Source organism: Falsiroseomonas selenitidurans, assembly GCF_012103215.1.
Taxonomy (GTDB): domain Bacteria; phylum Pseudomonadota; class Alphaproteobacteria; order Acetobacterales; family Acetobacteraceae; genus Falsiroseomonas; species Falsiroseomonas selenitidurans.
In genome coordinates this window covers 1-54,155 of sequence record NZ_JAAVNE010000024.1, presented here as the reverse complement: position 1 = coordinate 54,155, position 54,155 = coordinate 1, and the positions used below count along the sequence as shown (strand labels likewise).

At 72.6% G+C, this 54,155-nt stretch carries 59 protein-coding genes (1 of these 59 running past the window's edge); 30 read left to right on the top strand and 29 right to left on the bottom strand.

The genetic code is table 11. The features are described 5' to 3' along the window. Positions 1-221, top strand: partial view of a zinc-dependent alcohol dehydrogenase gene (locus HEQ75_RS15475; RefSeq protein WP_168032171.1) — the end only. 955 nt of this gene lie to the left of the window's left edge; only the last 221 of its 1,176 coding nucleotides appear in the window; its start codon lies beyond the left edge, outside the window; its stop codon occupies positions 219-221. Positions 222-229: 8 nt separating this feature from the next. Continuing rightward, entirely contained in the window at positions 230-766 is a 537-nt protein-coding gene (locus HEQ75_RS15470; RefSeq protein ID WP_168032169.1) for a hypothetical protein, read from the top strand. Positions 767-861: 95 nt separating this feature from the next. Here the strand turns inward: HEQ75_RS15470 and HEQ75_RS15465 are convergent, their stop codons facing one another. Further along, on the bottom strand, positions 862-2,844 hold the full coding sequence (locus HEQ75_RS15465; RefSeq protein WP_168032167.1) for an ATP-binding protein: 1,983 nt from the start codon (positions 2,842-2,844) through the stop codon (positions 862-864). Positions 2,845-3,033: 189 nt separating this feature from the next. Between HEQ75_RS15465 and HEQ75_RS15460 the strand changes: the two genes are divergently transcribed. Further along, positions 3,034-4,044 (top strand): chemotaxis protein CheB, encoded by a 1,011-nt coding sequence (locus HEQ75_RS15460; protein ID WP_168032165.1) that lies wholly within the window; start codon positions 3,034-3,036, stop codon positions 4,042-4,044. 40 nt (positions 4,045-4,084) lie between these two features. On the opposite strand, the gene HEQ75_RS15455 is transcribed toward HEQ75_RS15460, so the two are convergent. After that, on the bottom strand, positions 4,085-5,191 hold the full coding sequence (locus HEQ75_RS15455) for a M20/M25/M40 family metallo-hydrolase (protein WP_168032163.1): 1,107 nt from the start codon (positions 5,189-5,191) through the stop codon (positions 4,085-4,087). Between the two features lie 51 nt (positions 5,192-5,242). Between HEQ75_RS15455 and HEQ75_RS15450 the strand changes: the two genes are divergently transcribed. Genes HEQ75_RS15450 through HEQ75_RS15440 form a run of 3 tightly spaced genes read left to right on the top strand, consistent with a single transcriptional unit; the run spans position 5,243 to position 7,946 of the window. Beyond that, on the top strand, positions 5,243-6,367 hold the full coding sequence (locus HEQ75_RS15450) for a pyridoxal-phosphate dependent enzyme (RefSeq protein ID WP_168032161.1): 1,125 nt from the start codon (positions 5,243-5,245) through the stop codon (positions 6,365-6,367). Continuing rightward, a complete protein-coding gene (locus tag HEQ75_RS15445) occupies positions 6,367-7,479 on the top strand; it encodes an alanine racemase (RefSeq protein WP_168032159.1) in 1,113 nt (370 codons plus the stop codon). Before HEQ75_RS15450 ends, HEQ75_RS15445 begins: the two co-directional genes overlap by 1 nt. A gap of 59 nt (positions 7,480-7,538) precedes the next feature. After that, entirely contained in the window at positions 7,539-7,946 is a 408-nt protein-coding gene (locus HEQ75_RS15440; RefSeq protein ID WP_168032157.1) for a hypothetical protein, read from the top strand. On the opposite strand, the gene HEQ75_RS15435 is transcribed toward HEQ75_RS15440, so the two are convergent. The 9 genes from HEQ75_RS15435 to HEQ75_RS15395 form a co-directional block, all read right to left on the bottom strand. Continuing rightward, complete coding sequence (locus HEQ75_RS15435; RefSeq protein WP_328734066.1) at positions 7,947-8,594, bottom strand: trimeric intracellular cation channel family protein; 648 nt, start codon at positions 8,592-8,594, stop codon at positions 7,947-7,949. Then, positions 8,595-9,836, bottom strand: coding sequence for an MFS transporter (locus tag HEQ75_RS15430; protein ID WP_168032155.1), 1,242 nt, complete (start codon positions 9,834-9,836; stop codon positions 8,595-8,597). A 62-nt stretch (positions 9,837-9,898) separates the two neighbouring features. Then, on the bottom strand, positions 9,899-10,897 hold the full coding sequence (locus tag HEQ75_RS15425; RefSeq protein WP_168032153.1) for a calcium/sodium antiporter: 999 nt from the start codon (positions 10,895-10,897) through the stop codon (positions 9,899-9,901). Positions 10,898-11,100: 203 nt separating this feature from the next. Next, positions 11,101-12,366, bottom strand: a complete 1,266-nt coding sequence (locus HEQ75_RS15420; RefSeq protein WP_168032141.1) for a nucleotide sugar dehydrogenase — start codon at positions 12,364-12,366, stop codon at positions 11,101-11,103. A 10-nt stretch (positions 12,367-12,376) separates the two neighbouring features. Next, entirely contained in the window at positions 12,377-13,528 is a 1,152-nt protein-coding gene (gene wecB, locus HEQ75_RS15415) for a non-hydrolyzing UDP-N-acetylglucosamine 2-epimerase (protein ID WP_168032131.1), read from the bottom strand. Continuing rightward, on the bottom strand, positions 13,525-14,388 hold the full coding sequence (locus HEQ75_RS15410) for a LysR family transcriptional regulator (RefSeq protein WP_168032129.1): 864 nt from the start codon (positions 14,386-14,388) through the stop codon (positions 13,525-13,527). Before HEQ75_RS15410 ends, wecB begins: the two co-directional genes overlap by 4 nt. Positions 14,389-14,487: 99 nt before the next feature. Then, positions 14,488-15,195, bottom strand: coding sequence for a DUF2076 domain-containing protein (locus tag HEQ75_RS15405; RefSeq protein ID WP_168032127.1), 708 nt, complete (start codon positions 15,193-15,195; stop codon positions 14,488-14,490). 180 nt (positions 15,196-15,375) lie between these two features. Continuing rightward, positions 15,376-15,834, bottom strand: a complete 459-nt coding sequence (locus tag HEQ75_RS15400) for a CoA-binding protein (protein WP_168032125.1) — start codon at positions 15,832-15,834, stop codon at positions 15,376-15,378. Then, positions 15,835-16,599 (bottom strand): maleate cis-trans isomerase family protein, encoded by a 765-nt coding sequence (locus HEQ75_RS15395; RefSeq protein ID WP_235961689.1) that lies wholly within the window; start codon positions 16,597-16,599, stop codon positions 15,835-15,837. A 128-nt stretch (positions 16,600-16,727) separates the two neighbouring features. Here HEQ75_RS15395 and HEQ75_RS15390 point away from each other — a divergent pair, with 128 nt between their 5' ends. Further along, positions 16,728-17,711, top strand: coding sequence for a Bug family tripartite tricarboxylate transporter substrate binding protein (locus HEQ75_RS15390; RefSeq protein ID WP_168032123.1), 984 nt, complete (start codon positions 16,728-16,730; stop codon positions 17,709-17,711). Between the two features lie 31 nt (positions 17,712-17,742). Here the strand turns inward: HEQ75_RS15390 and HEQ75_RS15385 are convergent, their stop codons facing one another. Genes HEQ75_RS15385 through HEQ75_RS15365 form a run of 5 tightly spaced genes read right to left on the bottom strand, consistent with a single transcriptional unit; the run spans position 17,743 to position 22,648 of the window. Next, entirely contained in the window at positions 17,743-18,726 is a 984-nt protein-coding gene (locus tag HEQ75_RS15385; protein WP_168032121.1) for a Bug family tripartite tricarboxylate transporter substrate binding protein, read from the bottom strand. Positions 18,727-18,756: 30 nt separating this feature from the next. Next, on the bottom strand, positions 18,757-20,163 hold the full coding sequence (locus tag HEQ75_RS15380; protein ID WP_168032119.1) for an amidohydrolase family protein: 1,407 nt from the start codon (positions 20,161-20,163) through the stop codon (positions 18,757-18,759). Continuing rightward, a complete protein-coding gene (locus HEQ75_RS15375; RefSeq protein ID WP_168032109.1) occupies positions 20,160-21,101 on the bottom strand; it encodes an AEC family transporter in 942 nt (313 codons plus the stop codon). The genes HEQ75_RS15380 and HEQ75_RS15375 overlap by 4 nt, the downstream gene beginning before the upstream one ends. A 6-nt stretch (positions 21,102-21,107) precedes the next feature. Further along, positions 21,108-21,746: a guanylate kinase gene (gene gmk, locus HEQ75_RS15370; RefSeq protein WP_168032107.1), complete on the bottom strand. Its 639-nt coding sequence runs from the start codon at positions 21,744-21,746 to the stop codon at positions 21,108-21,110. Further along, the gene (locus HEQ75_RS15365; RefSeq protein WP_235961686.1) at positions 21,743-22,648 is read right to left on the bottom strand and encodes a YicC/YloC family endoribonuclease; all 906 of its coding nucleotides are present in this window, start codon (positions 22,646-22,648) and stop codon (positions 21,743-21,745) included. Before HEQ75_RS15365 ends, gmk begins: the two co-directional genes overlap by 4 nt. 38 nt (positions 22,649-22,686) lie before the next feature. Here HEQ75_RS15365 and HEQ75_RS15360 point away from each other — a divergent pair, with 38 nt between their 5' ends. Continuing rightward, complete coding sequence (locus tag HEQ75_RS15360) at positions 22,687-23,472, top strand: SDR family NAD(P)-dependent oxidoreductase (protein WP_168032105.1); 786 nt, start codon at positions 22,687-22,689, stop codon at positions 23,470-23,472. A gap of 10 nt (positions 23,473-23,482) precedes the next feature. On the opposite strand, the gene HEQ75_RS15355 is transcribed toward HEQ75_RS15360, so the two are convergent. The 5 genes from HEQ75_RS15355 to HEQ75_RS15335 form a co-directional block, all read right to left on the bottom strand. Beyond that, entirely contained in the window at positions 23,483-24,367 is an 885-nt protein-coding gene (locus tag HEQ75_RS15355) for a DMT family transporter (RefSeq protein ID WP_168032103.1), read from the bottom strand. Continuing rightward, entirely contained in the window at positions 24,364-25,344 is a 981-nt protein-coding gene (mltG, locus tag HEQ75_RS15350; protein WP_168032101.1) for an endolytic transglycosylase MltG, read from the bottom strand. The genes HEQ75_RS15355 and mltG overlap by 4 nt, the downstream gene beginning before the upstream one ends. Positions 25,345-25,420: 76 nt before the next feature. Then, a complete protein-coding gene (gene fabF, locus HEQ75_RS15345; protein ID WP_168032099.1) occupies positions 25,421-26,710 on the bottom strand; it encodes a beta-ketoacyl-ACP synthase II in 1,290 nt (429 codons plus the stop codon). Between the two features lie 40 nt (positions 26,711-26,750). Beyond that, the gene (locus HEQ75_RS15340) at positions 26,751-26,990 is read right to left on the bottom strand and encodes an acyl carrier protein (protein ID WP_092963667.1); all 240 of its coding nucleotides are present in this window, start codon (positions 26,988-26,990) and stop codon (positions 26,751-26,753) included. A 113-nt stretch (positions 26,991-27,103) separates the two neighbouring features. Further along, positions 27,104-27,340: a hypothetical protein gene (locus HEQ75_RS15335; protein ID WP_168032097.1), complete on the bottom strand. Its 237-nt coding sequence runs from the start codon at positions 27,338-27,340 to the stop codon at positions 27,104-27,106. Between HEQ75_RS15335 and HEQ75_RS15330 the strand changes: the two genes are divergently transcribed. Then, entirely contained in the window at positions 27,339-27,551 is a 213-nt protein-coding gene (locus HEQ75_RS15330) for a hypothetical protein (RefSeq protein WP_168032095.1), read from the top strand. The two genes, HEQ75_RS15335 and HEQ75_RS15330, sit on opposite strands and share 2 nt — an antisense overlap. A 69-nt stretch (positions 27,552-27,620) precedes the next feature. Here the strand turns inward: HEQ75_RS15330 and fabG are convergent, their stop codons facing one another. From fabG to fabD, 3 genes are read right to left on the bottom strand one after another with little or no spacing between them, the layout of a single operon-like run. Further along, positions 27,621-28,358 (bottom strand): 3-oxoacyl-[acyl-carrier-protein] reductase, encoded by a 738-nt coding sequence (gene fabG / locus HEQ75_RS15325; protein ID WP_168032093.1) that lies wholly within the window; start codon positions 28,356-28,358, stop codon positions 27,621-27,623. After that, positions 28,358-29,248 carry a GNAT family N-acetyltransferase gene (locus HEQ75_RS27905; protein ID WP_209318581.1) on the bottom strand — a complete coding sequence of 297 codons (891 nt, stop codon included), beginning with the start codon at positions 29,246-29,248 and terminating at the stop codon, positions 28,358-28,360. The genes fabG and HEQ75_RS27905 overlap by 1 nt, the downstream gene beginning before the upstream one ends. Continuing rightward, on the bottom strand, positions 29,245-30,204 hold the full coding sequence (gene fabD / locus HEQ75_RS15315; protein WP_168032091.1) for an ACP S-malonyltransferase: 960 nt from the start codon (positions 30,202-30,204) through the stop codon (positions 29,245-29,247). Before fabD ends, HEQ75_RS27905 begins: the two co-directional genes overlap by 4 nt. Positions 30,205-30,452: 248 nt before the next feature. Between fabD and rpsF the strand changes: the two genes are divergently transcribed. The 20 genes from rpsF to HEQ75_RS15215 all read left to right on the top strand — a co-directional run bounded on the left by rpsF (position 30,453) and on the right by HEQ75_RS15215 (position 47,707). After that, positions 30,453-30,932: a 30S ribosomal protein S6 gene (gene rpsF, locus HEQ75_RS15310; RefSeq protein ID WP_168032089.1), complete on the top strand. Its 480-nt coding sequence runs from the start codon at positions 30,453-30,455 to the stop codon at positions 30,930-30,932. Between the two features lie 6 nt (positions 30,933-30,938). Continuing rightward, a complete protein-coding gene (rpsR, locus tag HEQ75_RS15305; RefSeq protein ID WP_168032087.1) occupies positions 30,939-31,226 on the top strand; it encodes a 30S ribosomal protein S18 in 288 nt (95 codons plus the stop codon). Positions 31,227-31,254: 28 nt separating this feature from the next. After that, a complete protein-coding gene (locus tag HEQ75_RS15300; RefSeq protein WP_168032086.1) occupies positions 31,255-32,187 on the top strand; it encodes a hypothetical protein in 933 nt (310 codons plus the stop codon). An 11-nt stretch (positions 32,188-32,198) separates the two neighbouring features. Then, a complete protein-coding gene (gene rplI / locus HEQ75_RS15295; protein WP_168032084.1) occupies positions 32,199-32,771 on the top strand; it encodes a 50S ribosomal protein L9 in 573 nt (190 codons plus the stop codon). A gap of 116 nt (positions 32,772-32,887) precedes the next feature. Continuing rightward, positions 32,888-34,105, top strand: coding sequence for an SAM-dependent methyltransferase (locus HEQ75_RS15290; RefSeq protein ID WP_168032082.1), 1,218 nt, complete (start codon positions 32,888-32,890; stop codon positions 34,103-34,105). Between the two features lie 77 nt (positions 34,106-34,182). Next, positions 34,183-35,721, top strand: coding sequence for a replicative DNA helicase (locus HEQ75_RS15285; protein WP_407925895.1), 1,539 nt, complete (start codon positions 34,183-34,185; stop codon positions 35,719-35,721). Beyond that, complete coding sequence (alr, locus tag HEQ75_RS15280; protein WP_168032080.1) at positions 35,711-36,832, top strand: alanine racemase; 1,122 nt, start codon at positions 35,711-35,713, stop codon at positions 36,830-36,832. The genes HEQ75_RS15285 and alr overlap by 11 nt, the downstream gene beginning before the upstream one ends. A gap of 4 nt (positions 36,833-36,836) precedes the next feature. Then, positions 36,837-37,622 carry an MlaE family ABC transporter permease gene (locus tag HEQ75_RS15275; RefSeq protein WP_168032078.1) on the top strand — a complete coding sequence of 262 codons (786 nt, stop codon included), beginning with the start codon at positions 36,837-36,839 and terminating at the stop codon, positions 37,620-37,622. After that, positions 37,619-38,395 carry an ABC transporter ATP-binding protein gene (locus HEQ75_RS15270; protein WP_168032076.1) on the top strand — a complete coding sequence of 259 codons (777 nt, stop codon included), beginning with the start codon at positions 37,619-37,621 and terminating at the stop codon, positions 38,393-38,395. The genes HEQ75_RS15275 and HEQ75_RS15270 overlap by 4 nt, the downstream gene beginning before the upstream one ends. 61 nt (positions 38,396-38,456) lie before the next feature. Continuing rightward, on the top strand, positions 38,457-38,882 hold the full coding sequence (locus HEQ75_RS15265; protein WP_168032074.1) for an antitoxin Xre-like helix-turn-helix domain-containing protein: 426 nt from the start codon (positions 38,457-38,459) through the stop codon (positions 38,880-38,882). Continuing rightward, on the top strand, positions 38,879-39,574 hold the full coding sequence (locus HEQ75_RS15260; RefSeq protein ID WP_168032072.1) for an RES family NAD+ phosphorylase: 696 nt from the start codon (positions 38,879-38,881) through the stop codon (positions 39,572-39,574). Before HEQ75_RS15265 ends, HEQ75_RS15260 begins: the two co-directional genes overlap by 4 nt. Positions 39,575-39,577: 3 nt before the next feature. Then, on the top strand, positions 39,578-40,996 hold the full coding sequence (gene radA, locus HEQ75_RS15255; protein WP_168032070.1) for a DNA repair protein RadA: 1,419 nt from the start codon (positions 39,578-39,580) through the stop codon (positions 40,994-40,996). 56 nt (positions 40,997-41,052) lie between these two features. Beyond that, on the top strand, positions 41,053-42,027 hold the full coding sequence (locus HEQ75_RS15250) for an NAD-dependent epimerase/dehydratase family protein (RefSeq protein ID WP_168032068.1): 975 nt from the start codon (positions 41,053-41,055) through the stop codon (positions 42,025-42,027). A gap of 53 nt (positions 42,028-42,080) precedes the next feature. Further along, on the top strand, positions 42,081-42,641 hold the full coding sequence (locus HEQ75_RS15245; RefSeq protein WP_168032066.1) for a CvpA family protein: 561 nt from the start codon (positions 42,081-42,083) through the stop codon (positions 42,639-42,641). Between the two features lie 9 nt (positions 42,642-42,650). Next, positions 42,651-44,132, top strand: a complete 1,482-nt coding sequence (gene purF / locus HEQ75_RS15240) for an amidophosphoribosyltransferase (protein ID WP_168032064.1) — start codon at positions 42,651-42,653, stop codon at positions 44,130-44,132. Between the two features lie 7 nt (positions 44,133-44,139). After that, the gene (locus HEQ75_RS28810; protein WP_168032062.1) at positions 44,140-44,595 is read left to right on the top strand and encodes a GNAT family N-acetyltransferase; all 456 of its coding nucleotides are present in this window, start codon (positions 44,140-44,142) and stop codon (positions 44,593-44,595) included. A gap of 9 nt (positions 44,596-44,604) precedes the next feature. Beyond that, the gene (locus tag HEQ75_RS15230; RefSeq protein ID WP_168032060.1) at positions 44,605-45,327 is read left to right on the top strand and encodes an SDR family NAD(P)-dependent oxidoreductase; all 723 of its coding nucleotides are present in this window, start codon (positions 44,605-44,607) and stop codon (positions 45,325-45,327) included. Positions 45,328-45,484: 157 nt separating this feature from the next. Continuing rightward, positions 45,485-46,477, top strand: a complete 993-nt coding sequence (locus tag HEQ75_RS15225; protein WP_168032058.1) for an aldo/keto reductase — start codon at positions 45,485-45,487, stop codon at positions 46,475-46,477. A gap of 9 nt (positions 46,478-46,486) precedes the next feature. Further along, complete coding sequence (locus tag HEQ75_RS15220) at positions 46,487-47,086, top strand: TetR family transcriptional regulator (RefSeq protein WP_168032056.1); 600 nt, start codon at positions 46,487-46,489, stop codon at positions 47,084-47,086. A gap of 216 nt (positions 47,087-47,302) precedes the next feature. Continuing rightward, positions 47,303-47,707: a host attachment family protein gene (locus HEQ75_RS15215; RefSeq protein WP_168032054.1), complete on the top strand. Its 405-nt coding sequence runs from the start codon at positions 47,303-47,305 to the stop codon at positions 47,705-47,707. 73 nt (positions 47,708-47,780) lie between these two features. Here the strand turns inward: HEQ75_RS15215 and HEQ75_RS15210 are convergent, their stop codons facing one another. The 4 genes from HEQ75_RS15210 to HEQ75_RS15195 all read right to left on the bottom strand — a co-directional run bounded on the left by HEQ75_RS15210 (position 47,781) and on the right by HEQ75_RS15195 (position 52,323). Next, positions 47,781-48,839 carry an aromatic ring-hydroxylating oxygenase subunit alpha gene (locus HEQ75_RS15210; protein WP_168032052.1) on the bottom strand — a complete coding sequence of 353 codons (1,059 nt, stop codon included), beginning with the start codon at positions 48,837-48,839 and terminating at the stop codon, positions 47,781-47,783. Positions 48,840-48,893: 54 nt separating this feature from the next. Further along, on the bottom strand, positions 48,894-50,231 hold the full coding sequence (der, locus tag HEQ75_RS15205) for a ribosome biogenesis GTPase Der (RefSeq protein ID WP_168032050.1): 1,338 nt from the start codon (positions 50,229-50,231) through the stop codon (positions 48,894-48,896). A 107-nt stretch (positions 50,232-50,338) separates the two neighbouring features. Further along, a complete protein-coding gene (locus HEQ75_RS15200) occupies positions 50,339-51,676 on the bottom strand; it encodes an outer membrane protein assembly factor BamB family protein (protein ID WP_168032048.1) in 1,338 nt (445 codons plus the stop codon). After that, positions 51,673-52,323 carry a tetratricopeptide repeat protein gene (locus HEQ75_RS15195; protein ID WP_168032046.1) on the bottom strand — a complete coding sequence of 217 codons (651 nt, stop codon included), beginning with the start codon at positions 52,321-52,323 and terminating at the stop codon, positions 51,673-51,675. The genes HEQ75_RS15200 and HEQ75_RS15195 overlap by 4 nt, the downstream gene beginning before the upstream one ends. 81 nt (positions 52,324-52,404) lie before the next feature. On the opposite strand from HEQ75_RS15195, the gene HEQ75_RS15190 reads away from it, so the two are divergent. Further along, entirely contained in the window at positions 52,405-52,923 is a 519-nt protein-coding gene (locus HEQ75_RS15190; protein WP_168032044.1) for a hypothetical protein, read from the top strand. A 316-nt stretch (positions 52,924-53,239) separates the two neighbouring features. Here HEQ75_RS15190 and HEQ75_RS15185 read toward each other — a convergent pair whose 3' ends face one another. Further along, positions 53,240-53,998 carry a hypothetical protein gene (locus HEQ75_RS15185; protein ID WP_168032042.1) on the bottom strand — a complete coding sequence of 253 codons (759 nt, stop codon included), beginning with the start codon at positions 53,996-53,998 and terminating at the stop codon, positions 53,240-53,242. Positions 53,999-54,155 lie beyond the last annotated feature (157 nt).

The window sequence follows — 54,155 nt, the reverse complement described above, 5'->3', positions numbered from 1 at the left end:
AGTTCCCGATGGGCCTCGTGATGAACAAGGGCCTGACCATCCGCACCGGCCAGACGCATGTGCGGCGCTGGACCGACGACCTGCTGCGGCGGATCGAGGCCGGGCAGATCGATCCTTCCTTCGTCATCACCCATCGCGTCGGGCTGCAGGAGGGGCCGGAGATGTACAACGTTTTCCGCAACAAGCAGGACGGCTGCATCAAGGTGGTGCTGAGGCCATGAGGACCCCCATGCGCCACCCCCCGCGCGGCTCCCTCGGCACCGCGGACCGGCTGGGCCGGGCGCTTGGCTGGTTCAGCATCGGGCTCGGCCTGGTGCAGATCGCCGCGCCCAGCCGCGTCAGCCGGGCGCTGGGGATGCGCGGGCAGGAAGGGCTGATGCGCATGACCGGGGCGCGGGAGGTGGCGAGCGGCCTGCTGTCGCTGTCCGTCGATCGCGGCCTCGGCCTGCGCGCCCGACTGGCCGGCGATGCGATGGATGCGGTGAGCCTGGCGATGGTCCTCGGCCGCGGCCGGGGCGGCGGCGCCAGGGCCGGGGTGGCGCTGGCGGCGGTGGCCGGCATCGCGCTGGTGGACCTGCTGGTGGCGCAATCCCTGGCCAAACGGCATGGCCGGGAACGCGCGCGCGCCATGGCGCCGCTGCGCCGCCATCATGGCGACCGCAGCGGCTTTCCCGGCGGCCTTGCCCGGGCCCGCGGCGCGGCGGCGGATTTCCCGGTCCCGCCCGACCTGCGGGCGACGCCAGAGGCGCCCCGGCTGGGGTCCTGAGCACGCGCAGCGCGCCGGATCGGGCGGTCTTGGGCGCCGCGGCCAGGATCGCGGCCAGGATCGCGGCCAGGATCGCGGCCCTGGGCGCGCGGCGCTCAGCTGCTGGCCTGCGCCAGGGCGCTGCGCAGCTCATCCAGGCCGAAGGGCTTGCGCAGCAGCGGCAGTCCCAGCGCCTCCACCCGCGCCGGCGCGCCGCTGAAGCCGCTGCACAGCACCACCGGCAGGCCCGGCCGCTCGCTCGCCAGGCGGCGCGCCAGGTCCAGCCCGTCCTGCCCGCCTGGCATCACCACGTCGGTCATCACCAGGTCAGGCGGCGGGCCCGCCGCCAGCGCCCGCAGCGCCGCCGCGGCGCTCGACACCCGCCGGACCCGGTGGCCCAGATGGCGCAGCATGTCCGCGGTCAGGGCGGCCACGGCCTCGTCATCCTCCACCAGCAGGAGGTCCAGGGGCCGCGTATCCGGCAGCTGCGGCGGGGTCTCGCGGGAAGCGGCCTGCACTGCCTCGGCGGGTGCCCGCGGCAGCAGCAGCGAGACGGTGGTGCCGCGCCCCGGCTCGCTTTGCACCCGCGCCGCGCCGCCCGACTGCCGGACGAAGCCGTAGACCTGGGCGAGGCCCAGGCCGGTGCCGTGCCCGGCCTCCTTCGTGGTGAAGAACGGCTCGAAGGCGCGGCTCAGCACGTCCGGCGTCATGCCGATGCCATTGTCGGCGATGCAGAGCCGCACATAGTCGCCATCCACCAGGTCAGGGCTCCCCGCCCGCGACAGGCTGGCATTCTGCGCCCGCAGGCGCAGCCTTCCGCCGCGCGGCATTGCGTCCCGCGCATTCACCGCCAGGTTCAGCAGGGCCAGTTCCAGCTCGCCGGCATCGACCAGCACCGGCCAGAGGTCGGGCTGCATCTCGATCTCGATGGTGATGTCGCCGCGCAGGGTGCGGGCCAGCAATTCGCGCATCTCGGTCAGCCAGCCGCGCAGTTCCAGCGGCCCCGGATGCAGCGTCTGACGGCGCGCGAAGGTCAGCAGGCGCCGGGTCAGGTCGGCGCCGCGCCGCGCCGCCTGCGCCATCGCTTCCGCCAGCTTCTCGCGCCGCGCCGGGTCCTCGGCAGTGCGCAGCAGGGCGATGCCGCTGGTGATGACGGAGAGAAGGTTGTTGAAATCATGCGCCACGCCGCCGGTCAGCTGGCCGAGCGCCTCCAGCTTCAGGGTCTGGAACAGCTGCGCCTGGGCGGCTTCCCGCGCCCGCACCTCCTGTTCCACCTCGCGCCGCAGGCCGCGATTGGCGTCTTCCAGCGTCAGCTCCGCCAGCTTGCGGTCGGTGATGTCGAGGTTGAGCCCGATGAGCCGGACCGGCCGCCCGGCCCGGTCACAGACCAGCCGGCCGCGGCCGGACAGCCAGCGCAGGCCGCGGTGCGGGTGGAGGATGCGGTACTCGACCTTGAATTCCGGCGTCGTCCGCCGCAGGCATGCCTGCAACGCCGCCTCGGCCACCGCGCGGTCGGCGCTGTGGATCGAGGCGACCCAGGCGGCGTAGGAGGGCCGGACCGTCGAGGGATCCAGCCCGTACAGGTCGAAATACTCCTCCGACCATTCGACGCGGTCGTTCAGGATGTCCCAGTCCCAGGTGCCGGCGCCGGCATAGGATTGCGCCAGGCGCAGCCTTTCCTCGCTGTCGCGCAGCCGGGCATTCGCCGCCGCCAGCTCCGCGGTGCGTTCCTTCACCCGCTGTTCGAGCAGCGCATTCGCCTGCGCCAGCGCGGTATTCGCCTGCTCCAGCTCCTCGGCGATGACCTGCAGCTCCTCCAGCGCCACCTGCAGGTTTTCGGCATGGGCCGCGGCCTCGGCAGGCGGGACTGCGGGCTGGCGCAGCAGCGAACGGGCCTGCTCCGCCGCGGCCTCGCGCTGCATCAGCTGCCCCTCCACCTCCCGCAGGCGGCGCCGGGCGTGCGCCACCTCGTCGGCCAGCCTGTTGCGGTCGGCGAGGAGATCCGCGGCCTGGTTGCGCACATCCTCGAGCGCGACGCGCAGCTGCTCGAGCTCCGCCGCCGTCCGTTCCGATTCCGCTTCGTCTCCGCCGCCGTCCACCTCGCCTCCCCTTGCGGAACAATGGCCCCGCATAGGCGTTAATTTCCTGCCAGGCTGGAAGGCAGAAGGCGCCCGCTCCCGGAAAGTTCAAAACGATCGGGTACGGAACAAGGCGGCTTAATGGTGCTGCGGGCCGGGCCCTCGGCTGGAATCGGCGCATGGAACTGTCGGGCGGCAAAGGAAACCGGGGTGCAGAACCACGACCTGATCGTGCTCGGGGCCTCGGCCGGCGGCCTGGATGCGCTGACGGCGATCTGCCGCGGCCTGCCGGCCGACCTGCCGGCCGCCCTGCTGGTGGTGCAGCATGTCTCCCCCACCTCCCGCAGCGCGATGGCCGAGATCCTCGGCCGCGCCGGAAAGCTGCCGTCGGCGCAGGCCACGGATGGCGCCCGCATACGGCCCGGCACCATCCTGGTGGCGCCGCCGGACCAGCACCTGCTGGTGGCGCGGGAGGGTGACCGCGTGCTGCTGCGCCGCGGGCCACAGGAAAACCGCACCCGCCCGGCGATCGACCCGCTGTTCCGTTCCGCCGCCGTGGCGCGCGGCCCGCGGGTGGTGGGCGTGGTGCTCAGCGGCATGCTGGACGATGGCACGGCGGGGCTGGTTGCGGTGAAGGCCTGCGGCGGGATCAGCGTGGTGCAGGACCCGGCCGATGCCGCCTGGCCCGACATGCCGCGCAACGCCCTGCTGGGCGACAGCCCCGACCATTGCCTGCCCGCCGCCGCCTTGCCCGCGCTGCTGGACCGCCTGGCGCGCACCAGCGCCGGGCCGTCCGCCGCCGTGCCGTCCTGGCTGCTGACGGAAACCCGCATCGCCGAGCAGGAGATGGCCGGCATGGCGAACAGTCCGGGGAGCGTCGGCCTCCCCAGCCGGATGAGCTGCCCGGCCTGTGGCGGTGTGCTGAACGAGATCGAGGATGAGGCCCGGCCGCGCTTCCGCTGCCAGATCGGCCACGCCTTCGGCCCGGACAGCCTGGCCATGGCGCAGCAGGAATCACTGGAGGAGGCGCTGTCCGTCGCCATCCGCACGCATCACGACCGCAAGCTGCTGTTCCGCCGCATGCAGGAACAGGCGGCCATGCGCGGCATGACGCATGCCACCCGCCGCTGGCAGGCGGCGGCGGCGGAGGCGGATCGCGCCGCGGGGCTGATCGGCCGCGCCATGGCGACGCTGCGCGGCGCGACGAAGGACGAGGCGTGAAGGCCGGCGCCTGTCTCCGGCCGAGGGCCCGGGGTCGCGCCTACGCGATGCCGTCGCGCAGCGCGCGCGCGAGCACCGGCACCGCGTCCACCAGATCCTGCGCGCGGACGCATTCCTGCGGCGTATGCGCCAGCGCGATGTCACCCGGCCCGAGCACGACGCAGGGCGCCAGCGCCTGCAACTCGCTGGCATCGGTCCCGTAGGGTGCGGTGCGCGGTGCCCGGTTGGTCAGCCGCGTGGCGCGGGCGATCAGCGGGTGGTCGGCCGGCAGTTCCGGCGGGAAGCCTTCCATCTGCTCCGCCAGGTCGATCCCGGCGTCGCGCGCCGCGCGGCGCACCGCGTGCAGGACCGGCTTCGGGTCCACCTTGGCGCTGTAGCGGAACTTGATCTGGGCGGTGGCCTTGGCGACCGTCACGTTCATCGCCGTGCCGTGATTGTCCAGGATCAGGTTGAAGTCGGAGAAGGGCGGGTCGTAATCCGCATCCTGCAGCGCGGGGTCGCTGCGCAGCGCGTCATGCACCTCCCGCATCGCGGCCAGGAACGGCAGCAGCTTCCAGTTCGCGTTGACCCCCTTGCCGGTGGAGGAATGCGCCTGCAGCCCATGCGCCGTGGCGGTGAAGGCGATGTGGCTGCGATGGCCGCGCACCGGCACCAGCCCGGTCGGCTCCACCACGAAGATGCCGGCCAGGTCCAGCGACCTGGCGAGCCTGCTGTCGCGGGCCACGCGCCGCGCGCCTTCCTTGGTGGTCTCCTCATCCGTGGTGATCAGCAGCGTCGCCGGCACATCCGCCGCGGCCTGCCGCGCGGCGATGATGGCAGCCGCCAGCTGGCCCTTCATGTCGACGCTGCCAAGGCCGTGCAGCATCCCTGCCGCGTCCAGGCGTGGCGCCCAGGGGTCGCTCTGCCAGCCGGTGGCCGGCACCGTGTCCATGTGGCCGGACAGGGCGTAGCCCTGGCGCGGCCCCTTGTGGGCGACCAGCGCCCGCTTCGCGACGCCGTTGGCATCCGTGTAGTCCAGCCGCTCGATCTCGAAGCCGGCCAATTCCTGCTCGATCCGCTCGGCCACGGGCAGGTTGGACAGGCTCGATCGGCTGTCGATGGCGATGAGGTCGGCTGCCAGGCGCAGCACCGGGTCGGAGAGGCTCATGCGCGGCACCCTCGCTTGCCGGCGCCGGGCCGGCAAGGGAGGATGGGCGCCATGACCCCGCAAAGCTACCTCGACCCCCGCAGCGGCCGGACCTGGCCGCTCGATACCCCCCGCTGGTGTGGCGACGGCCAGGCGCCGCTGCTGCTGACGCCGCGCCCGGGCCTGACCCGCGCCGAGATCGAGACCGGCACCCGCAGCCTCTGGCGCTATGCCGCCGCCCTGCCCTGGAGCCCCAAGGCACCCATCAGCATGGGGGAGGGCTGCACCCCGTTGGTGGAACGCGCGCTGCCCGGTGGCACGGCGCTGCTGAAATGCGAATGGTTCATGCCGACCGGCAGCTTCAAGGATCGCGGCGCCAGCGTCATGCTGTCCCTGCTGCGCGACCAGGGCATTTCGCGTGTGCTGGAGGACAGCTCCGGCAATGGCGGCGCGGCCGTCTCCGCCTATGCGGCCGCGGGCGGCATGGCCGCCACCATCTTTGTCCCCGCCAGCACCAGCCCGGCCAAAACCGTGCAGTCCCGCGCGGCCGGGGCGGCCATCGAGCTGATTCCCGGTAGCCGCCAGGATTGCGCCGATGCCGCGCTCGCGGAGTCCGCGAAAATCTTCTACGCCAGCCACAACTGGCAGCCCTTCTTCCTGGAGGGCACCAAGACCCTGGCCTACGAACTCTGGGAGGATCTGTCCTTCAGCGTGCCGGACAACGTCATTGTCCCCTGCGGCGCCGGGTCCAACGTGCTGGGCTGCTGGCTCGGCTTTTCCGAACTTTTCCGGGCTGGCCAGATCGCAAGACTCCCGAGGATCTGGGCGGCGCAGCCGGCGAATTGCGGGCCGATCGCCCGCGCCGCGCTCGGCCTGCCGGCGGTGGACGCACAACCCACCATCGCGGAGGGCACCGCCATCGCCCAGCCGATCCGGCTGCCGGAATGCCTCGCCGCGCTGCGCGAAAGCCAGGGCGGCGCCGTGCTGCTGGAGGAGGCGGAGATCGCGGACGCCGCGCTCGCCCTGGCCCGCACGGGGTTTTACGTGGAGCCCACCTGCGCCCAGGCCGCTGCCGCCTTCTCGAAGCTGCGCGCGGAGGGCCGGATCGCGGAGCGGGAAACGACCGTGGTGGTGCTGACCGGCACCGGGCTGAAGGCCACGCCGCGCTTTGCCGAGCTGCTGGGGGTCGCCCTCTGATGTCGCTGGACCATCTGCCCACCCCCTGCCTGCTGCTCGACCTGCCCATCCTCAAGCGCAACATCGCGCGCATGGCGGCGGCGGTGGCGCGCCACCCGGGCGTGCAGCTGCGCCCGCATATTAAGACCGCGAAATCGGCCGCGGTGGCGGAACTGGCTGCGCCCGGCGGCGGGCCCATCACCGTCTCCACCCTGGCGGAGGCCCGCTACTTCGCCACGCATGGTTTCCGCGACCAGGTCTATGCCGTCGGCATCACGCCGTCGAAGCTGGGCGCGGTGGCCGCCCTGAACGCCGAGGGCGCGCGGATCAAGATCATCACGGATGACCTGGAGACGGCCCAGGCCATCGCCGCCCATCCCGGCCGCCTGCCGACGCTGATCGAGGTGGATATCGGCGAGGGCCGCGCCGGCGTGGCGCCGGATGGCGAGGCGCTGCTGGCAATCGGTGCAGCCCTCGGCGCCAAGCTCGCCGGCGTGCTCTCCCATTCCGGCCATTCCTATGCCGGCCGCAGCGAGGCCGCGATGGCGGAACTGGCCGAGATCGAGCGCGCCGGCATCGTCCTGGCCGCGACGCGGCTGCGCGAGGCTGGCCATGTGGTCGGCGTGGTTTCCGCCGGCGCCTCCCCCACCGCCCTGTATGCGGCGAATCTGGAGGGCGTGACGGAGATGCGGGCCGGCGTCTACATGATGGGCGACCTGCTGCAGGCGCAGCTCGGCGTGCATCCGCTGGAGGATATCGCCGTCACCGTGCTGACCAGCGTCACCGGCCGCTACCCCGCCCGCAACGCCGTGCTGGTCGATGCCGGGGCGCTGGCGCTGTCGAAGGACCGCAGCACGGAAGCCGCGCCGCGCGACTGGAAGTTCGGCCGCGTGCTGGACGCCGCCGGCCAGCCGAGCCTGGGCGACGCCATGGTGGTGCGGGTGCACCAGGAACATGGGGAGGTCCGCGCGGCGGAAGGCGGCACGCTGCCGCTTGAACGCCTGCGAGTCGGCGCCCGCCTGCGCATCGCGCCGAACCATGTCTGCCTGACCGCGGCGGCGCATCCGCACTACCATGTGCTGGACGAGGCCGGCCGCGTGGTGGCGGTCTGGGACCGGGTCAATTTCTGGTAACGATGTCGAAGTGTTGCAGTTCTTGTTCAGTCGCGTGACATCGCCGATGCTGGGCGTTCATGACCCAGATGTCTCGCCGGCTCGCCCTGTTGGGGCCGATCCTTCTCTTCCGACCGGCCCATGCCGATCGGCCGGTTCCGCTTTTTCCGGCGTGGGTCGGCCGCACGGCGCGCCTGCGCAGCACCGGCGGCGATGCCCGCCTGCTGCTGCAGGCCGACGGCACCGGCCTGCTGGCGGTGCGCGCCCTGTTCCGCTGCCGGCCGCTGCCGGTGCTGTCCTGGCGCATGGCGCCGGATGGGCGGGAACTGACCTACCGCCGCCAGGCCGCGATCTCCGCCAGCCGGATCGTCGAAGGCACCGCCCGCATCGATGCGGATGGCACCGGCCTGGTCTGGGAGGAGGCGCGGGAGCAACGCGCCGAATTCGACGGCTTCGAAGCCGCCGCGGCCGCCGGGACCTGCCTCTGATCAGCGTGCGTCGGGATAGTCCCGCGCCGGGCGCGGCTTGAAGGCGGGCAGCGACCAGCCGCGCCAGATCGCCGCGCCGCGGATGCCGAAGCCCAGCGCGATGCCCGCCAGCAGTGCCACATCCCGCGGCAGCGGCGCCAGCCGCAGCGCCACATAGCCCAGGGCGGCGGCCGCGGCGGCGGTGATGTAGATCTCCTTGCGCAGGATCAGCGGCAATTCGTTGCAGATCACATCGCGCAGGATGCCGCCTGCCGTTGCCGTGACGGTGCCCAGCAGCACCGCCGCCCAGGCTTCCGCCCCGGCGATCAGCGCGATCTCCGCCCCCAGCACCGCGAACAGCGCCAGCCCCACCGCGTCGGCCCAGAGCAGGGCCTTGAAGCGGCTTTCCACGCGGTGGGCAAAGAAGAACACCAGAAGCGCCGCGGCGGCGGCGATCAGCGGCAATTCCGGCTGGCGCAGCCAGAACACCGGCGTGCGGCCCAGCAGCAGGTCGCGCACCGTGCCGCCGCCGAAGCCGGTGACCATGCCGATCAGCACGAAGCCCACCGCATCCAGCTGCTTGCGGCTGGCCACCAGCGCGCCGGAAGCGGCGAAGACCGCGATGCCCAGCAGGTCCAGGACCTGCAGCGCGGCATCCAGCCCGCCCACCTATTCCGCCGGCACGGCAAGCGGCGCGGCGCGTCGTGCCGCGCTGCTGGCGCGGCCCATGCACAGCAGGGAGGCCAGCAGCAGCAGGGCGGCCAGCGGCAGCACCATCCAGGCCAGCCCGAAATCCAGCAGCAGCCCCACCGGCACGGGCGTGATGGCGCCGCCCAGCGGCAGGCCGGAGGAGACGAAGCCGAACACCTTGCCCATCTGCCCCGGCGGGATCGCATCCTTCAGCATCACGTCGCGCGGGGTGCGGGAGGATCCCATGGCCAGCCCCGCCGCGCCGGCCACCACCGGCTGCAGCCAGTGCGGCAGCGGCAGCAGGCCGAGTGCCAGCAGCAGCAGCGCCGCCACCAGCGTCAGCCCGACGATGAAGGCCAGGTGCTTCCTGGACCGGTCCGCGAACCAGCCGCCCACCAGCGTGCCGCCGGTGGCGCCGGCCATGTAGCCCGTCAGCGCGAAGGAGGCGATGGCGACCGGCGTGCCCCACAGCTCGATCAGCACGGTGATCGAGAAGGCCTGGATCACCGACCCGGCCATGGCGGACAGCAGGAAGAAGCCGAAGAACAGCAGGATGGGCCGCGACAGCAGCAATTCCCGCCCCGACAGCACCGGCCCGGTGCCGTGCCGTGGCTTCGGCTTCGCCTGGTCCTGCAGGATCCGGCTCTGCCACAGGATGGCCAGCACCACGGGGATGCCGATCAGCCCGAGCACCAGCAGCGCCGGCCGCCAGCCCATCACCAGCAGCATGGCGGCGACCACAGGCGGCCCGGCGGCGAAGCCGAGATTGCCGGTGAAGGTGTGCATGGCGAAGGCGCGGCCGATGCGGCTGGGGTGGATGGACCCGCCGAGGATGGCGTAGTCCGCCGGGTGGATCACCGAATTGCCCACGCCGGACAGCAGCGCCAGCAGCAGGATCGCCCAGTAGCCGGGCGCGAACGCCATGGCGGCGATGGACAGCGCCATCAGCAGCACGCCGCCCACCAGGAAGGGCCGCGCGCCGTGCCGGTCCACCAGGAAGCCCACCGGGGTCTGCAGCGCGGCCGTCACCGCGCTCATCAACGCCACCGCCAGGCCCAGCTCGCCGAAGGAGACGTCGAACTCGTCCCGCCACACCAGGAACAGCGGCGGCAGGCACAGCATGTAGAAATGGCTGAGGAAATGCCCGGTGCCGATCAGCGCCAGGATCCGCGCATCATGGCCAGGCGAGGGCGGGGCATCGGGGGAGGCGGGGGCGACCATGCCTGGCGGGCTCCTTGGTTGCCCAAGGCTGCGCCCAGCCTCTGCCGAAGGTCAATCCGGCATCAGGCAGGCCAGATCCAGAACAGGTAGGCCACATACAGCGCCAGCAGCAGCGCGCCCTCCCGCCGGCCGATGCGCCAGCCGCTGCGTGCCAGCACCAGCAGCAGCAGGGCCACGCCCAGCATCACGAACAGGTCGAAGCCCACGATGTCCGGCGGCACCGGCGTCGGCGCGATCAGCGCCGTGGCGCCGCCGATGCCGAGCACGTTGTAGATGTTGGAGCCCAGCACATTGCCCAGCGCCACATCCGCATGCCGGCGCAGCGCCGCGACCAGCGAGGTGACGAGTTCCGGCATGGAGGTGCCGATGGCGACGATGGTCAGCCCGATCACGCTCTCGGACACGCCAAGGCCGCGGGCCAGCGCCGTCGCGCCGTCCACCAGCAGCCCGCCGCCGCCCACCACCAGCGCCAGCCCCACCACCACGAAGCCGATGGAAGCCGGCACGCCCTGCCAGAAGCCGGCGGTGGCGGCCGGCGGATGCTGCGCCAGGCCGCCGGGGTGAACCTCCTCCAGCGCCTGCGCCCTCTCGAAGGCGGCGGTGTGGTCGCCGGTGGCGGCGCTTTCCTGCCGCCAGGCATAGACCAGGTAGCCCGCCAGCCCGAGCAGGAAGACCACCCCCACCAGCCGGTCCAGCGTCCAGCCCAGCCCCACCGCCAGTAGCGCCGCCGCCGCCACGGCGCCCAGCACGCCATCCCGCCACAGCGCCGCCGACGGCACCGCAATCGGGAAGATCAGCGCCGACAGGCCCAGGATCAGCAGGATGTTGGCGATGTTGGAGCCGACGATGTTGCCCAGCGCGATGCCCGGCGACCCGGCGAGCGAGGCCTGCACGCTGGTCACCAGCTCCGGCGCCGAGGTGCCGAAGCCGACAAGCGTCAGCCCGATCATCAGCGGCGAGACGCCCAGCCGCTCCGCGATCCGCACCGCGCCGCGCACGAACAGCTCGCCCCCCAGCACCAGCAGGCCAAGGCCGAGCAGGATGGGCAGCGCGGTGCTCATGCCGCCGCGCCCTTCGGCCGGCGCAGGGTCAGGGCGGGATGGGTGGCGAAGGTCATGGCGAACCCCTGGTCAGGCAGCGATGCCGCGTGGGCGGTTCGACATCACGCGCGCCGCCCCGGGGCCTCCCAGGGGCGGCCAGCGCCAGAGGGGCCCGAACCAAGCCGCGAGGTGGCCCGCACCCCGCCGCCTTTCAAGCCGGTGCTTCACCGCAGCATGCCCGCCGCATCCAGCACCGGCCGGTCGGCGAAGGCGGCAGCGGGCAGGGCGCGGAAGGCCGCATGCGGCACCAGGATGGCCACGATGTCCGCCTGCGCCAGCGCCGCGCCGAGCTCCAGCCAGGCCACGCCGTCCTGCCCGGCCAGCGGCGGCGGCAGGCGGTCCAGCATCGGGTCGCAGCACAGCAGCCGCAGCGTGCCGTCGCGCGACAGCGCCTCGGCCACCGCCAGGGCCGGGCTGCCACGCAGATCGGCCACATCCGGCTTGTAGGCCAGGCCGAGGCAGGCGATGGCAGGACGCTCCCGCCCTTCGGCCCCGCCGCGGAGCGCTGCCGCCATCCCGCGCAGCCGCGCCACCACCTGGCCCGGCCGCGCCTCGTTCACCCCGCGCGCCGCCTGGATCAGCGGCGTCGCCGCCGGCGCGGCCTCGGCCAGGAACCAGGGATCGACCGGGATGCAATGCCCGCCTACCCCCGGCCCGGGGTTGAGGATCGCCACCCTGGGATGCCGGTTGGCCAGGGCGATGGCCGCCCGGGGCTCGATGCCGAAGCCCTCGCACAGCCCGGCCAGCTCGTTGGCAAAGGCGATGTTCACGTCGCGGAACGCGTTCTCCGCCAGCTTCGCCAGCTCGGCCGTGCGGGCATCGGTCAGGTGGCAGGCGCCGGCGACGAAGCCGGCATAGAGCGCCGCGGCAAGCGCCGCGCAGTCCGGCGTCAGCCCGCCGATGATCCGGTCATTCGCGACCAGCTCCCGCAGCAGGTCGCCGGGCAGCACCCGTTCCGGGCAATGCGCCAGGTGGACGCAGCCGGGTGGCGCCGGCTGGCCGCTTCGCGGCAGGGCGAGGTCCGGACGTGCCGCCCGCAGCCGCTCCGCCAGCGCCTCCGTGGTGCCGACCGGGCAGGTGGATTCCAGCACCACCAGGTCGCCCGGCTTGAGGCAGGGGGCGATCGCGTCGGTGGCGGCGTGGACGGCGCCGAGATCCGCCCGCCGCCCGGGGCCGAGCGGCGTCGGCACCGCGATCAGGAAGGCTTCCGCCGGCCCGGGGGTTGCCCGCAGCGCCAGCCGGCCGCTGGCCAGCGCGGTGGCCAGCAGCGCATCCAGCCCCGCCTCCCGCACCAGGGGCCGGCCGGCCTCGATGGCGGCCAGTGCCAGCGGGTTGGTGTCGCAGCCCAGCACCCGATGGCCCCTTGCGGCCAGCACCGCCGCGGTGGGCAGCCCGACATGGCCGAGCCCGACCACGCAGACGCGCATCATGCCGGGCGCGCTACGCGGCGGCGGGGCAGGTCGCGTCCCACCATTGGCCGATCGCGTCGGCGATGCGCCCGGCGGCGCGGCCATCGCCATAGGGAAAGACGGGGCGGGACATGCGGGCCAGCAGGGCCGGGTCGTCCAGCAGCCGGTTGGCGGCGGCCAGGATGGCGGGGGCGGCGGTGCCGACCAGCAGCGCGGCACCGGCCTCCACCACCTCCGGCCGCTCCGTCACCTCCCGCAGCACCAGCACGGGGCGCCCGAGCGCCGGCGCCTCCTCCTGCATCCCGCCGCTGTCGGTCAGCACCAGGCAGGCGGCCTGCATCAGCGCCAGGCTGTCGCCATAGGGCAGGGGGGGCAGCAGGTGCACGCCGGCCACGCCGGCCAGCCGTGCCGTCACCGCCTCCCGCACCGCCGGGTTGGGGTGCAGCGGCCAGACCAGCTCCACATCGCCGCGCGCCGCCAGGCCGGCCACCGCCTCCGCGATGCCGGCCAGGGGGGCGCCCCAATTCTCCCGTCGATGCGCGGTGACCAGGATCAGCCGGCGGCCGGGCGCGATGGCCACCGGCACCACGCCGGTGCGGCGGTTGCGGAACAGCGCATCGATGCCGGTATTGCCGGTGACGATCACCCGGCCGGCGCCGTATTCGGCGCGGAGATTGGCCGAGGCGGTGGCGTTGGGGGCGAAGCGCAGCGCCGCCATGGCGTCGATGGAGACCCGGTGGAACTCCTCCGGCCAGGGGTTGCGCAGATCGCCCGACCGCAGCCCCGCCTCCACATGGCCCACCGCGATGCCGGCCTGGTGCGCCGCCAGCGCCGCGGCGAAGGCGCTCAGCGTGTCGCCCTGCACCAGCACCAGGTCGGGCCGGGCGGCGGCGATGGCGCCGGCCATGCCGGTCAGCAGGTAGCTGGTCAGCCGCGGCAGCCCCAGGCCGGGCGGCAGCGCGCCCAGCTCGATCGCCGCAGCCTCGTGCCATTCAGCCAGCAGGTCGCGCACCAGCGCGTGGTGCTGGCCGGTGGAACAGGCAAGCGGCAGCAGGCCGGGCCGGTCGCGCAGCGCCGCCAGCACCGGCATCATCTTGATGGCTTCCGGCCGGGTGCCGAAGGCCACCAGCACGCGGCAGGCGGGGCGGTCCGGGGTCAGGGCGCCGGGGTGGTGGCGGCTCATGCCGCGATCGAGCCCTGGCCCAGCGATTCGCGGATAAAGCCGACCAGCGGCACCACCACCTGGCTGCGGCCCTCGGCATCGCCGAACAGCGCCATTTCCACCAGGCCCAGCTCCGGCAGGCCGGCCACTTCCCGCAGCCCGTCGGGGAAGCCGCTGCGGCCGAGCACGGTCAGCGCGAAGCCGGCCTGGGCGGCGGCGGCCAGGCCCAGCAGGCTGTCGCAGGTGAACACCGGCTCGAAGGCCAGACCGGCCCGGGCCAGGGCACGCAGCGCGCGGTCGCGGAACATGCAGCCTTCCGGCAGCAGGGCCAGCGGCAGCGGCCGGTCCGGCGGCGCGGTCCAGCCCGGGGCGGCGGCCCAGACCACCGGCTCCGTCCAGATCGGCACGCCCGCCACTTCCCCGTCCCGGCGCTTGCCCAGCACCAGGTCCAGGCCGCCCGCCATCTGCTTGGCGCGCAACTCATGGCTGCGCCCCACCTCCACCTCCAGCCGGGCATCCGGGTAGGTGCGGGCGAAGCGGGCCAGGATATGGGCCAGGCTGCGCGGCACGAAATGGTCGGCGACACCGAGCCGCAGGCGGCCCGCCACCGGTGGCGCCACCAGGCGGCGCACCGCCTCATCGTTCAGGGCCAGGATGCGGCGGGCATAGGCCAGCAGCGTCTCGCCTTCCGCCGTCAGCTCGACACGCCGGCTGGTGCGGCGGAACACCGGGCGGCGCACCACCTCCTCCAGCCGTTTGATCTTCAGGCTGACCGCGGATTGGGTCAGGCCGAGTGCCGTCGCCGCCACGGTGAAGCCGCCCTGCTCCGCCACCATGACGAAGCAGCGCAGCAGGTCGAGGTCGAGGTCGGGCATGCGCATGGGATCGATGATCCCGAATCATCGCACGGGAGGCAACCAAAGGTTGATAAAGATGAAGCGCGGCGGCAGGGCCGCCGCGCCACTCAACCCTGGATGGGCTCAGATCTCCTCGTCGTAGCCGCCGCCATCGTCATAGGCGCCGGCATCGTCCTGCCAGGGCTGCGCATCGCCGTCCGCTGCGGCCTGGTCATAGCCGGTGGGCACCTGTTCCTGGCCGAAGCTGCCGGCATCGGCCGCGGCGGCCGTCGCCGCTTCCGCCGTGCCGCCCGAGAAGGCGGACATCAGCGCATTGCCCAGCATCATGCCACCGGCGACGCCGACGGCCGTCATCATCGCGGTGCGCAGGAAGCCGCCGCCCTGGCCCTGCTGCAGGGCCTGCGGGTTGTAGCCCGGCGGGTATTGCGGCTGCGGCTGCGGCCGGGTGCGCATCATCGGCCGCTGCTGCTGGCCGCCGCCGAACATGCCGCCGAACAGGCCGCCGCGCGGCTGCTGCTGCGCCTGGCTGGCCTGTGCCTGGGCCTGCTCCACTTCCCATTCCAGCTGCTGGATGCGGTTCTGCATCTCGATCACCGCGTGCTCCTGCACGAAGGCGGTCTGGGTGATGCGGTAGCGGGCTTCCGGATAGCGCGCGAACAGATCAGCGATCAGCCGGTCCGCTTCCGGATCCACCGGCGGCAGCGGCTGTGCCGGCTGCGCCTGGCCACCCCCCAGCGCCCCCCAGGGCGAGGCCGGGCGCGGCGCCGCGCCGGCTGCGCCGCTCACCCGCTCCACATAGCCGGTGATGATCCGGCGTTCCTCGTCCGTCATGGTCCCCTGTATCCTCTGGCGTGGCCGGGCTTCTGGCCCGGGCGGGTGGTTGGACCGGGCGCATGGCCCGGGCTGGCACGGCCCTGCCGGCAAGGCTCCCCGCGATTCCTTACCGGCAATTCATCTGCGCGCCCAATTGGCCCGCCGCCGCGCGGTTTTCAAGCGGCAGCCTCGTGACGATCAGTGACCGATCACATTGTCGTCGGTCCCGGACGGGCCAATCCGGGCCGGCAGGTTCAGCCGCCGCCACTCGATCGCCGGGCAGCGGTCCATCACCACCGCCACCCCAGCCGCCCGCGCCCGGGCGGCGGCGGCCTCATCCACCACGCCCAGCTGCAGCCAGACGGACCTGGCCCCCCGCCGCACCGCCTCGTCCATCACCGCCCCGGCTTCGGCGGAACGGCGGAACACGTCCACCATGTCCAGCGGCCCGGCCTCCGCCAGCCCCGCCCGCACGGCGCGGCCATGGATCTCCCGCCCCGACAGCAACGGGTTCACCGGCACCGCGTCATACCCGCGCGCCAGCAGGAAGCCGAGGACGCCATGGCTCGCCCGGTCCGGACGGTCCGAGGCGCCGACCACGGCGATGCGCCGCGTGCCCAGCAGCAGGTCCCGGATCCGGGCGTCCTCCTCCGTCATTCAGAACCTTTCGAGCAGCGTGCCGCAGCCCGCCACCTTGTCCGTGATGCCGCGCGCGCGCAGCGCATGCCAGTAGGTGGCCACGTTGATCGCGATGACCGGCTTGCCAAGCCACATCTCCGCCATCGCCGCCAGCTTCACCATGGACAGGTTGGTGCCGACCTGGACGATGGCGTCGACGTCGTCGCCATCGATCTCCTTGATCCCCTGCACGCAGCGCGCCGGGGTCTGGGCGGCGATGTCGGTCCAGGAGGTGCAGCGGAAGGCGGTGTCCCGCACCACGGAAAAGCCCATGTCGCCGAAGTAGCGCGCCACCTCGATGTTCATCGCCGGCCAGTAGGGCGACATCACGGCGATGCGCTTCACGCCGCCATAGGCGTTCAGCGCCGCGGTGCAGGCATGGCTGCCGACGCTGATCTTCAGGCCGGAGACCTCCTCCACCTCCTTCACGAAGCGGTCGGCGCCCTTCGCACCATCGAAGAAGGTGACGGCGGACATGCCCATCACCAGCGCATCGGGCCCGCAGGTCATCACGGACCGCACGGCGTCCATGGTGTTGCGGCCGATCAGCTCGGCCCCGGCGCGGAAGGTCTCGTTGGAGACGGCATCGGCGTTCGGCGTGTAGATGCGGCTGTAGTGGTTGGTGACGCCCGCCGGGCGCATCATGTCGAAATCCGGCTGCACCACGGTGTTGGTGGCGGGGCCCATCACCCCGAATTTGCAGCGCCAGCCCAGCACGTCGCCCATCAGGCTCTCCTTTGGCATTTGTCCGGACAGCCTGCCACAGCCGGTGGCCGGCGCCAGACCTGGAAGCCCCCTTTTCACAAGGCTTCCCCTTGCCAGAACCCGTTCCGCGACGTCTCCTTCCGCCAGGAAGGCTTCCGGAGAACAACATGTCCCTACCCCCCCTGTCGCGGCGCGCGGCACTGCTCGGCCTGGGTGCCGCCCTGCCGCTTTCGGGCGCCCGGGCGCAGACCGGCGACTGGCCGAACCGGCCGATCCGCTGGGTGAATCCCGGCCCGGCCGGTGGCGCCGGCGATGTGATTTCCCGCCTGATCGCGGACCGCCTGCAGGCCAGGCTCGGCCAGCCCGTGGTGGTGGACAACCGCCCCGGCGCCGGCACCAACATCGGCATGACGCAGGTGGCCCGCGCCGCGCCGGATGGCTACACGGTGGGGCTGGCCACCATCGCCGCCAATGCCGCGAACAAGTGGCTCTACCGCAACATGCCCTTCGACCCGGAGAAGGACTTCGCCGCGGTCGGGCTGATCGCGCTGGTGCCGAACATCGTGGTGATCCCGCCCGCGGTGCCGGCGCGGACGCTGCAGGAATTCATCACCTGGGCGAAGGCGCAGGGGCGGCCGATCAATTTCGGCTCGGTCGGTGCCGGCTCCTCGCAGCATCTGGCGGGGTCGCAGTTCCAGATCATCACCGGGCTGCAGCTGCAGCACCTGCCCTATACCAACAGCGGCCAGATGAACACGGACCTGATCGAGGGCCGCATCGACATGCTGTTCCAGTCCATCTCCGCGGTGACGCAGATGGCGCAGTCCGGGCGGATGCGGCCGGTGGCGGTATCCGGCACGGCGCGCGTGGCGGCCTTCCCGGACCTGCCGACGATGCAGGAACAGGGCGTGGACATCACCTCCACCGGCTGGTTCGGCCTGTGCACCCCGGCCGGCGTGCCGGAGCCGATCCTGGCGCGGCTGGACACGGAACTGCAGGCGATCGTGCAGGACCCGGCGCTGGCCGGTCGGCTCAGCGCGCTGGGCTCCCTCCCGCGCGCCATGGGGCGGGCCGACTTCACGCGCTACATGGCGGCCGAAAGCGCCAAGTGGCGGGTGGTGATCCAGGCCGTCGGCGCCAGCGTCGACTGATCGCCCGGCGTCACCACGCCGCGGCGCCGCGCTACTGCCGCGCGGCGCCCGAGATCGCCACCAGGCGGCGCCAGGAAGGCGTCTCCCGCAGGATGCGCGCGGCCATCGCCGCCGGGCTTTCGCTGACCACGGCATCGTAGCCGAAGGGGCGCAGCGCGGCGGCGAAGGACGGGTCCCGGCCGACCCGGGCGATCGCCGCGAACAGCCGCTGCACTTCCGCCTCCGGGGTCGCGGCCGGGGCCATGATGGCGTTCCAGGACCGGATGTCGATGCCGGCCAGCGCCGGGGTCTCGGCCAGCGCCGGCACCTCCGGCAGGAAGGCGAGGCGGGTGGAGGCGGAGACGCCCAGCGCCTTCATCCGCCCGGCGGCGATATGCGGCAGCAGCGCCGCCGGCAGGTCCGCGGTGGCTTCCACCGTGCCGGCGATGACGTCCATCGCCTGCTGCGCGCCGCCGCGATAGGGCACGCTGGTCAGGTCCACCCCGGCCGCGGTGTTGATGGCGGCCAGCGCCAGGTTGGTGACGGTGCCGACGCCGGCATTGGCCACCCGCGCGCCGCCCGGATTCGCCTTCGCCCAGGCCAGCAGCGCGGCCATGTCCGTCCAGCCATGCCGCCGCGCCACATCCGCCCCCACCGCGATCACCACCGCGCTGTCCGAGACCTGGGTGACGGCGCGAAAATCCTTCGTCACGTCGAAGGGCATGCTGGGCTGGATGAAGGGCGCGGCGCAGAGTGTGGCGGCGCCGATGATGCCGATGATGCTGCCATCCGCCGGCCCCTTGGCCACCGCATCGGCGCCGATCAGCCCGCCGCCGCCGCTGCGGTTCTCCACCACCACCTGCTGGCCTTCCAGCAGCGGCGTCAGGCGCTCCGCCAGCAGCCGGCCCAGGCTGTCCACGCCGCCACCGGGCGGGAAGGGCACCACGACCCGCAGGGGCCGCCGCGTTTGCCCAAGCGCAAGGGACGGCGCGGCGAGCGTGCCGAGCAGGACGGCACGGCGGCTGAAGCGGATCATTGAGGAAGCTCTCCCAGGGTTGCCATTACCCTAGGGAGACGAAGCGGCTCCGTGCAACGGTATCGCGGCCCGCGCCGCGATCGATGCCGGAATCGCACCGCGCCGCGCGGCCTCCCGCCACACGCGCTCGATCGCCGTGCGGCCGCGGCGGGTCACGCCGGCTTCGTCGGCCACCGTCACCCGGCCGTCGCGCAGCAGGACGCGGCCTTCCACCATGGCCAGCGACAGGTCCGCCGCGCTGCCATTGGTGATCAGCGATTTCAGCGGGTCCCACACCGGCTGGTAGCGCGAGGATCCGAGATCGAACATCACCAGATCCGCCCGCGCCCCCTTCGCCACCAGGCCGAGGTCGTCCCGCCCCAGCGCCAGCGCCGCGTCCCGCGTCGCCGCCCGCAGGATGCGCGGCGCCGTAAGGCCGTGCGGCGTGCCGGACTGCACCTTGGCGAAGACGGAGGCGGTGCGGATCTCGTGCAGCATGTCGAGCGTCACGCCATCCGTGCCGATGCCGAGCCGAAGCCCCGCCGCTTCCATCCGCGCCAGCGGCACGAAGCGGCCGGACCGCGCGAAGGCCAGGGGGCAGGAGGCCAGCGCCGCGCCCGATTCCGCGATGGCCGCCATTTCCGCATCGGTCGCGAACATGCCATGCGCCAGCACCACGCCCGGCCGCAGCAGGCCCATGTCCCGGATATGGGCGATGGAGCCCTTGCCATGCGCGGCCTGCACCTTCTCGATCTCGATCAGGTTCTGCGCGGCGTGGATCGAGACGATGGTGTCCCGCTCCCGCGCGGCCCGGTCGATGGCGCGCAGCAGGTCCGGGGTGCAGCTATCCGGGCCATGCGGGCCGAAGCCGACGCGCGTCAGGCCGCGGCGGCCCTCGTCAAAGCGGTCGAACAGTTGCAGGATCGCCTCGAAGCCGGTGTCGGCGGTCGGGCTGTAGGTGGGCCTGCCATCGGGCGTCATGCCGACCGGGGCGGAGAACAGGTAGGGGCAGGACCAGCTGCGCAGGCCGAGGCGCTTCGCGCGTTCGATCAGCGGCCATTGGGCATTTCGGAAAACGTCGAGCAGGCCGGTGGTGCCGCTGCGCAGCCCCTCCAGCAGCGCCATCTCGGCCGCGTCGCCGATCTCCTCCTCCGTCATCACCTGCGCGGCGACGTCGCCGAGCGGCATCAGCAGCGCATAGACGATGTGCCCCGGCAGGTCGCCCGGCGCGATGTCGTCCGCCAGGCCGCGGAACAGCGGCGCGGACAGGGCATGGTTGTGCAGGTTGATGAAGCCCGGCAGCAGCAGCGCGTCTGGCGCGACGATCCGCTCCGCCTCCAGGGTCGGCGAGCCGGCGACCACATCGGCCACCACGCCATCCTGCACGATCACGCTGTGCCCGGTGCGCAGCCCGCCCTCGGCATCCCAGACCCAGCCGGCCTCGATGATGAGCGTCATGGCAGGATCCCCCGGAAATGGCCGATCAAGGCGGACAAGGTCAGCACGGACAGGGCGGTGGTGACCACCACGGCGGCGCCGGACCGGTCCGTGCCGGTGGCGTAGCGCCGCGCCAGGATGAAGGCATTGGCCCCCGTCGGCAGCGCCGCCATGGTGACGGCCACCGCTTCCTCGATCGGCGGCAGGCCGAGCAGCCGCGCCAGCCCCCAGACCAGCGCCGGCAAGGCCACCAGCTTCACCGCGACGATGGCCGTGGTTTCCTGCCACAGCGCCGCGCCGGCGATGCCGGCAAGCCCGCCGCCCAGGCAGAACAGCGCCAGCGGTGGCGCCGCCGCACCCATCATCTCCAGCGTCCGCCGCGCCACATCCGGCAGGTGCAGGCCGAGCAGCGTCCAGAGGAACGCCGCCACCACCGCCAGCACCACCGGATTGCGCAGGATGCCCTTCAGGCTGGCGCCCAGCACCCGCCGCCAGGGCGCATTCGCGTGCAGCCCCACCTCGGTCAGCACCGTCGCCTGGCCCAGCAGGATCATGGTGGTGAAGGCCAGGATGCCGAGCATCGGCGGCACCCCGGCCGGGCCGTAGGCGGCGATGATGATCGGCACGCCCATCATCACGGAATTGCCGAAGATGCAGGACAGCGCGAACAGCGAGGCCTCGCCCAGCTTGAGCCGGAACACCGCGCGCCCGCCGGCCACCGCCAGCCAGAACATCAGCACGGAGCCCGAAAGCAGCGCCAGCGCCGCGCCGCCGCCGCCCGCATGGGGCTGCGTGCCGCCGGCGAATAGCAGCGCCGGCGCGGCCAGGCCGAAGACGAACAGCGTCATGGCCTTGAAGCCTTCCTCGCTGACCAGCTTTCGCTTCGCGGCGCCGAAGCCCAGCAGGATCATGGCGAAGACCGGCAGCACCACCTCCACCACCCCGGCCAGGCTGCCCATGGCGCGCTATCCTTGCAGAAGCTGGTCGATGAAGTCGGGCAGCCAGGGTTGCCGGGCGCGGGTGTTGCGGGCGGCATGCAGGATGGCGCGGACCTCCGCCACCGTGCGGTCGAAGTCGCGGTTCACCAGCACATGGTCGAAATCCGCCCAATGCGCGATCTCGTCCCTCGCGGCGACCAGGCGGCGGGCGATCTCCGCCTCGCTGTCCTGGGCGCGGCCGCGCAGGCGGCGCTCCAGCTCCGCCATGGAGGGCGGCAGCAGGCAGATGCCCACCACATCGCCCGGCAGGCGTTGGCGCAACTGCCGGTGGCCCTGCCACTCGATGTCGAACAGCACGTCCCGCCCGGCGGCGAGGGACGCCTCCACCGCCGCGCGGGGGGTGCCGTAGGACCGGCCGATGAACTTGGCGTATTCGAGGAATTCCCCGGCCTCCACCATCGCGTCGAACTGGTCCTGGGTACGGAAGAAGTAGTGCACCCCCTCCAGCTCCCCGGGCCTTGGCGCGCGGGTGGTGGCCGAGACCGACAGCGCCAGCTCCGGCTCCATCTCCAGCAGGGCGCGGGAGACGCTGGTCTTGCCGACGCCCGGCGCCGAGGCCAGCACCAGGCAGACGCCGCGGCGCGGCGCGTGGGTGGTGGTGGTCATTCGACGTTCGCCGCCTGTTCGCGAAGCCGCTCGATCGCCGCCTTCAGCTCCAGCCCGATGCGGGTCAGCGCCACGCTGGCGGATTTGCTGCACAGCGTATTGGCCTCCCGCACGAATTCCTGGGTGAGGAATTCCAGCTTTCGCCCGATCGCCTCGCCGGAGGCCAGCAGCGTCCGCGCTTCCACGATATGGGCGGAAAGCCGGTCCAGCTCCTCCCGCACATCGGAACGCTGGGCCAGCATGGCCACTTCCTGCGCCAGCCTTTCCTCCGGCACCCGGGCACGCACATCGCCCTCGCCCAGCAGGTTGGCCAGGTTCTCCAGCAGCCGGGCGCGCTGGGCGGCGGGCTGTCCGGCGGCCTCCACCGCGGCGGCATCGCGCAGCGCCGCGATCTCTGCCAGCAGCGTCTCCAGGATCCTGGCCAGCTGCGCGCCTTCGCGGGCGCGGGAGGCGACGAGGCCCTCCAGCGCCACGGCAAAGGAGACGGCGAGGGCCTTGCGCCTGGCTTCCTCGGCCTCCTCGTCGGGTTCAGCGATCTCGGCGCGCAGCACGCCGGGCAGGGACAGCACCGCCTCCGCCGTCGGCACCGGGGCGCCGGGCAGGCGGGCGGAGACCTCCAGCACCAGGGCGATGGCGGCGTCCAGCGCCAGCTTGTCCGGCGTCAGCCGCGGCGCCCTGTCCTCCCGCTTCAGGGTCAGGGTGGCGTTGAGGTTGCCGCGCTTGAGGCGCTTGCCCACCTGCTCGCGCAGCGGTGCCTCCAGCACCTCCAGGCCGCCCGGCAGGCGCAGCCGCACATCCAGGCCGCGCCCGTTGACGCTGCGCAATTCCCAGACGAAGGAGGCACCGTCCGGCAGCGTGCCGCTGTCGCGGGCGAAGCCGGTCATCGAGGCAAGGGTGTTCATGCGCGCCTTGTCCACCCGGCGCTGGCGGAGGGCAAGGCATGCGGCGCGAATCCTGGCAGGGCGTGCTCATCACCGGCGCATCCTCCGGCCTTGGCCGGGCGCTGGCGGAAGCCTGCGCGGCACCGGGCGTCACCCTGCATCTGTCCGGCCGCGACGAGGCCCGGCTGGCGGCGGCGGCGGCGGCCTGCACGGCGCGCGGTGCCACGGTGCGCCCGGCGGTGCTGGACGTGACCGATGCGGCGGCCATGGCGGGCTGGATCGGCACGGCCGGGCGGCTGGACCTGGTGATTGCCAATGCCGGGGTTTCCGGCGGCACCGGCGCGGCCACGGAACCGCCGGAACAGGCGGCGCGCATCTTCGCCACCAACCTGGGCGGCGTGCTGAACACGGCGCTGCCGGCGCTTCAGGCCATGGCGGGGCAGGCGCCGGGCGCGGACGGCCTGCGTGGGCGCGTCGCGGTGGTGGCCAGCCTGGCGGCCTTCGTCGCGGCCCCGGGCGCACCCGCCTATTGCGCCAGCAAGGCCGCTGTGCAGCGCTGGGCAGAGGCGACGGATGCCAGCCAGCGGCGCCACGGCATCCGCCTGCACGCCATCTGCCCCGGCTACATCCGTACCCCGATGACGGCGCGGAACCCCTTTCCCATGCCCTGGCTGATGACGCCGGAGCAGGCGGCGACGCGGACCCTGGCCGGCCTTGCCGCCGGGCGGGTGCGGGTGGCCTATCCGCGCCGGCTCTATGCCCTGTCGCGGATCGCCGGCGCCCTGCCGCCGGCCTGGCGCAACGCGCTGATGGGTCGGCTGCCCGCCAAGCCGGCCGAGGGTTGAGCAGGGCGGCTCAGCGCCGCGAGGTCGCCAGCCACACCCCCGCCAGCACCACCAGCCCGCCGCCCAGCACCCGCCATTCCGGCCATTCTCCCAGCAGCAGCGCCCCCACCCCGGCGGCGAAGGGCGGCTGGATGTAGCCGACCATGGAGGCATCGGTAACCCGCGCCCGCGCCAGCAGCCGCAGGAACAGCGTCAGCGGCAGGGCGGAGGTGACGATGCCGAGCAGGGCCAGCACGCCGAACACCCAGGCCGGCTGCGCATAGGCGCCAGGCCCGGCGAAGGGCACGGAAAGCGCACCGGCCACCAGCCCCGCCACCACCTGCTGCCCCAGCACGATCTGCGGCGCCCCGCCGATCCGCGCCCGCCGCGCATAGATGGTGCCCAAGGCATAGAACACGCCGGAGGCCAGGATCATCAGCCCGCCGGAAAACGACGCCGCGCCGGAGAGCGCATCGGGCCCGAGGATCACGCCGATGCCGCAGAAGCCCAGCAACAGCCCGGCCACGCCGCGCCGGCCCGGCAATTCGTCGCGCAGCAGCGGCACGGCCAGCAGCGCCACCAGCAGCGGCGTGCCGGCATGGATCAGCGCCGCCGGTGCCGCCTCGATCCGCCCCAGCGCCAGCGCCGTCAGCAGGTTCGGCACCCAGCCATTGCAGGTGCCCAGCACCAGCGCCGGCAGGGCGAAGCGCCGCCAGCCGCCCTGCAACTGGCCGGACAGGGCCAGGAAGCCGAAGACCGCGAGTGCCGCGAAGCCGCCGCGGCAGGCGGCCAGTGCGAAGGGCGACATTTCCGCCGCGACAAGGCGCAGCAGCGGGAAGGAACAGCCCCACAGCCCGCCGATCACCAGCAGCCGCCACCACAGCGCCGGGCCGGTGAACAGGGCGGGTTGCGTCATCTGCCCGAGGCGGCGCGGGCCCGCTCGATCTCCCGCCAGCGGGCGACGTTGCGGTTATGCTCCTCCAGGGTGCGGGCGAAGGCGTGTCCGCCGGTGCCATCCGCGACGAAATAGATGAACTCCGTCGTCTCCGGCCGCGTCACCGCGCGGATCGCGGCGCGGCCGGGGCTGGCGATGGGGGCGGGCGGCAGGCCGCGGATCTGGTAGGTGTTGAAGGGGTGGTCGCGATCCAGGTCGGCCCGCGTCAGCGGCCGGTCCAGCACCCCGCCATCGGCGGCGGCATAGGCCGCCGTGGGGTCGGATTGCAGCGGCATGCCGCGCCGCAGCCGGTTGATGAAGACGCCGGCGACGCGGGCGCGTTCCTCCCGCTGGCCGGTCTCACGCTCGACGATGCTGGCCAGGATCAGGGCTTCGCGCGCCGTGGCCAGCGGCAGGCTGGGCGCGCGGGCAGCCCAGGCCTCGGCCAGCGCCTGGTCCATCGCCTGCTTCGCCCGGCGCAGCAGCGCGGCGCGGTTGTCGCCCCACTGGTAGGCATAGGTCTCCGGCAGGATTTCGCCCTCGGCGAAGGCCGGGATGTCGCCCACCATGCCCTCCGCCGCTTCCAGCAGGCGGGCGATCTGCTGCACCGTCAGCCCTTCCGGAATGGTCAGGCGGCGCTGCACCGGCCGCGCTTCCCGCAGCACCTGCAGCACCTCGCGCAGGCTGGCGCGGGCGGGGAACTGGAACTCGGCGGCGCGCAGCGGGCCTTCCGCGCGGGTCAGCCAGGTGGCGGCCAGGAAGGCCAGCGGCTGGGCGATGATGCCGCGTTCGGCCAGCGCATCGGCGATGGCGGCGGTGCCGCCGCGCGGCACCACCATCTGCGTCGGCTGCGCCAGGGGCCCCGGCGCGGTCCATTGCTGGCGCGCATACCAGAAGGCGCCGGCGCCGGCGCCACCGAGCAGCAGCAGAAGCAGGACCAGGGCGATCAAGCGGCGCATGGCTGCGTCCTGCCGTCCGGTTCCATCGTCCGGTCCATCGTCCCGTTCATCCCTGGCAAGCCGCCGCGCGGCCCGCTCAGGCCGCCTTGCGGAAGATGATGCTGGCGTTGGTGCCGCCGAAGCCGAAGCTGTTCGAGAGCACGGTCTCGATCGGCCGCTCCTGGGCCTGCTTCGCCACCCGGTCGATCGGGCTCTCGCGGGAGGGGTTTTCCAGGTTCAGCGTCGGTGGCGCCACGCCGTCGCGGATCGCCAGGATGGAGAAGATGCCCTCCACCGCGCCGGCCGCGCCCAGCAGGTGGCCGATGGCCGATTTGGTGGAGGACATGGCGAGGTGCTTCGCCGCATCGCCCCACAGCCGCTCCACCGCCTGCAGTTCCAGGTCGTCGCCCATCGGCGTGGAGGTGCCGTGGGCATTGACGTACTGGATCTGCGACGGCTCCAGGCTGGCGGATTTCAGCGCCGCGCGCATGGCGCGGAAGGCGCCGTCGCCATCCTCGGTGGGCGCCGTGATGTGGTAGGCGTCGCCGGACATGCCGTAGCCGATCACCTCGGCATAGATCTTGGCGCCGCGCGCCTTGGCGTGTTCCAACTCCTCCAGCACCAGCACGCCGGCGCCTTCGCCCATGACGAAGCCGTCGCGGTCGCGGTCCCAGGGGCGGCTGCCCTTGGTGGGATCGTCGTTGAAGGCGGTGGACAGGGCGCGGGAGGCGCAGAAGCCGGCCATGCCGATCTCCGCCACCGCGGCCTCGGCGCCGCCGGCGACCATGACATCGGCATCGTTCAGCGCGATCAGCCGCGCGGCATCGCCCAGCGCATGCACGCCGGTGGCGCAGGCCGTGACCACCGCGTGGTTCGGGCCCTTGAAGCCGTATTTGATGGAGACGTGGCCGGAGGCCAGGTTGATCAGCGCGGAGGGGATGAAGAAGGGCGAGATGCGCCGCGTCCGGCCCTGCGCGATCAGCGTCGAGGCCTCATAGATCGTCGGCAAGCCGCCGATGCCGGAGCCGATCATCACGCCGGTGCGGCAGCGATCCTCCTCCCGGTCCTCGCCGGGGTTCCAGCCGCTGTCCTCGACCGCCTCGGTGGCCGCCACCAGCGCCAGCTGGATGAAGCGGTCCATCTTCTTCTGGTCCTTGACCGGGATCCACTCGTTGATGTCGAGCTTGCCCTCGGCCCTGGTTCCCAGTGGCACCTGGCCGGCGATCTTGGCCGGCAGGGCGCTGGTGTCGAAGTTCTGGATCGCCGCCAGCCCGCTTTCGCCGGCCAGCATGCGCTTCCAGACATTCTCGACACCCAGGCCCAGCGGGCAGGCGATACCCATGCCCGTGACGACGACGCGCCGCGGCGCAACGAGATGACCGAACACCGCTGCTTCCCCTACCCTGCCTAGTCCCGGCCGCTTGAAATCAGGCGGACTTCTGCTTCTCGATGTAGTCGATCGCGTCCTTGACGGTCGTGATCTTCTCCGCCGCGTCGTCCGGGATCTCGACCCCGAAGGCCTCCTCGAAGGCCATCACCAGCTCGACGGTGTCGAGGCTGTCCGCGCCCAGATCGTCGATGAACGACGCCTCGGTGGTCACCTTCGACTCCTCGACGCCGAGGTGCTCCACAACGATCTTCTTCACCTTGTCGGCGGTGTCGCTCATCCCGCGATGTCTCCTGCTGGTGCTGCCGTGCGCGTCGGGCCGCCCGAATCCTGGTCCGATCCGGGGCTTCCGGGTCCGGGGCGGCGCGGCTTAACATGGAAGCGTCACTTGGCCTAGGCGGCGGCGGCTTGCAAGCGTCCCGCGACGTCTTGCTGCGCCTTTCCTGCCGCAGATGTTGCCCGGCGGCGGCGGAATGGCGGTTTCAGCCATGTCATTTCAGCCATGTCATCGGCGCCTTCATGCGTGAAACGCGCCGGGCATGGTTGCGACATCACCGGGAAACCTGACTCGGGCATGTTGCGGTGCAGCAGCGGCCACCAAGGCCGCCGCGCAACAAGGAACCGCACCATGTCGCACAGCCTGACGCTGGCCGGCGCCCGTGCCCGGACCCGCCCTGCCCCCACCACCCGCCGCCCCGGCCTGCTGCGGCGCATCCTGCGCCAGCTGGCCGGTGCCGAGACGTGGCGCCGGGACCTGCTTTCGCTCGATACCCGGCTGCTCGCCGATATCGGCCTGACCCGGGACGAGGCAAGGCGCATCGCGCTCCGCCGCGACCGCTGAGGGCGAAGCGGGAATCGCCCCGCCGGAGGCACCCGGCCCCCGCCAGGCCAAGGGCGGGGGCCGCGGGCCTCAGATCATCGCCATCCCGCCATTCACATGCAGCGTCTGCCCGGTGACCCAGGCGGCCTCCGGGCTGGCCAGATAGGCCACGGCGGCGGCGATGTCCGCCGGCGTGCCCATGCGCTGGGTCGGGATGCGCGCCAGCAGCGCGGTGCGGGCGGCTTCCGGCAGCGCGTCCGTCATCGCCGTCTGCACGAAGCCGGGCGCCACCACATTCACCGTGACGCCGCGCGTCGCCACTTCCTGGGCCAGCGACTTGCTCATGCCGATCAGCCCGGCCTTGGCGGCGGCGTAGTTGGCCTGGCCGGCATTGCCGGTGACGCCGACGATGCTGGCGATGGAGATGATGCGGCCGGAGCGGCGCTTCATCATGCCGCGCAGCGCCGACCGGGCGAGGCGGAAGGGGGCGGTCAGGTCCACCTCCAGCACCGCGTTCCAATCGGCATCGCCCATGCGCAGCGCCAGCATGTCCCGCGTGAAGCCGGCATTGTTCACCAGGATGTCGAGCGGCCCGAGCCCGGCTTCCACCTGCTCCACCAGGGCGGCCGGCGCCGCCGGGTCGGCGAGGTCCGCCGGCACCACCTGCACCCGCCCGCCCAGCGTCTCGGCCAGCACCGCCAGCTCCGCCTCCCGCCGCCCGGTCAGCGCGACGCTGGCGCCCTGGGCATGCAGGGCCGTGGCGATGGCGGCGCCGATGCCGCCGGTGGCGCCGGTGACCAGCGCCACCTTGCCGGTAAGGTCGAACATCAGGCTTCTCCGTCCTTGAGGCGCTTCATCAGGTAGTGCCGGCTTTGGCCGGGCGGGAAATCGTCGATCCGGCCGAACTGCCGGTAGCCGAGCGCCTCGTAGAAGGGCAGGGCCTGGAAGCTGAAGGTGTCGAGCCAGATGCCCGCGCAGCCTCGCGCCCGCGCCGCGGCCTCCGCCTGCTGCATCAGGGCGCGGCCGAGGCCCTGGCCGCGCAGCGCCTCCGGCAGGAAGAAGTACTGGATGAACAGCCAGTCGTAGAAGAAGGAGCCGGACAGCCCGCCCACCGGCGCGGCCTCGCCGGGAGGGTGCACCGCCAGGCTGAAGGGCGCATGGCCGTGCGGGCCGGCCTGCGTCACGGCATGGGCGCTGAGCCCGGCCAAGAGCACCGGCACGAGGTTGGCCTCGCCCCGGGTGATGATGGCGCGCGGCGTGGCCGCATCCGGCCAGGGGGTGGCGGCGGCTGCGGGCCGGTCCAGACGCTTGGTCATGGTGAAGCGGGTATGGCCCGGCGGGCAGTCTTCGATCTGGCCGACGACGCCGAAGCCGAGCTTCTCGTAGAAGCCGCGGGCCTGGAAGCTATAGGTGTCGAGCCGGATGCCGGTGCAGCCGCGGCGCCGTGCCTCGGCCTCCGCCGCCTGCATCAGCTGGCGGCCCCAGCCGGCGCCGCGCAGGGCGGGCGGCACGGCCAGGTTCTCGATGTAGCACCAGCCCCAGCCGGTGGCGCCGAGCAGCCCGCCCACCACGGTGCCGGCCGCATCCCGCAGCAGCAGCGACAGGCCCTGCCGGTCGCGCGGATGGCCGGCCCCGGCATTGAACTGCCACAGCGCGTCCCGGACCGCCTTCTCCTCCTCCGCGCTCGGCTGGGAGGTGAGGTCGAACCAATGCGTCACAGCGACCGGAGAAAGGCTTCGATATCGGCCGGGGTGCCGATGGCGCTGGCCCGGGCCTCCGGCGCCAGGCGCTTCATGAGCCCGGTCAGCACCCGGCCGGAGCCGATCTCGACGAACTGCTCGCAGCCCATGCTGCCCATCGCCAGGATGCATTCGCGCCAGCGCACCGTGCCGGTCACCTGGCGCACCAGCAGGTCGCGGATCGCCGCCGGGTCGGTCGCCTTGGCGGCGGAGACATTGGCCACCAGGGGCACCAGCGGGGCGCGCATCTCGGCTGCCGCCAGGGCTTCGGCCATGGCGTCCGCCGCCGGCGCCATCAGCGCGCAGTGGAAGGGGGCGGAGACCGGCAGCTTCATGGCGCGCTTCACGCCGGCGGCCTTGGCCCCCTCGATGGCGCGGTCGACCGCCGCGGCCTGGCCGGAGATGACGATCTGCCCGCCGCCATTGTCGTTCGCCACCTCCACCACCTGGCGCCCGCCCGTCACCGGGTCCGCCGCCGCGGCGGCGCAGATGGCGGTCGCCTGCTCCAGCTCCGCCCCCAGCAGCGCGGCCATGGCGCCTTCCCCGGCCGGGACCGCCTTCTGCATCGAATCCCCGCGCAGCCGCAGCAGGCGGGCGGTGGTGGCCAGGCTGAAGCTGCCGGCGGCGGCCAGCGCCGCGTATTCGCCCAGCGAATGGCCCGCCACCAGCGCCACGCGGTCACGCAGGACGAAGCCGCCTTCCTTCTCCAGCACGCGCAGCACGGCGAGCGAGACGGCCATCAGCGCCGGCTGGGCGTTGGTGGTCAGCGTCAGCTCCTCGGGCGGCCCCTCGAACATCAGCTTCGACAGCTTCTGCTTCAGGGTCTCGTCGATCTCCTGGAACACCTCCCGCGCTGCGGGGAAGGCGGCGGCGAGATCGCGGCCCATGCCGGGGGCCTGGCTGCCCTGGCCGGGGAAGGTGAAGGCGAGCGCCATTGTGGTTCCGTGCGTTGCTGTCTGGAATTTCCCCGCGCGGCCTAGGGCGGTGCGGGCGGCGGCGTCAAGGCCCGGGCGGGCCCCGGCGGACGGGCGGGCGGATATTCCCCTTGCCCCGCGCCTGCGCCCGTGCTTTACGCCCCGCTTCCCTGCCGGGACCCGAGGCATCGGTCCCGGCTATGCCCGTTCGTGCGTGTTCCTGGCATGGTGCCGGGGGCCGCGGGGCTGAGACAGCCGGAGGGACCCGGATGCCCTTGTATGAATGCGTGCTGCTGGCACGCAACGATGTGACGCAGCAGCAGGTCGAAGCGATCGCCGACCAGGTTGCCGCCACGCTGGCCGAACAGAATGGCGGCGAGATCAAGAAGCGGGAGTATTGGGGCCTGCGCGGCCTCGCCTACCGCATCAAGAAGAACCGCAAGGCCCACTACATGCTGCTGGGCCTGGAAGCGACCCCGGCCGCCCTGCTCGAGGTGGAGCGCCAGCTCGGCCTGAACGAGGACGTGCTGCGCAGCCTGACGCTGCGCATCGAGGCGATCGACGAGGCGCCCTCCGCCATCCTGGCCCGCCGCTCCGACGACCGCGAGCGTGAGCGCGGCTTCCGTGGCCCGCGCCCGGCCGGCCGCTTCAGCTCCGGCCGCACCGGTGGCCGCGAGCGCGACGACCGCGAGGAATTCCGCGCCCGGCCGCGCGACGAGATGGAAATGGGCCCCGGGGGCGAGGAGTAAGTCACCATGTCCGACCGCAGCGAAGACATCGCCCTGAACCCCGCCCAGCGCCGCCCCGCCGTGGGCGCGCGCCGGCCCTTCTACCGCCGCCGCAAATCCTGCCCCTTCTCCGGCCCGAATGCGCCGAAGATCGACTACAAGGATGTGCGCCTGCTGTCCCGCTTCCTGAGCGAGCGCGGCAAGATCGTGCCGAGCCGCATCACCGCGGTGTCCGCCAAGAAGCAGCGCGAGCTGGCCAACGCCATCAAGCGGGCCCGCTTCCTGGCCCTGCTGCCCTACGTGATCAACGACTGATCACGCGGGACGGGCGAGGCCAAGGGACGTGACCGGCAGCATGCCGCATCGGGCTGGGCAGGGTGGGGGCATCGCGTCCGACCCGCGCCTGCTCGCGGGTGCGGCCGGCGGCCTGCTGACCGCCCTGGTCGCGCTGTGGGCCTTCCGGGGCCTGCCGCTGGGCGGGCTGGCGCTGTGGTTCACGCCGCTGCCCCTGTTCGCGGCCGGCATCGGCTTCGGGCCGGTGGCGGTGCTGCTGGCGCTGGTCGCTTCCGCGGCCTTGCTGCTGCTCTCCGGCAGCGCCATCGGGCTCGGCCTGTTCCTGGCGCTGTTCGGCCTGCCGGCCGGGCTGCTGGTGCTGGCCGCCCGCGACGGCGCGCTGGGGCTGGCCTTCGCGCTGCTCGGGTTGATCCCGGCGGCCGGGGTCCTGCTGGCGGCGCTGCTGCTGGCGGATTTCGAAGGCGGCATGGAAGGCGCCCTGCGCGCCGCCGCCGAGGCCGGGCTGGCCCGCATGGGCCTGTCCGCGCCGGAGTCGGTGGTGGCGGAGCTGGTGCGCATCAAGGCCGCGGCGATCGGCTTCTGGGCGGCCATGGCGCTGCTGGCCAATGCCGCGCTGGCGGCCTTCCTGCTGCGGCGCGGCGGGGTGATCCCCGCCGCCCCGGCCTGGCAGAAGGCGCGGCTGCCGGCCTGGTATGCGGTGCCGGTGGCGCTGGCCTTCGGCTTCTGGCTGGCGGCCGATGACGGGGCGGATGCCGTGCCGCTGTCGCTGCTGCTGGTACTGCTGGTGCCGGTTTTCCTGCACGGCCTGGCCGGCTTCCACCGCGCCACCGCCGGCCTGCCGGGCCGGCCCTTCCTGCTCGGCGCCGCCTATGCGGCGCTGCTGATCCTGTCCGTTCCGGTGGCGCTGGGCGTCGCCGGATACGGTTTCTACGATATTCTCAACGGAACACGGGCCCGGCGCGCTGCGCCCCCCCGAAGCTGAACGGTGCAGCCATGATCGAAGTCATCCTGATGCAGCGGGTCGAGAAGCTCGGCCAGATGGGCGAGCGGGTCACGGTCCGTCCCGGCTATGCGCGCAATTTCCTGCTGCCCCAGGGCAAGGCGATCCGCGCGAACAAGGAAAACCTGGCGCGGTTCGAGCGCGAGCGGGCCCAGCTGGAGGCGCAGAACCTGAAGCGCCGCGGCGAGGCAGAGCGGGTGGCCGAGCGGGTGCACGGCCTGACCGTGGTCATCATCCGCTCCGCCGGCGAAAGCGGGGCGCTGTACGGCTCCGTCTCCGGCCGCGACATCGCCGATGCCTGCAAGGAATCCGGCCTGACTCTGGAGCGCAGCCAGGTGCTGCTGGAACAGCCGATCAAGCAGCTGGGCCTGACCCCGGTGCGCGTCGCGCTGCACCCGGAAGTGCATATCCAGGTGGGCGTGAACGTCGCCCGCTCCGTCGAGGAGGCCGAGAAGCAGGCCCGCGGCGAGGATCTGCGCGCCGCCGACCAGGCGGAGGAGGAAAGCCTGGAGGCCGAGCTGGCCGCCGAGCTGGCCGAACTGGGTGCCGCCTCCGACCGCGATTGATCCTTGCACCCCGGGGTGATCGCCCCGGGGTCTGGATTAACGAATCGCGTCTTTCCATATCGACCCCCATCCGGGGGCCGATGGGATCGCTGCGCGGCCCCGCGAAGGGGGTCGCCATGCTCCATGCCGTGCTCGCCCGCGCCATCCGGCACGGGCGCCTCACTGTCCAGTACCCTGATGGCCGCATCCGCCATTATGGCGATGGCACCGGGCCGGAAGCCGGCTTCCGCATCCTGACGCGCCGCGCCGCCTGGCGGCTGGTGACGAATCCGGGGCTTTCCTTCGGCGAAAGCTACATGGACGGGGCGATCGAGCCGCTGGATGGCCGGCTGCTCGACCTGCTGAACCTGCTGATGGCCAACATGGCCGAGCCCACCGGGCACCCGGTGGAGGCGCTTCGCGCACTGTGGCGCCAGGCAAGGCGCCGGCTGGACCAGCTGAACCCGGCGCCGCGGGCGCGCCGCAACGTGGCCCACCACTATGACCTGAACGGCCGGCTCTACGCCCTGTTCCTGGACCGGGACCGGCAATATTCCTGCGCCTATTTCCCGACCGGCCAGGAAAGCCTGGAGGAAGCCCAGGCCGCCAAGAAGCGCCACATCGCCGCGAAGCTGCGCCTGGCCCCGGGGCAGGAGGTGCTCGACATCGGCTGCGGCTGGGGCGGCATGGCGCTGACCCTGGCCCGCGACCACGGCGTGCGCGTCACCGGCATCACCCTGTCCGAGGAACAGCTGCGGGAGGCCCGGCGGCGGGCGGCGGAGGCTGGGCTGGCGGATCGCTGCCGCTTCGAATTGCTGGACTACCGCGCCTGGAGGCGGCCGGTGGACCGCATCGTCTCGGTCGGCATGTTCGAGCATGTCGGCATCGTCAACTACCCGGCCTTCTTCCGCACACTGGCGCGGGCGCTGAAGCCGGATGGCGTGGCGCTGGTGCATGCCATCGGCCGCCGCGACGGGCCGGGCAGCACCAACCCGTGGTTGACCCGCTACATCTTCCCCGGTGGCTATTCCCCGGCGCTGTCGGAGGTGCTGCCGGCGGTGGAACGCAGCGGGCTCTGGGCCACGGATGTCGAGATCCTGCGCCTGCACTATGCCCTGACCCTGCAGGAATGGCGCCGCCGCTTCGCCGCCAACCGCGACGCCATCCAGTCGCTCTATGACGAACGCTTCTGCCGCATGTTCGAATTCTACCTCGCGGCCAGCGAGGCCAGCTTCCGCCAGGGCGGTCTCATCAACTGGCAGTTGCAGGTCAGCCGCCGCATCGACGCGGTGCCGCTGACGCGGGACTACATGCTGGAGGCGGAGCGCGCCCTGGCCGCCGCGCCCGCCGGGTGATTCCACCCCCGTTATCCACAGCAATCCCCAGACGGGACGGGGCGCGCGCGACTCCGCCGGCGCGCTAGGATGGGGCGATGAACACTTTTGGACCGATCGGCGGCACCCCTGGCCGCGAGATGGAACTGGGCGACGGGCTGCTTGGCCTGTCGCAGCGCCTGCCCCCCGCCAATCTGGAGGCCGAGCAGGCGCTGCTCGGCGCATTGCTGGCCAACAACAAGGCCTATGAACGGGTTTCCGAATTCCTGGCTGCCGACCACTTTGCCGATGCCGTGCACGGCCACATCTACGCCGCGATCCAGCGCCGCATCGAGGCCGGCCACCTGGCCGACGCGGTGACGCTGCGCGCGGAATTCCAGGGCTCCGGCCTGCTGGATGAGGTGGGCGGCGTCGCCTATCTCGGCCAGCTGCTGACCGCGATGGTGGGCGTCATCAATGCCGGCGAATACGGCAAGGTCATCCATGATGCCTGGCTGCGCCGGCAGCTGGTCGACCTCGGCGAGGTCATCGTCAATCGCGCCTTCGGGGCGGAGCCGGAACTCGACGGCAAGCTGCAGATGGAAAGCGCGGAGCAGGCGCTGTTCGACCTGGCGAAGTCGGGCGAATCGGGCGGCGGCTTCGTCAGCTTCGAACGCGCCCTGGCCACCGCCGTGCAGCATGCGGAGAAGGCCTTCTCCAACCCCGGCGGCGTCGCCGGCCTGTCGACCGGGCTGCGCGACCTGGATGCCAAGCTGGGCGGCCTGCACCCTTCGGACCTTCTCATCATGGCCGGCCGGCCGGGCATGGGGAAGACCGCGCTGGCGGTGAAGGTCGCCTTCGGCGGCGCCCGCGCGGTGCTGCGCGCGGCGCGGGAGAAGGACCCGAATGCGGTGCCCCGCGGCGGCGTCGCCATCTTCTCGCTGGAAATGTCCTGCGACCAGCTGGCCACCCGCCTGCTGTCGGAGGAAAGCCGGATCTCCGGCGACCGCATCCGCCGCGGCGAGATCAGTCAGCGCGATTTCGACAAGTTCCTGGAAGTCAGCCGCGAGCTGCAGCAGCTGCCGCTGTTCATCGACGACACGCCGGCCATCACCATCTCGGCCTTGCGGACCCGTTGCCGGCGGCTGCAGCGGACCAAGGGGCTGGACCTCATCATCGTGGATTATCTGCAGCTGATGCGGCCGGCCGCCGGCAGCAAGCCGGAGAACCGGGTGCAGGAGATCAGCCAGATCACCCAGGGGCTGAAGGCCATCGCCAAGGAATTGTCCGTCCCCGTCATCGCCCTGTCGCAGCTTTCCCGTGCCGTGGAGCAGCGGGAGGACAAGCGGCCACAGCTCTCGGATTTGCGTGAATCAGGGTCGATCGAGCAGGATGCCGACGTGGTGATGTTCATCTACCGCGATGAATACTATCTCCAGGCACGCCAGCCGAAGGAGTTGACCTTCGACAACCCGCAGAAATTCTCCGAGGCGATGGAGAAGTGGCAGACCGATATGGAGCAGGCGCACAACAAGGCGGAGCTGATCGTCGCCAAGCAGCGCCACGGCCCGACCGGCACCATCCGCCTGTTCTTCGAAGCCGAGTTCACCCGCTTCGGCGACCTCGATATGCAGCATGATGGTGGCTATGGGGATTGAGGCCGGGGCGATCGAGGCCGGCCTGATCGGGGCGGGGCAGGGGGTGCTGACGGTCGACCTCGCGGCCCTCCTTGCCAATTGGCGCGACCTGTCCGCCCGCCATGGCGCGCCCTGCGCCGGGGTGGTGAAGGCGGATGGCTACGGGCTCGGCGCGGTGCCGGTGGCGCGCGCCCTGCACGCGGCCGGCTGCACCACCTTCTTCGTGGCGCATCGGGCGGAGGGCCTGGCCCTGCGGGCGGCGCTGGGGCCGGCGCCCTGCATCATCGTGCTGAACGGCTTCCCCCCGGGCGCCGATGGCGGGGCCGGGTTGTGGCCGGTGCTGAACGGGCTGCCGGATGTGCTGGCCCATGCGGCCGCCGGCCGTGCCGCCGGCACGCCGCGGCCGGTGCTGCTGCACCTGGATACCGGCATGGCGCGGCTGGGGCTGGATGCGGCGGAACAGGCGGCGCTGGCCGCCGATCGCGGCCTGCTGGCCGGGCTCGACCTGCGCTTCGTGATGACCCACCTGGCCTGCGCGGATGAGCCGGCGCATCCGCTGAATGCGCTGCAGGCGCGGCGCTTCGCCGCCGCCGCTGCCGCCATCGCGCCCGGCGTGCCGCGCAGCCTGGCCAATTCCTCGGGCCTCTTCCTCGGGCCGGATTTCCGTTCCGACCTCGCCCGGCCGGGCTGCGCGCTGTACGGCATCAACCCCACCCCCGGCGCGCCCAACCCGATGCGCCAGGTCGCGGTGCTGGAGGTTCCGGTGCTGCAGATCCGCCGGATCGGGGCGGGCGATACGGTGGGCTACGGCGCCGGATTCACCGCCGATCGGCCCATGCGGCTGGCCACCGTTGCAGCAGGCTATGCCGATGGCTACCTTCGCAGCCTGACCGGCCGGTCCCTGGCGCTGTTCCAGGGGCGCGCCGTGCCGCTCATTGGCCGGGTCTCGATGGATTTGACGATTTTCGACGCGACGGAATGCCCCGACCTCGCCCCCGGCGACCGGCTGATGCTGGTCGGCGGCGCGGGCAACACGCCGGACGACATTGCCGCCCGCTGCGGCACCATCGGCTATGAGGTGCTGACCTCGCTCGGTTCGCGCTACCAGCGCCGCTTCCTTGGCGGCGCCTGAGGTCTTGGACCGCATCCTGGACCCGGTCGCGGCCATCGGCCGCGCCGTCATCGCGCTGCTGCGCGGCACCGGCGCCATCGCCCTGTTCGCGGCGGAGGCCATCAGCCATCTGGTGCGGCCGCCCTTCTATGGCCGGCTGTTCCTGAAGGCCTTCATCGAGATCGCCTGGTTCAGCCTGCCGGTGGTGGCGCTGACCGCGGTGTTCACCGGCATGGTGCTGGCGCTGCAATCCTACACCGGTTTTGCGCGATTTAACGCGGAAGGCGCGGTGGCCAATGTGGTGGTGCTGTCGATCACTCGTGAACTCGGCCCGGTGCTGGCCGGGCTGATGGTGGCCGGGCGCATCGGCGCCGCCTTCGCCGCCGAGATCGGCACCATGCGGGTGACGGACCAGATCGATGCGCTGTCCACCCTGTCCACCAACCCGATGAAATACCTGGTGGCGCCACGGCTGCTGGCCGGCACGCTGGCGCTGCCGCTGCTGGTGATCGTGGCGGATACGCTGGGGGTGATGGGCGGCTGGCTGATCGGCACGCAGCAGCTTGGCTTCGGCTCCGGCGCCTATCTCAAGGCCACCTTCGACTTCCTGCAGGTGGCGGATGTGGTCTCCGGCCTCATCAAGGCCGCCGTGTTCGGCTTCGTCATCGCCCTGATGGGCTGCTGGTCCGGCTACCATTCCGGCGGCGGGGCGCAGGGCGTGGGGCGGGCCACCACCTCGGCCGTGGTGGCTTCCTCCATCCTGATCCTGGCGCTGGACTATGTGCTGACCGCGGTGCTGTTCAGCCGATGAGCCAGGACACCCCCAAGATCCGCCTCAAGGGCCTGCGCAAGGCCTTCGGGCCGAAGCAGGTGCTGGACGGCGTCGACCTCGATATCCGCGCGGGCCATTCCATGGTGATCCTGGGCGGCTCGGGCTCCGGCAAGTCGGTGACGCTGAAATGCATCCTCGGCCTGATCCCGCCCGATGAGGGGCTGATCGAGATCGATGGCCGCGACGTCTCGCGCCTGTCGCGGGCGGAGCGGGAGGCGGTGAATGACCGCATCGGGATGCTGTTCCAGAACGGTGCGCTGTTCGACAGCCTGCCGGTCTGGGAGAATGTGTGCTTCAAGCTGCTCGCCCAGCGCCGCATCAGCCGTGCCAAGGCGCGCGACAAGGCGGCGGAGGTGCTGGCCCAGGTGGGCCTCGCCTCCAGCGTCGGCGATCTCTCGCCGGCCGAGCTTTCGGGCGGCATGCAGAAGCGCGTCGGCCTGGCGCGGGCCATCGCGGCGGAGCCCGACATCATCTTCTTCGACGAGCCGACGACCGGGCTGGACCCGATCATGGGCGCGGTGATCGATGGGCTGATCGTGGATTGCGTGAAGCGGCTTGGCGCCACCGCGGTCTCCATCACCCACGACATGGCCAGCGCGCGGCGCATCGGTGACGACGCGGCGATGATCCATCGGGGCCAGATCATCTGGCGCGGGGCGGCGGCCAGCCTGGGCGAGACGGGGAACGCGATGGTGGACCAGTTCGCCCGCGGGGAGCGGGAAGGGCCGATCCAGATGGAATTGCGGAAGTAATAGAACAAAACTTGAATTGATCCCCATCTGGTGCCACCTTGAGCATCAGATGGAGGCTGTTATGCCGGTCGCTGCGCTTTCCCCCCTACCCGCCACTCTTCCCGGCTTCGCCAGCGAGGCGGAGCGGGACCGCTTCACCCCCGTCGCGCTGAAGGCGCTGCTGCGGCTGGCAGAGGCCTGGCAGTTGACGGGGCAGGAAGCCGCCGCCCTGCTCGGCGTCTCGGCCACGACCTGGGACCGGATGCGGGCCGGGCGCTGGGCGGGCACGCTGTCGCAGGACCAGCTCACCCGCGCCTCCGCTTTGATCGGCCTGTTCAAGGCGCTTCACCTGCTGTTCGCGGATGCCATGGCCGATCGCTGGCCGCGCCTGCCCAACCGCAACCCGCTTTTCGGCGGCGCCTCGCCCGTCGCCGCGATGATCGAGGGCGGCATTCCCCGGCTGATCGAGGCGCGGCGGCATGTGGATGCGATGCGCGGCGGGCTGTGAACGGTTTTCCTCTCCGCACCCTGGCGCTGCCCCGCACCATCCGCCTGGTCACCACGGCCCGGCTGCGCGACTCCGTGCTGCGCGCGCTGGTCGATACGGAGGAGGAATTCACCCTGCTCGCGGCGCTGGAAGGGGCCACCAGCGCCCGGCTGAACGCCGCCAGCGGCCTTCTGCCCGGCCTGCCGCCGGAGGATCTGGTGGCGCGGGTGCCGCACGCCGCCTTCGTCAACGCCGCCTTCGCCTATGCCCGCCCGCGTGGCCTGAACCGCTTCAACGGGCCGGAGCGCGGCGCCTGGTATGCCGCGCTGGCCGTGCGAACGGCGCTGGCCGAGGTCGCGCACCACATGACCGGCCACCTGGCCGATGCCGGCCGATACGAGGCCGAGGTCGCGTATGTGGAGATGCATGCCGCCTTCGCCGGTGCCTTCCTGGATCTGCGGGACCTGCCGCCGCCACCGCCCGCCTGCCTGCATCCGGACCCCGGCATCGGCTACCCTGCCGGCAATGCGCTGGCGGCGCAGGTGATGGCCGCGGGGCATAACGGCATCCTCTACCCCTCCATCCGCGACCCGGGCGGCACCTGCCTGGTGGCGTTGTGGCCGCATGCCGTGCAATCCCCCGCGCAGGGCGCGATCTGGCGCCTGCGCTGGTCCGGCCGCCCGGCGCCCCACATCGAGCAGGTCACGCCCTAGACCATGGCCAAGCCCGTCACCCGCTTCATCTGCCAGGCCTGCGGCGCGCCCTACCCGAAATGGCAGGGCCGCTGCGATGCCTGCGGCGAGTGGAACACGCTGGCCGAGGAAGTGGCCGAGCCGCGTGGCCCCGGCCCGGCGGCCAAGGCGGCGGGCGGGCGGCGGGTGGAATTCGTCGGGCTGAAGGGAAAATCCGCGCCGCCGGCGCGCATCCTGACCGGTATCGCGGAGCTGGACCGGGTGCTGGGGGGCGGGCTGGTGCCGGCCTCCGCCGTGCTGGTCGGCGGCGATCCGGGCATCGGCAAATCCACCATCCTGCTGCAGGCCGCCGCCCGCATCGCCTCCTCCGGCCGCCGCAGCCTCTACATCTCGGGGGAGGAGGCGGTGGAGCAGGTGCGGCTGCGCGCCGCGCGGCTCGGCCTGACCGACTCTCCCATGGGCCTCGCCGCCGCCACCAGCCTGCGCGACATCGTGGCGAGCCTGGAGGGGGAGGGCGAGGTGGCGCTGGTCATCATCGATTCGATCCAGACCGTCTGGCTCGATGCGCTGGATTCCGCGCCCGGCACCGTCAGCCAGGTGCGCGCCTGCGCGGCGGAGCTGATCCGCCTCGCCAAGGCGCGCGGTTTCGCCATCGTCCTGGTCGGCCATGTCACCAAGGAAGGCACCCTGGCCGGGCCGCGGGTGCTGGAGCACATGGTGGACGCCACGCTGTATTTCGAAGGCGACCGCGGCCACCAGTTCCGCATTTTGCGCGCGGTGAAGAACCGCTACGGCGCCACGGATGAGATCGGCGTTTTCGAGATGACGGAGCGCGGCCTGGTCGAGGTCGCCAACCCCTCCGCCCTGTTCCTCGCGGAACGCCGCGGCAATGTCTCCGGCAGCGCCGTGTTCGCGGGCATCGAGGGCACGCGGCCGGTGCTGGTGGAGGTGCAGTGCCTGCTCTCGCCTTCCGCCGGCGGCAGCCCGCGGCGGCAGGTGGTGGGCTGGGATTCGGGCCGGCTGGCGATGCTGCTGGCGGTGCTGGAGACGCGCTGCGGCCTCGGCGTCGGGATGAACGACGTCTACCTCAACATCGCCGGCGGGCTGCGGATCGCGGAACCGGCGGCGGACCTCGCCGTGGCGGCGGCGCTGATCTCGGCGGCGACGGACCGGCCGACCGACCCCGGCGCGGTCTATTTCGGCGAGGTCGGGCTTTCGGGGGAGGTGCGGCAGGTCAGCCAGGCCGACACCAGGCTGCGGGAGGCGCAGAAGCTGGGCTTCACCGCCGCCACCCTGCCGCGCCGTGCCGCCCGCGGCAGCGCCCCGCCGGCCGCGGTGCCGGGGCTGCAACTGGCCGAGACCGGGCATCTTGCGGACCTCGTCGCCGTTTTCGCAGCGCAGACGGTGAAGCGGCGCGCGCCGGCGGAGCCGGGCAAGGCTTGACGGCCGGCCCGGACTGACGGCGCTACTGCGCCGGTTTTGCGGGAGACGGGTAGGGCATGGCGATCCTGGTCACGGGCGCGGCGGGCTTCGTCGGATCCTTCGTCGCCGCCGCGCTGCTGGCGCGCGGTGAAGCGGTGATCGGCCTCGACAACGTCAACAGCTACTATGACGTGGCGCTGAAGGAGGCGCGGCTGGCGCGGCTGGCGGCGCTGCCCGGATTCCGCTTCCTCCGCGTGGACCTGGCCGACCGCGCGGCGATGGAGGCTGCGCTGGCCCCGGTGCTGGCGGCGGTGACGGAGGTGGTGCACCTGGCCGCCCAGGCCGGCGTCCGCTACTCCATGATCGACCCCTACGCCTATGTCGCCTCCAACGTCATGGGCCAGGTGGTGCTGCTGGAGCAGGCGCGGCGGATGCCGGCGCTGCGGCATTTCGTCTATGCCTCCTCCTCCTCCGTCTATGGCGGCAACACGGAACTGCCGTTCCGGGAGACGGACCGGGTGGACCGCCCCGTCTCGCTTTACGCCGCGACCAAGCGGGCGGATGAGCTGATCGGCCAGGCCTACAGCCACCTTTACGGGCTGCCGCAGACGGGGCTGCGCTTCTTCACCGTCTATGGCCCCTGGGGCCGGCCGGACATGGCCTATTACAGCTTCGCCCGTGCGATCGCGGCCGGGGAGCCGATCACGCTCTACGAGGGCGGGCGGCTGAAGCGGGACTTCACCTATATTGACGACATCGTCGAGGGCATCCTCGGCTGCCTGCCGCATCCGCCCGCCGCGGGCGAACCGGCGCGGCTGCTCAACATCGGCAACCACCGGGCGGAAGCGGTGACGACGCTGGTGCGGCTGCTGGAGGAAGGGCTGGGCCGCCGCGCGGAGATCCGCACCGCGCCGCGCCCGGTGGCGGATGTGGAGGAGACCTTTGCCGACATCACCGCCATCCAGGCCCTGGCCGGCTTCGCCCCGCGCACGACGCTGGAGGAGGGCATTCCGCGCTTCGTCGCCTGGTTCCGGGACTGGCACCGGGCGTGATGTCAGCCAAGCCACGATGACACCCGCCCCCCCGACCGCTATAGGCAGGCGCAATGACCTGGGTTGATGCCGTCGTCCTCGCCGTGCTGCTGATCTCGGCCGGGCTCGCCTATTTCCGGGGGCTGGTGCGCGAGGTTCTGGGCGTGGGCGCCTGGGCGGGCGCGATCGTGCTCGCCATCGTCGTGGAGCCCCAGACCAGCCCGCTGGCCGCGGATTATGTGGAACCGCCCTGGCTGGCAACGGGCGTCGCGGTGGGCGCGGTGTTCCTGCTGGCGCTGGTGGTCATGAAGCTGCTGATCGCCTGGCTGGCCGGCCATGTGCAGCGCTCGGCCCTGGGTGGCGTTGACCGCGTGCTGGGACTGGTCTTCGGGCTGGCGCGGGGTGCTTTCGTCATCGTGATTGCCTATATCGTGGCCGGGCTGGTGCTGCCGGCCACCGATCGCTGGCCGGAGCCGGTGCGGCAGGCGCGTTCCCTGCCCCTGGCCGCCGATGGCGCGGCCTGGGTGGTGGCGCATCTGCCCGAGGAATTCCGCCCGCGCCTGCCGGATGGCACGGGCCGCCAGGACCCGAGCATGGATCAGTTGTTGCGCCCCCCCGCGCGCAGCCGGATCTGAAGGACACGCATGACCGACGCCCCCGCTGCCAGCCAATGGGATATCGGCGACGACGACCACCCGCATGAGGAATGCGGCGTCGTCGGCGTCTGGGGCAGCCCGGATGCGGCGGCGCTCACGGCGCTCGGCCTGCACGCCCTGCAGCACCGGGGGCAGGAGGCGGCGGGCATCGTCTCGCTCGCGCCCCAGGGGCAGTTCCATGCCCATAAGGGCCGCGGGCTGGTGGGCGACAATTTCAGCAACGCCGCCGTCATCGCCGGCCTGCCCGGCCATGCCGCGCTGGGCCACAACCGCTACGCCACCACGGGCGAGACGGCGCTGCGCAATGTCCAGCCGCTCTATGCGGATTTCGAGTTCGGCGGCTTCGCCGTGGCGCATAACGGCAACCTGACCAATGCGCATGTGCTGAAGCGCGCTCTGGTGCGCCGCGGCTGCCTGTTCCAGTCCACCACGGACAGCGAGGTGTTCATCCACCTCATCGCCATCAGCCTGTACTCCACCGTGATGGACCGGCTGATCGATGCGCTGAAGCAGGTGCAGGGCGCCTACAGCCTGGTGGCGCTGCACAACGGCGCGCTGATCGGCGCGCGGGACCCGCTGGGCGTGCGGCCGCTGGTGCTGGGCAAGCTGGCCGCCGGCGGCTTCGTGCTGTCGAGCGAGACCTGCGGGCTGGATATCGTCGGCGCCGATTTCGTGCGCGATGTGGAGCCGGGCGAGATCGTGCTGATCGACGATGCCGGCGTGCGCTCGATCCGCCCCTTCGCCCGGCCGGCCAGCCCGCGCTTCTGCATCTTCGAGTACATCTACTTCGCCCGTCCCGATTCCATCGTGGAAGGCACCCCGGTCTACGACACGCGCAAGCGCATCGGCGCGGAGCTGGCGCGTGAATCGGGCGTGGCGGCCGATGTCATCGTACCGGTGCCGGACAGCGGCGTGCCGGCGGCGATGGGCTATGCGGCGGAGGCCGGCATTCCCTTCGAGCTCGGCATCATCCGCAACCACTATGTCGGCCGCACCTTCATCGAGCCGACGGACCAGATCCGCAACCTCGGCGTGAAGCTGAAGCACAGCGCCAACCGGTCCATGATCGAGGGCAAGCGCGTGGTGCTGGTGGATGACAGCATCGTCCGCGGCACCACCAGCCGCAAGATCGTGGAGATGGTGCGCCAGGCGGGCGCGACGGAGGTGCATATGCGCATCTCCTCCCCCCCCACCACGCATTCCTGCTTCTACGGCATCGACACGCCGGAACGCTCCAAGCTGCTGGCGGCGAAGCACGACGTGGCGGAAATGGCGCGGATCATCGGCGCCGACAGCCTGGGCTTCATCTCGCTGGACGGGCTGTACCGTGCCCTCGGCCGCCCCGGCCGCGATGCCGCCGCGCCGGCCTATTGCGACGCCTGCTTCACCGGCGACTACGCCATCCCGCTGCTCGACCAGCAGGACAATTCCGAACGCCCGCTGCCGCTGTTGCAGGTCGCCAACCGGTAGGCTCGGCGTGATCGTCGCGCTCTCCGACCGGCCGGACCTGGCCCCGCTCGTCGCCGCCTGGCGGATCGAGGCGTTCTTCCAGGGACCCGGCCCCTGGACCGAGGCGCGGATGCTGGCGGCGCTGCTGGCGCCGAAGCGGGGGCCGGAGGAGACCTTCGTCTGCTTCGCGGCGGCGGAGCCGGTGGGAACGGCGAGCCTGGTCTGCCAGGACCTGGAGTCGCGGCCGGACCTGACGCCGTGGCTGGCCGGCGTGGTGGTGCAGCCGGCGCACCGGCTGCGTGGCCATGCCAGCGCGCTGGTCCGGCGTGTGGAGGCGTTTGCGCGGCAGGCCGGGGTGGCGGAGATCTTCCTCTACACCTCCCGCGCCGAGGGGCTTTATGCGCGGCTGGGTTGGCAGCGCATGGGACTGGAATGGGACAAGGGGCGCGAGGTCGTGCTGATGCGCCGCGCCCTGCAGCATTAGGATTTCCGTGTGACGCTTCCCCTGCAAGACCGCGTGGCCCTGGTCACCGGCGCTTCCCGCGGCATTGGCGCGGCCCTGGCCGTGGAGCTTGCCCGGCTGGGCGCGCAGCTGGTCCTGCTGGCCCGCACCCAGGGCGGGCTGGAGGAGACGGATGACGCCATCCGCGCCGCCACCGGCCGCGGCGCCACGCTGCTGCCGCTGGACCTGCACAAGGATGCCGACAAGCAGCTGGACCTGCTCGGCGCCTCCATCATGGAGCGCTTCGGGCGGCTGGACATCCTGGTGCACAATGCCGGGGTGCTGAACAAGCTGACGCCCGTGGCGCATATCGAGCCGAAGGATTGGGCGGAGACGGTGGGCGTGAACCTGAGCGCCGCCTGGCGGCTGATCCGGTCCTGCGACCCGCCACTGCGCGCGGCGGAGGCCGGGCGGGCGGTGTTCGTCACCACCGGCCGCGTGCTGCGGCCGAAGCCCTATTGGGGCCTGTATGGCGCCACCAAGGCGGGCATGGAGCACCTGGTGCAGACCTGGGCGGCGGAGGTGGTCAACACCCGGCTGCGGGTGAACCTGTTCGACCCCGATATCGTGGCGACGAAGATGCGCGCCCAGGCCATGCCGGGCGAGGACCCAAGCCGCCTGACCCAGCCCGCCGAGGTCGCCCCGGCCCTGGCCGCGCTGTGCCTGCCGGCGGAGACGCGGCACGGGGAAAGGGTGCTGTTCCAACCCGGGTGATACCCAATCCCGTTGATCGGCACCGGCGCCCGCCGAACGGCTGCCACGCCAGGGCGCCCGGGGCGAGACGTCGGAAGAATGACAAAATCTGTCTATTGTCATTCGTCATTGCCATGCCCATCTGCCTGCCACACCGCGACGTGACGGAGCAGTTCGCATGGAATTCCGCAGCCTTGGCCCGACCGGGCCCCGCATTTCCGCCCTCGGCCTCGGCTGCATGGGCATGTCCGATTTCTACGGCCCGGCGGATGAGGCGACCTCGATCGCCACCATCCATGCCGCTCAGGAAGCCGGCATCACCTGGTTCGACACTGGCGATTTCTACGGCATGGGCCACAATGAACTGCTGCTGCGGGAGGCGCTGAAGGGCACGCGCCGGCAGCGCGCCTTCCTGGCCGTGAAGTTCGGCGCCCAGCGCGACCCGACCGGCGCCTTCCTGGGCTTCGACGGCCGGCCGGCGGCGGTGAAGACCGCGCTGGCCTACACGCTGAAGCGGCTCGGCACCGACCATGTCGACCTCTACCAGCCGGCACGCCTCGACCCCGCCGTGCCGATCGAGGAGACGGTGGGCGCGATCGCGGACCTCGTGGCGGCCGGCCATGTGCGCCATGTCGGGCTTTCCGAAATGGGCGCGGAGACCATCCGCCGGGCGCACGCCACCCACCCCATCGCCGCGCTGCAGATCGAGTATTCCCTGATGTCGCGCGGGCCGGAGGCGGCGATCCTGCCGGTGCTGGCCGAACTCGGCATCGCGCTCAGCGCCTATGGCGTGCTCGGGCGCGGCCTGCTGGGCGGCAGCCTGCCGCAGGGCCGCGGCGATTTCCGCGCCCATTCGCCGCGCTTCCAGGGCGCCAACCTGGTGCGCAACCAGGCGCTGGCGGCGGCCCTGGCCGCCCTGGCCGCAGAACGCGGCGCGACGCCGGCGCAGATGGCCATCGCCTGGGCGCTGGCAAAGGGCCCGCACGTCATCCCGCTGGTCGGCGCCAGGCGCCCGGAGCGGCTGGCGGAGGCGCTCGGCGCGCTGGCGCTGCATCTGCAGCCGGAGGAGCTGGCGGCGCTGGAGGCGGCGGTGCCGGCGGAGGCCGTCGCCGGCACCCGCTATGACGCGCATCAGATGGCCCTGCTGGACAGCGAGCGCCCGGCCGCCTGAAAAGGGATCATGCCCGAAGCCCCCGCCACCGCCGAACCCGCCGCGCTGCGCATGCTGGACGCCGCCGAGGCGCTGATCCGCCGCCACGGCCCGGCCAAGGCCACGGTGGTGGATGTGGCCCGCGCGCTGGGGATGAGCCATGGCAATGTCTACCGCCACTTCCCCAGCAAGGCGGCGCTGCGGGAAGCGGTGGTGGCGCGCTGGCTGCATGCGGTGGTGGAACCGCTGGAGCCCATCGTCACCGGCCCGGAGGAAGCCCCGGCGCGACTCGCCCGCTACATCCGCACCCTGGCCGGGCTGAAGCGCCAGAAGGTGCTGGGCGATCCGGAGCTGTTCGCCGCCTACCACCTGCTGGCCGAGGAACACCGGGATGCGGTGGCCGCGCATGTGGCGACGCTGCGCCAGCATGTCGCGACCATCCTGCGGCAGGGGCAGGCCGCGGGAGACTGGCGGGTGCCGGACCCGGATGCCACGGCGCAGTTGCTCCTCGAAGCCACGATGCGGTTCCACCACCCGCACCTGGTCCGCGAACAGGCCGCGGACGAGACGGCGCCGGCGCGGCTGGAGGCGCTGCTCGCCCTGCTCGTGAAGGGCCTCGGCCCGGCCTGATGTCCGATCCGCTCGCGGCGAGGCTTCGCGGCACGCGGCCGAAACGGCCGCGCCTTCGGAGGACCGGTCCGCCGGCAGACGGCGGCCCCCACCGGGCCGGAGGGCAGGGAGCGAAACGGCATGCTGGCGCGTTGAGCTTCCGAACCGGGGAGCCGCCCGCCCCCCCGGCCGTGCCGGCCATGGGCGCGATGCGGCCCCTGCGGCCCAGGAGATGTCATGCTGCTTCCGAACAACGCCTTTGTCGCCGTCGCCGACGGCGAGAAGCTGAACCTCTACAGGAACAGCGGCGACGCCGCCGCGCCGAGGCTCACCGCCCTGCAACCCCCAGACATGGACAGCGACCCCCGGGGCGGTGCCGGCGGCCACGGCAGCAGCGCCGCCAACCCCGATGACAGCCAGCAGAGTGAGGATGGCTTCGCCGCCGGAATCGCCGGGATGCTGAACAAGCAGGTGTTGGCCGGCCATGTCGACAGCCTGGTCATCATCGCCGCGCCCCGGACGCTGGGCGAATTGCGCAAGCATTACCACAAGACCCTGTCCGCGAAGCTGCTCGGCGAGATCCCGAAGGACCTGACCGGCCACGCCATCAAGGACATCGAGGCGGCGATCGCCGCGGCCTGAGCGAGCAGTCGGGAACCGGCGGCCGGGGCGCCGTTGGCCGCGATCCCCTGGCCAGGGGCGCGGCCTGCGCCGGTCAGGCCGCTTCGACCGCCAGCGTGTCCGGCGCCGCCAGTTCATGCGCCGCCAGATGCGCGTTCGGGTCGTGGTCGCGCAGCAGGCGGCGCAGCATCTGGCGCATCACCAGGCTTGGCCGGTCCAGGATCATGTGCGCCTCCGCCTTCGGGTCCAGCGGGAAGTCGGCGGGGCAGGATTCCAGCAGGCGGCGATCCTCGCTGCCCACCCGGCGGTCGAAGGCGGCGATGGCGGCGCCCGGCGCCTCGGCCTCCGTGTCGCTGCGGTAGACGAACTGGATGCGGCGGCAGCGCTGGTCGTCGATCGGCGTGGCAAAGCCGCAGATCGCGTGGACGAGGCCGTTCGGATAGGTGAAGTGCAGGGTGAAGGCGCCGGGCATCAGCCATTTGATGTCCGCCTTGCGCACCGTCTCCGGCGCCGCGATGCGCAGGTTGCGCTGCTGGTCGGCGCGGTTGGCCACCGGCAGGTCGCAGCGGAAGTTCACCCCATGTGGCATCGGCACCAGGGTCAACCGCGGCATGGTGGGCTTGCTGTCGTCGCCGATGGTGGCGCGATGGACGAAGGCGACATGCCCGACATCCAGCGCATTCTCCGCCACCCGCAGGAAGTTGGCCTCCCAATCCTCGGCGTATTCGAAGATCTGGCGGAAGCCTTGGTCCTCCGCATGCGGCAGGTCGGGGATCGGCAGCAGCGGGTTCTCGTCCAGGCAGACCCAGGCGAAGCCGTAGCGCGCCACGCAGGCATAGGGCTTTGCGGCGCTGCGCGCGCCGGCCCGCAATTCCGGCATCTGCGGCACGAACAGGCAGGTGCCGCTGCGAGCGAATTCCCAGCCGTGATAGCCGCAGGCCAGCGCCCCCTTCACCACGGTGGAATCGACCGACAGCTTGGCCGATCGGTGCGGGCAGCGGTCCTGCAGGCAGGCCGGGGCGCCCGCCTCGTCCAGCCACAGCACGATATCCTCACCCAGCAGGCGGAAGCCGCGCGGCCCGGCGGCAAGCTCCTCAAGCTGGAAGATCGGGTACCAGAAGCGGCGGAAGACGGGGTGCTGCGTGGCGAGCATGTCCGAGAACTCCGGCAGGGTCCGCCGGACGGGCTAGCAAACGCGATGCCAGCCCTATTCCTCCTCGGCGTAGGGGTTGTCGGTGCCGCGCAGATGCAGGCGGATGGGCACGCCGGGCATCTCGAACTGCTCGCGGAAGCTGTTCACCAGGTAGCGGCGGTAATCCTCCGGCAGCTGCTCTGCCCGCGTGCCGAAGACGGCGATGGTCGGCGGCCGGGCCTTGGGCATGGTGGCGTAGCGCAGCTTGATCCGCTTGCCCTCCACCAGCGGCGGCTGGTGGCGTTCCTTCATCACCTCGAACCAGCGGTTCAGCTCGCCGGTCGGCACGCGGCGGTTCCACAGGCCATAGGCGGCGCGCACGGCGGGCATCAGCCGGTCCAGCCCGCGGCCATTGGCGGCGGAGATCGGCACCACGGTGATGCCCTTCATCTGCGCGAAGCTGGCCATCAGCGTGTCGTCCAGCTTGCGGCGCGTGGCGGTGCGGTCTTCCACCGCGTCCCACTTGTTGAAGGCGATCACCAGCGCGCGGCCCTCGCGTTCTGCCAGCCGGCCGATGCGCAAATCCTGCTCATCCATGCCCTGGATGGCATCGACCACCAGGATCACCACCTCCGCCTCCTTCAGCGCGGCGATGCTGGCCTCGGTCGACATCTTCTCCAGCAGCTTCTCGATCCGCGCCTTCTTGCGCAGGCCGGCGGTGTCCACCAGCCGGATCAGGCCTTCCTCGTCGCGAAACTCGACGCTGATCGCATCGCGCGTCAGGCCCGGCTCCGGCCCGGTGATCATGCGTTCCTCGCCCAGCAGGGCGTTCATCAGCGTGGATTTGCCGGCATTCGGCCGGCCGAGGATGGCCAGCCGCAGCGGCCGCTCGCGCGCCTCGCCCTTGCCGCGGCGGGGTTCCGCGTGCAGCAGGTCGCGCACCTCGTCATGCAGGTTGCCGAAGCCGTCGCCATGTTCGGCCGAGACCGCGATGGGGTCGCCGAGGCCGAGCTCATAGGCCTCCATCGCCGCCTGAAGGCCGTTGCGGCCTTCCGCCTTGTTGGCCACCAGCAGCACCGGCACCGGCGCCTTGCGCAGCCACTGGCCGAAGGCGCGGTCCGCCGCGGTCAGCCCGGCGCGGGCGTCGATCACGAACAGCACCAGGTCGGCCTGGCGCAGCGCCGCCTCGCTGCTCGCGGTCATGCGGCCCGGCAGCGTGTCCGGCGCCGCTTCCTCCAGCCCTGCCGTGTCGATCAGCCGGACGGGCACGCCGCCGATCTCGGCCTCCACCTCCTTGCGGTCGCGGGTGACGCCGGGGGTGTCGTCGACCAGCGCGATCTTCCGCCCGGCCAGGCGGTTGAACAGGGAGGATTTGCCCACATTGGGGCGGCCCAGGATGGCGACCGTCTGCATGATGTTCCGTATGTCCCGGCCGCCTTCAGGCGCGGCCAGACACGGCTATAGCACGGACGGGCGATTTCGCCCGTGGCCCTGTGCGGCTGCGCCGACGCGCCGGCGCCTCAGCGCAGCGCCATCAGCGTGCCGTCATTGCCCAGCAGCGCCAGCGTGCCCTGCGCCAGCGCACCCGGCAGGGTGACGCCGGCCGAAAGCGGCACGCGGCCGGCGATCTGCCCATCGCCCGGCGCCACCATCAGCAGTTCGGACCGGCTGGAGGGCACCAGCAGGAAGCCGCCGGCCAGGATCGGCTGGCCGAAGCGGGCCGGATCCTCCCGCCGCCGGCCGCCTTCCGGCGAGGGGTCGAGTTCCCGCACCCAGCGGATGCGCCCATCCTCCCGCCCCACGGCCACGGCTTCCCCGGCACGGGTGACGGAAAACGCCCAGTCGCCGGCGGTTGCAACCCCGGTGCCGCCGCCGAAGGCGCGTTCCCACAGCCGGCGCCCGCTGCGCAGGTCCACCGCGATGGTGGTGTCGCCAAGGCCGGCGGCGATCACCAGGCCGCGGTCGATCACCGGCAGGCCGGTGATGCCGACGATATCCGCCAGGCTGGTGGCGCCGACAGTGCCGACGCCCTCCGCCCACAGCAGCCGCCCGTCGCTGACGCGCAGCGCCGCCAACTCCCCGGTGCCGAAGCCGGCCACCACCGTCTCGCCCTCCACCGCCGGGGCGGGCAGGCCGAGCGGCAGGGTGGCGAGCGCGCCGGCGCGATGCGTCCACAGCCGGCGGCCATCCTCGGTGGACAGCGCCAGCAGGTGGTTTTCCAGCGTCACCACGAAGAGGCGGCCGCCGGCCACGGTGGGGGCGCCGCGGGTGGGCGTGGGGGTGCGCACGCGCCAGCGCACCGCGCCATCCTCCGGCGCCAGGGCCAGCACCTCCCCCTGGCCGGTGGCGGCGTAGAGCACGCCATCGGCGAAGGCGACGCCGCCACCCACCGTCCCGGTGCTCTCATCCTCCGGCGTGGTGGCGACGCGCCAGCGGCGGCTGCCATCGGCCAGCGCGAAGGCCGAGACCTCCCCGGCCGAATCGACGGTGTAGAGGCTGTCGCCGGCGATGACCGGCCCGGCGGTGAGCTGCTGCCGGTAGCCGGAGCCGGCACCGGCCGAGGCGCGCCAGGCCTGGCGCGGCTCGGCGGCGAAGGCGACATGGCCGGGGGCGTGGCTGGGCGGGCCGCCGGCCTGGGGCCAGTCCGCCCGGGGCTCGGCCGGTGGCAGCTGCACCGGCCGGTCGGCCAGGCCCGAATCGGCGGCCAGGGGCGGGTCGGCCCGCAGCACCGTCCGGCGCTCCCCGGGCAGGGGCCGCTTGGAGGAGCCGAACAGGCTGTCATAGGCGCTGCTGCAGCCGGGCAGCAGCGCGGCGAGCCCGAGCAGGCCGGTGCGGCGGGTGTATCGTGCGTTCATCATGATCCCAGCCCCGCGGCCAGCCGCTGGGCCCTTTCGCGCAGGGCGGGTGTGGCCGCGGCATCGCCGGCCAGGGCCTGCAATTGCTGGCGGGCTTCCGCCGTTTCGCCGCGCCGGATGGCGACCAGCGCCGCCAATTCCCGCGCCGGGGCCTGCCAGGCATTGCCCGGCTGGGTCAGCGGCGCGATGCGCGCGGCCAGCTGCGCCGGGTCCGCGGTGCCAAGGCCATGGCCGACCCAGAGCAGGCTCGCCAGGTCGCGATACAGCGGCTCCGCCGCCTGATCCTGCGCCACCTGGTCCCACAGCGCCAGGGCGGCGACGGTGTCGCCGGCCTCCGCCTTCAACGCGGCGGCGCGCAGCCGGGCCAGGGTCCGGTAGCCGGAGGGCGCTTCCCGCCCCAGCGCGGCGAAGCCATCGGCGGCGGCCGCCAGGTCAGCGCCTTCCCGCGCCGCGGTGGCGTTCAGCGCCATGTAGGTGTTGGCGGCGGTCGCGGCCTCGCGCGCCTGCCACCAGCGCCAGCCCTGCACGCCGCCGGCGGCGGCGATGGCCAGCAGCACGATCCCGAGGCCCAGGCCGCCATAGCGCCGCGCCAGGCGGCGGGCACGTTCGGCGCGAAGGTCCTCTTCGACCTCGTCGAAGATGTCGGGCACGGGCTTTCCTTTGGTCGACCGGGGCGCGGACCATAGCCGCGTGTACAGGTCGCGTTAAGCCCGGCGCCGTAGCTTCCGGCCATGACCCGGCCCGAGATCCTCAAAACCGCGTATCCGGGCTGGCGCCGGCTGGGGCTGGCGCTTGTCCTGCTGGGCCTGGCCGGCTGCCAGATCGGCCCGACCGTCAGCGCCACGGCCGGCCCCATGCTGGTGGCGACCGGCGCGTCGCTGGTGCTGACCGGGCGCACCCCGGTGGACCATGTGGCGAGCCTGGCGACCGGCCGGGATTGCTCGGCGGTGCGGCTGGAGCGCGGCGAGAGCTGGTGCGCCCCGCTGCCCGCGCCACCGCCGGCGCAGCCCTATTGCACACGCTCGCTCGGCGCCGTGGATTGCTGGCTGCGCCCGCCGGTCGGTGCCGGGCGCCCGGTCGCGGACCCGGTGCTGGGGCCCGTGGCGGCAACGGGCCCGCCCACGCTTCCGGCAGGGCAGCCTGCGGTGGAGCCGGTGGCGATGCCCGCCGCGGCCGCCACCCCGCCAATGGCCGCAGCCGCGCCGGCGACCGGTGCGATGCCCCCGGCCGGGTCGCCCGCCGCACCCTGAGCGGCGGTGAATCGGCGCCTGAAAGCACCAGATCCGCAGGCGGAACCTGGACGACATCAACGGGCACCCAGGCCGGGTGCCGGTGGTCGTGACCGATCGACGCCCTATTCGCCGGCGCCGCTCGCCATCCCGGGCCGACAAGGCGTGAATCCGATGTCTTCAGCCGCTTTGGGGCGGCGTCTCCATACCTGCCGCACGAAGGTTTCACCTTCATGCCCCTCAGGCGCCGCGCATCCGCGCGGCTTGGCTTCGCGGCACTTGCCGCGGCGCCCATGCGGCCGCTCGGGCCGCAGGTCGGGACGTCGTGCGTCGGGTATCAGGCCAGCGGGCCGCGCCAGAGCTGCACGCCCGTGCGCAGGGCGGTGCCGGGGGTGTCGAGATTGAGTGCCGCCGGCCGCTCCGCCGCCAGGCGCCAGCCCCCTGGCGCCAGGGCGCGGATCGCCAGATGTTCCTGCGCCCGGCTGCTGGGCTGCAGCATCAGCCAGCGGACCCGCTCGCCCAGCAGTGCGGTGGCCGAGGCGACCAGGGCGATGAGGTTGCCGCGCGGGCCGATGCGCAGCAGGTCCCAGGCGGTCTCGAGCCCGACCAGATCCTGGGCCAGGGCGGCCCGCGGCGGCAGGCGGGCGGGGTCGGAGCCGACCGCGGCCTGCAGCAGCCGACGCTCGGCCTCGGTGAAACCGGCCTCCGTCAGCCGGCCGAGCGCCGCGGCGAAACGGCCTGGGTCGGGTTCCGCCACATGCAGCACGGGCGCCAGTGCCCGCCGCCGTGCCGACAGCCCGCCCGCCACGACGAGATCCGGTACCACGCCGCCGAGGAACAAGGCCCGCCAGCCTGTCGTGGCCGAGTCCAGGCTCCGCGCCAGGGCCAGCCAATCGGCCGGCTCCTCCAGCCGGGGCGCGGTGGTGCCGGCGGTGATGGCCGCCTTCGCAGCCTCGATGGCGGCGGGTGCCAGGGGATCGGCGGCCCTTGTCCCGGATGCGGCCTCGGGCGCGGCAGGCGGGGAGGCGGCGGTGGGTGGCCGGCTGGGCAGCACCGGCCGGCTGGCCAGGAGCGCCCTGGCGTCAGGCGCCGGCATGGCAGCCTCGGCCTCGGTGGCTGGCGCTTCGGCCCGCGCCGGAACGCCGGCGGGGGGCGTTGCCAATTGCGCGACGGCCGGGGGGGCCTTGGCAGCGGCGCCTGCGGCGGGCTGAGCGGGCCTGGCGGCGGCCGGGACCGGCGCGGCGGCCTTGGCG

Bases quoted from the DNA above. Each gene is read 5' to 3' on its own strand.
- HEQ75_RS15225 (WP_168032058.1), top strand. From the start codon at position 45,485: ATGGAATTCCGCAGCCTTGGCCCGACCGGGCCCCGCATTTCCGCCCTC.
- HEQ75_RS15290 (WP_168032082.1), top strand. From the start codon at position 32,888: ATGCTCCATGCCGTGCTCGCCCGCGCCATCCGGCACGGGCGCCTCACT.
- HEQ75_RS15340 (WP_092963667.1), bottom strand. From the start codon at position 26,990: ATGAGCGACACCGCCGACAAGGTGAAGAAGATCGTTGTGGAGCACCTC.
- wecB (WP_168032131.1), bottom strand. From the start codon at position 13,528: ATGAGCCGCCACCACCCCGGCGCCCTGACCCCGGACCGCCCCGCCTGC.
- fabG (WP_168032093.1), bottom strand. From the start codon at position 28,358: ATGTTCGACCTTACCGGCAAGGTGGCGCTGGTCACCGGCGCCACCGGC.
- HEQ75_RS15215 (WP_168032054.1), top strand. From the start codon at position 47,303: ATGCTGCTTCCGAACAACGCCTTTGTCGCCGTCGCCGACGGCGAGAAG.
- HEQ75_RS15245 (WP_168032066.1), top strand. From the start codon at position 42,081: ATGACCTGGGTTGATGCCGTCGTCCTCGCCGTGCTGCTGATCTCGGCC.
- HEQ75_RS15455 (WP_168032163.1), bottom strand. From the start codon at position 5,191: ATGAGCCTCTCCGACCCGGTGCTGCGCCTGGCAGCCGACCTCATCGCC.
- HEQ75_RS15380 (WP_168032119.1), bottom strand. From the start codon at position 20,163: ATGACGCTCATCATCGAGGCCGGCTGGGTCTGGGATGCCGAGGGCGGG.
- HEQ75_RS15335 (WP_168032097.1), bottom strand. From the start codon at position 27,340: ATGGTGCGGTTCCTTGTTGCGCGGCGGCCTTGGTGGCCGCTGCTGCAC.
- HEQ75_RS15395 (WP_235961689.1), bottom strand. From the start codon at position 16,599: ATGCCAAAGGAGAGCCTGATGGGCGACGTGCTGGGCTGGCGCTGCAAA.
- HEQ75_RS15385 (WP_168032121.1), bottom strand. From the start codon at position 18,726: ATGATCCGCTTCAGCCGCCGTGCCGTCCTGCTCGGCACGCTCGCCGCG.
- HEQ75_RS15185 (WP_168032042.1), bottom strand. From the start codon at position 53,998: ATGCCGGCGCCTGACGCCAGGGCGCTCCTGGCCAGCCGGCCGGTGCTG.
- rpsR (WP_168032087.1), top strand. From the start codon at position 30,939: ATGTCCGACCGCAGCGAAGACATCGCCCTGAACCCCGCCCAGCGCCGC.
- HEQ75_RS15430 (WP_168032155.1), bottom strand. From the start codon at position 9,836: ATGGTCGCCCCCGCCTCCCCCGATGCCCCGCCCTCGCCTGGCCATGAT.
- HEQ75_RS15265 (WP_168032074.1), top strand. From the start codon at position 38,457: ATGCCGGTCGCTGCGCTTTCCCCCCTACCCGCCACTCTTCCCGGCTTC.
- radA (WP_168032070.1), top strand. From the start codon at position 39,578: ATGGCCAAGCCCGTCACCCGCTTCATCTGCCAGGCCTGCGGCGCGCCC.
- HEQ75_RS15365 (WP_235961686.1), bottom strand. From the start codon at position 22,648: ATGAACACCCTTGCCTCGATGACCGGCTTCGCCCGCGACAGCGGCACG.
- fabD (WP_168032091.1), bottom strand. From the start codon at position 30,204: ATGGCGCTCGCCTTCACCTTCCCCGGCCAGGGCAGCCAGGCCCCCGGC.
- HEQ75_RS15375 (WP_168032109.1), bottom strand. From the start codon at position 21,101: ATGGGCAGCCTGGCCGGGGTGGTGGAGGTGGTGCTGCCGGTCTTCGCC.
- HEQ75_RS15445 (WP_168032159.1), top strand. From the start codon at position 6,367: ATGTCGCTGGACCATCTGCCCACCCCCTGCCTGCTGCTCGACCTGCCC.
- HEQ75_RS15210 (WP_168032052.1), bottom strand. From the start codon at position 48,839: ATGCTCGCCACGCAGCACCCCGTCTTCCGCCGCTTCTGGTACCCGATC.
- rpsF (WP_168032089.1), top strand. From the start codon at position 30,453: ATGCCCTTGTATGAATGCGTGCTGCTGGCACGCAACGATGTGACGCAG.
- HEQ75_RS15200 (WP_168032048.1), bottom strand. From the start codon at position 51,676: ATGATGAACGCACGATACACCCGCCGCACCGGCCTGCTCGGGCTCGCC.
- HEQ75_RS15470 (WP_168032169.1), top strand. From the start codon at position 230: ATGCGCCACCCCCCGCGCGGCTCCCTCGGCACCGCGGACCGGCTGGGC.
- HEQ75_RS15390 (WP_168032123.1), top strand. From the start codon at position 16,728: ATGTCCCTACCCCCCCTGTCGCGGCGCGCGGCACTGCTCGGCCTGGGT.
- HEQ75_RS15450 (WP_168032161.1), top strand. From the start codon at position 5,243: ATGACCCCGCAAAGCTACCTCGACCCCCGCAGCGGCCGGACCTGGCCG.
- HEQ75_RS15220 (WP_168032056.1), top strand. From the start codon at position 46,487: ATGCCCGAAGCCCCCGCCACCGCCGAACCCGCCGCGCTGCGCATGCTG.
- HEQ75_RS15440 (WP_168032157.1), top strand. From the start codon at position 7,539: ATGACCCAGATGTCTCGCCGGCTCGCCCTGTTGGGGCCGATCCTTCTC.
- HEQ75_RS15420 (WP_168032141.1), bottom strand. From the start codon at position 12,366: ATGATGCGCGTCTGCGTGGTCGGGCTCGGCCATGTCGGGCTGCCCACC.
- HEQ75_RS15425 (WP_168032153.1), bottom strand. From the start codon at position 10,897: ATGAGCACCGCGCTGCCCATCCTGCTCGGCCTTGGCCTGCTGGTGCTG.
- HEQ75_RS15360 (WP_168032105.1), top strand. From the start codon at position 22,687: ATGCGGCGCGAATCCTGGCAGGGCGTGCTCATCACCGGCGCATCCTCC.
- HEQ75_RS15355 (WP_168032103.1), bottom strand. From the start codon at position 24,367: ATGACGCAACCCGCCCTGTTCACCGGCCCGGCGCTGTGGTGGCGGCTG.
- HEQ75_RS15400 (WP_168032125.1), bottom strand. From the start codon at position 15,834: ATGACGGAGGAGGACGCCCGGATCCGGGACCTGCTGCTGGGCACGCGG.
- der (WP_168032050.1), bottom strand. From the start codon at position 50,231: ATGCAGACGGTCGCCATCCTGGGCCGCCCCAATGTGGGCAAATCCTCC.
- HEQ75_RS15270 (WP_168032076.1), top strand. From the start codon at position 37,619: ATGAGCCAGGACACCCCCAAGATCCGCCTCAAGGGCCTGCGCAAGGCC.
- HEQ75_RS15250 (WP_168032068.1), top strand. From the start codon at position 41,053: ATGGCGATCCTGGTCACGGGCGCGGCGGGCTTCGTCGGATCCTTCGTC.
- HEQ75_RS15405 (WP_168032127.1), bottom strand. From the start codon at position 15,195: ATGACGGACGAGGAACGCCGGATCATCACCGGCTATGTGGAGCGGGTG.
- HEQ75_RS15190 (WP_168032044.1), top strand. From the start codon at position 52,405: ATGACCCGGCCCGAGATCCTCAAAACCGCGTATCCGGGCTGGCGCCGG.
- rplI (WP_168032084.1), top strand. From the start codon at position 32,199: ATGATCGAAGTCATCCTGATGCAGCGGGTCGAGAAGCTCGGCCAGATG.
- purF (WP_168032064.1), top strand. From the start codon at position 42,651: ATGACCGACGCCCCCGCTGCCAGCCAATGGGATATCGGCGACGACGAC.
- HEQ75_RS15410 (WP_168032129.1), bottom strand. From the start codon at position 14,388: ATGCGCATGCCCGACCTCGACCTCGACCTGCTGCGCTGCTTCGTCATG.
- alr (WP_168032080.1), top strand. From the start codon at position 35,711: ATGGGGATTGAGGCCGGGGCGATCGAGGCCGGCCTGATCGGGGCGGGG.
- HEQ75_RS15285 (WP_407925895.1), top strand. From the start codon at position 34,183: ATGAACACTTTTGGACCGATCGGCGGCACCCCTGGCCGCGAGATGGAA.
- mltG (WP_168032101.1), bottom strand. From the start codon at position 25,344: ATGCGCCGCTTGATCGCCCTGGTCCTGCTTCTGCTGCTGCTCGGTGGC.
- gmk (WP_168032107.1), bottom strand. From the start codon at position 21,746: ATGACCACCACCACCCACGCGCCGCGCCGCGGCGTCTGCCTGGTGCTG.
- HEQ75_RS15330 (WP_168032095.1), top strand. From the start codon at position 27,339: ATGTCGCACAGCCTGACGCTGGCCGGCGCCCGTGCCCGGACCCGCCCT.